Source organism: Shimia sp. (assembly GCF_022448905.1).
Classification (GTDB): Bacteria; Pseudomonadota; Alphaproteobacteria; order Rhodobacterales; family Rhodobacteraceae; genus Shimia.
The window spans coordinates 1-56068 of the sequence record NZ_JAKVCW010000022.1 but is presented as its reverse complement, the minus strand read 5'-3'; the positions used below and the strand labels follow the sequence as shown (position 1 = coordinate 56068).

Below are 56068 nucleotides of genomic sequence, written 5' to 3'. Positions count from 1 at the left end.
GAACGGCAACTCGCCAAAGACCAGATACTCGCGCTTTGGCTCGACTCAGTTGAGATGGGGCGCGGTCCTGAAGGGTGGATGACGGGGTTCTTTGCGGCAAGTGAAAGCATCTATAGCCGAGCACCCTCTGAGTTCACCGATCAAGAGTATCATCGTCTGTTAGCTGTGCTAATCGCTCCGGGACGGTTCCGGCTTCTTGAAAGTGATGAAGAGCTAGACGACCGCGCTTCGCGGATTGCAAGACTCACATCCGGTGATTGCAGCCCAGAAAGTCAAAGTGATGTTTGGCTCGACGCCTGCGTGTAGATTTTGGTTCGCCAACTTGCCCCTTCTTTCATGAACCTGGATTGCTAACAGCGGATATTCGTAGTGAAGCGTCGAAGGGTAGCTTCGTCTCGCCTTGCTGCCAAAGCCGTCTCTGAGCCGAAGGTCCGGTTCTCCCGCAAGCCGTCATCGCGCTATCAAAGCGGTCGTTGCCTTGGTTTTGACGATCGCTGATTGGCCGCTAACCCAGACCAAGCGGTCACCTGACCGTTTTGCTCGGATGTCTCAGTTGAGCCCTTTGTGCCAAATGCTGCAGACAAAACGAATGACCGGTTTTTTGCTTCATCACTTTTCGAAGCGACCGGAATTGAGGCCGATCCCGACTACAAGCTTAAAATCGACCTCAAATCCGCACCCGACACCTCGTTGGCCGGTTTGTTCAGAACAACCGTTCCCGCGTCCAATCCAAGATACCAGGAAGAAATGCTGGTCAGAAAGGTCAGGTTCTGTTCACACAAAAGAACACCGACCCCTGCCGCCGCCCGTTCCTTCAGGCAATCGGCCATGTGGTAGATGTTCTCCGGCTGGACGCCCTCTGACGGCTCGTCAAGGACGATCAGCTTGGTGTCTTCGATCATGCTTCGGACAAAGGCCAGAATTTTCCGCTCCCCGCCCGACATGGTGCCCGCAGGTTGGTCCAACCGTTCCGCCAGCCTCGGAAACCGTTCGAAATACCGATCCGGTGCTTCGCGGTTGGAGCCCAAGTTCAGGTTCTCCCTGACCGTCAGATCATCAAACACCATGGATGTTTGCGGCATGTAACCGAAACCCAGTTCACGGCGGGCATACGCGGGTAGCGTGCCGACAGAGCTTCCCTCTAATCGGATTTCACCTGCACCTGCGATCAGGCTACCTTGCACCAGCCGGGCGAGGGTAGTTTTGCCAACGCCGTTTCTACCGAAGACACCAAGAACACTGCCCGTTTCAATCCGGGCTGAGACGTCGAACAGCACGTTGGTGTCGCGATACCCGCCGGTCAGGTTGTCAATTTCCAGAAGCGCGGTCATTTCGTTCCTCCGGAATAAACAGCTTGAACTTCCGGGTTGCTTCGTACTGTTTCGAACGTATCAAACGCCAGAACCTGCCCTAGGTGCATAACAAGAACCTTGTCCGAGATTGCTTCAACGATGCTTATGTCGTGTTCGATGACAATGACCAGACCACCTGTTTCCGCCTGATATTCCCGAACCAGATTGGTCATCAGCGCCGTTTCATCCGGTGAAAGACCTGCACAGGGTTCGTCCAGCAGCAGCACCTGAGGTTCCGCCGCGATGGTCATCGCGTATTCCAGAAACTGGCGGTGGCCCTGTGGCAGGTGCTCGACCGGTTCGACAAGCTCTTCCTGAAGCGGTACCGAGGAATGTTCTAACAGGTCAGACAGCGATTTCGATCGCCATTGATAGGTTGAAGGGCGGAAAAGATCGATTAGCCGCGCGCGGTTTGCCATCATGGCAATGGACAGGTTCTCAGACACGTTCATGGAAAAGAACACCGAGGGCACCTGCAATTTGCGGCCAATCCCGCTGTGCAGAGCCTTATAGGGAGGTCTCGAGTCAATTCTGCGCTTCCCAAGTGCAATGCTGCCGTCGGTTATGCGGAGATTGCCGGTGATGGTGTTGAGCGCGCTGGTTTTACCCGCGCCGTTTGGCCCGATGACGCTGACGATGCCTGTAGGCGGGGTCTCAAAAGACACGCCGTTCAGGATGCGGACGACGCCGATTTGCAGATGAACATCGTCAAAGCGAAGGGGGGCATCAGAATCAACCACCTTGGTTGTCGGGGCGGCGATGGCCTCGAAGGACTTGCCGATTTTCGCAGGTCGAATGCGCCGGTATCCCGACTCGAGCAGTTCAGCGATTCCACCGGGTGCCTTTAGTACGACGAGGATGAAGGCGGCGGCCATCAGTAGTTCCCAATAAGGGAAACTGTCGCGCAATTCGGCTGAGGCCCAGCCGACGATGACTGCTCCGATCAGAGGTCCGAGAACGTGGAAGCGCCCCCCCACGGCTGTTAGGATCACCATCTCTGCCGACAGGCCAAATCCCATCGACGTCGGCGTCACGATGCCTTGATGCGAGGCAAACAAGCCCCCAGACAATGCGGCGATGACGGCTGAAAAGGCAAAGACCGCCCCCTTAACAACATGGGTCGGAAAGCCGAGCAATTGCAGGCGAGGTTCGTTGTCTGCAACCGCCTTGGCGATCAGGTTGACCGGTAACTTGTTCAACACATAAAGAAGCAGGCTTACTACAACAGTGGCAGCGACGATGACGTAATAAAAACTGCCGAACGGGTCGAGATTGCCGAGGCTGTCGAAACCGCTCATCCCATTGAAGCCACCGGTTAGGTTGGTCATCGTGCCTGCGACCTGCTCAGCGATCATCACCAAGGCCAGCGTGATCAGCGAGAAGTACGGCCCGCTTTCATTCCGACCCCGAAAGATCAGCGCGGCCAAGAGGAATGAAAAAACCGAAATGGCAGCCAGCACGGCGGTAGCAAGGGCCAGGTCAATGATTAGACCACTCTCGGCGCGAAGGGTGATGGCTGTGACGTAGGCCGCAAATCCGAAGAAGAGCGCCTGACCCAGCGGCAAGACCCCGGTCTTGCCCCAGAGATAGCCGATACCCTGTGCGGCGACGCCGTAGATCAGGTAGAGCCCGATCTGGTAGGCCACGAAGTCCCCGAACAACTCGGGGATCAGAAGCAAGACTGCCAGAAGCAGACTAACGGGAAGAAGAACGTATACCATCGGGTTTCAGCCAGAGAAAGAGAATAGAGAGAGTGAGAACAGCCAGATAGCCATAGGTTTGGTTGGCGACGGCCCCGAGGACAGATTGTGTTCCCGCGATGATGCCAGCACCTATGCCAAGCCCTTCGAGGTTGCCAAGACCGCCGACGACCAGGGCGAAGAACGAGCGGATCAGGTAATCGAGCCCCATCATTGGTTCGATGCGGATGGTGGGCGCCAGTATCAGCCCAGCCAGTCCGGCGGTGCAGCAACCAAAGATAAATGCTCCTGCGGACAAACGGGCGGTATTGATGCCGATGGCCTCAGCCAGGTCCGGGTTGCCCACCATGGCTTTAATGCGGGTTGCGACTTTAGAGCGGGTGTTCCACCAATAAAGCGCAGCAAATCCGACGATGATGCCGATGATGACGACTATGCGATAGGCGGGGTAGTCGGCTCCGAGAATGCTGAGCGTACCGCCGATCGGCGGGCTGACGGATTGATAGCCGCGTCCGAAGATCAACTCCACCGCTTCGCGTAGCAGAATGGCAATGCCCCAAGTGGCCAGAAGGCTGTCGAACATCCGGCCATAGAGATGGCGGATGATCGTGCGCTCAAGTGCAAAGGCAACCAGCGCCACAGTCAATAGGCACATAGGAACCTGCAACCAGCCAGGCAGGCCCATTGATGATGTGATGACCGGGGCATAGGCCCCGATCATCACAAATTCCCCATGCGCCATATTCATGATCTGAAGCTTGCCAAACACGATGGCAAGCCCAAGGGCGACAAGTGCTAGAGTGCTGATCTGCCAGGCAAGGTTTAGGAAAAGAACTGACGACATGGCTGGGAGGTCAGTTTGCGCAGGCTTCAGAGGAAGCCACGTTGCCAAACGACGCGACGATGTTGAACGCCCCGCCACTTCCATCGGCGAGATAAATCGTCTGTGCCATATGACGACCGGTCAGCGTGTTGTCGCCCCGCGGCGTGCTCCATGTGGTGCCCTCTGCGGCGGCGTCCATGGCGTCGACATCAAGGCTACCTGCCTTGTTGGCCAGTGCAGCCAGCAGCATCAGACCCTCATAAGCCGACTGACCGAGACCGTTCAGGGCTGGTGCGTCTGCACCGAATGCTGCCGAAAAGTCCGCGGCAAACGACGCCGCAGCTTCAGATTCGATGGAGGCGAAGTAGCCCGAAGATGAATACAGACGATCCGCGTTGTCCGCACCGATCCCGGCAAGGGTGTTCTCTTCAATCAGAGTGCCCAGGCGAATGGCCTGTTCATCCAGACCAAAGCCTGCGAAGCTGACGTTGAAGCCCACGGAACCGCCGCCGACAAGGGTAATTAGCACCGCGTCGGCACCGCTTTCCTTGATACGTTGAAGAGACGAGTCGAATTCGGAAACCGTGAAGGGCACGTATTCCTCGCCCACGACCTCACCGCCTGCATCGGCGATATAGGTTTTGGCCAGGGCGTTAGTATCACGGGGCCAGTTGTAATCATGGCCGATCAGATACCATTTGGACACGCCTTCGGACTCAGTTAGGTGCGGGATGACCGGGGCAAGCTGCTGGCTCGGGGTTTCGCCTGTGACGTACAGACCGGTTGCACAGGAATTGCCTTCGTAGACCGGCGTATAGACATACGGAATCTGCCCGTTGAAGCGACCGATCAAGGCCTCTCGAACCGCCGAGTCATGCATGCCGACAAAAGCCTGAGCGCCTTCGCCTTTCCACAGGCGCAGTGCAGCCTGCGCTGCCTCGGCCGGAGGAACGCCAACATCGGCGAAGACCAATTCGATCTGTTCGCCATTGATCCCGCCGCTCGCATTGATCGTCTCGGCGGCCAATGTAGCCGAGTTCCGTGTGGACGGCCCGAAGAGGCCTGCCGGACCAGAATCCGGCACAAGAACGCCGATCTTGATGTCGGCTGCGGCGGATACTGTTCCGAGAGCCAGGACCGTGGCCGCACCGGCCAAGAGTTTCGTCGTTGATTTCAACATGAGTTCCTCCCTTTGTTGAAAGAGGCGCCTATTGCGCCATTGCTTTTTCCGCGGCCCGTGCCAAGGCCAGGAGTGACCGGTCCTTGCCGGGCATGGCATCGAACTCGATGCCGACTGGAAGGCCCGAAGACACAGGGCATGGAAGCGAAATGCCGGGGGCACCTACATTCGATCCCAGGTCCGTATTGCGGATGTAGGTCGGGAAGGTTGGGACCTGTTCGCCGTTCAGGGTGACCGTCTCGTCCTCGCCGATGGGTCTTGCAGGCAGGGGCGTCGTCGGGAAGACAATCGCGTCCAGCCTATATTTTTCGAAAACCTGACCGTAAATCTGACGCATTGCCGAGCGATGCTCGTCCATCGCCGCCCTGTAGGCTGCCTCCGGCATCGCCTCTTCCCCAAGCTGGCTGCCAATGGCTCCGGCCACATCCGGTGAGCCTATGCCTGCAACGAGTGTTTCAAAGGAAATGTCCGGGGCGTGTTCCGTCAGATAGGCAGGCAGGTCGCGCATGACCTCGTAAAGCACGACCGGGAAACTGAAGGCTTCGTTATGCGGCCAGATCGGCTCGAATCTAACATCGACGAGCTTGGCCCCTGCGGCTGACAGGGTAGAGAGTTGCGCCTCGACCGCTTCGGCAACAACCGGATCGAGGTTGTCGAAGAACATCTGCCGGGGAACACCTAAAGTAACATTGCCCATCTCGACATCTGCGAGTTCCGTGTTGATGCCCGACAGAACGCTGTCGAACAGGGCGATATCCCGAACACTGCGGGCCAATGGTCCTACGGTATCGCGGGTGTGCGAGATCGGAACAACGCCATCGCCATCATACCGCCCGGTTGTCGGACGGAAGCCGATTACGCCACAGAGGGCTGCGGGAATACGGCAGGACCCGCCGGTATCAGTGCCCAGACCTGCGGGGAATATCCCGGCGGCGATGGCGGCTGCGGTGCCACCCGATGACCCGCCTGGGATCATGGACGGGTTAGCCGGATTGCGCACGGCCCCGGTGACCGCGTTGTTCGATGTGATGCCAAAGGCCAGTTCATGCATTCCGGCCTTGGCCCCGATGAACCCACCCGCCCGGATGATCCGCTGGACAACACCGGCATCCGTTGCCGGGGTATGATCAAGCAAAGCCTTCGTGCCGCCTGCAGTCGGGTAATTCGTGGTGTTGATGTTGTCCTTGGCCACGACCGGAAGGCCCGCAAGCGCCGCTCCCGGATTGGCCTCGAAGGCTTCGGTCGCTGCCCGAACGACATGTTCTGCATCGAAACTCTGAAGCGTATTCAGGTCCGCATGTTTCGCGGCCCGGTCCGCCAGGCCTTCGGCATATTCAGCCGCAGAAACCGACCCATCTCTGATCGCGGCAACCGTGGCGACCGCATCCAAACGCTCCAAATCCAGCGACATCCTTGCCTCCCTGATGTTTGGGAAACAGGATAGAAACTGGCCGGTTCAGTTTCCTATCATCACAAATGATGATTTTTCTCGGCCAGGAATTGCGCCAGTTGCGTGCGTCTTTTCAGGCCCGATTTCCGGAAGAGGGACGCAATATGGGAACGCAGCGTGGGCTTGGAGACGCCGAGCTTGCCGCAGATTTCGTCGTCTGTGAGCCCGGTAACCAAAAGGTCCGCCACCTCGGCTTCCCGAACCGTGAACCCCAGATCGTCGGCAATTTGGGCGAACCTCAGGGACGGCAACTGCTCGACTGCACTCCTCGCCCGGATCAGGGCATTGACCAGGCTCGGCCCCACGGCGTCCACGATTTGAGCCTCCCTGGATGTAAAGTCCTCACGGTTCGCCCCACGCCATATCCTCAGGTCGCCGATATTGTCGCCCCGGTCATAGGCGAAGTAGTTCATGCCGTAGCACAGGCCGTCCTGCTTCAGGAAATCATTGAAGAACTCGGTCTTGACCAGACGGTCATGCCGCATCACTTCGCTAACTGGCGTCGCCTTCTTTCGTTTTTGCAGGGTCGGCGTGATCGGGTCGTGAAACTGGAAGTAGCTTTCGTAGCGACGCAAGTTGTCGTCGGTCATGTTGATCTGAACACAGGACACGAATTTCTGAGCATCCTCATCCCAGACGTAGGACGCGAAATAATCGGCCTTGAGAAGATCAAGCATCTTCTGACCCACACGCCGACGAACCTCGGAATGGTCAAATTCTCCACTCAGGTCACGCATAATCGAAAAGATCAGATCGGCTTCTTCGTCGGTTAGGTTCATGGTCAGCTTTACGATTGAAAGTCGTCACCATTGTCTCCACATCTTAGTTCGTAGGCAAGTGGCGCTATTCTGTTGGTGAAATACAAAGGTTTTCCAGCGAGCATGCCGAAAGCAGACTTTTGAGCGTCAAATGCATAAGTCCGGAAAGTCCCGCGTAGTAGACCTTGGTGCGAACCGCAGCGAAAGTCGGCTATCCGCCCGGCCTGCATGTGTCGGCCCGCCTAACTGGTAACCATGCATGGGTCCGCTTTGGGCTGGCACCAGCAGTTGATAACCTTGGTTCGCGCGCAGCTTCGCTGCGGACACGCTGCCGCACTGCCGCAAGTCCGGTTCGAGCCCACTTTGGCCGATGCTGCGCGATGTCCCAATGTCGGCAATGCGCAGCTACCAGTCGCGGCACTCAGATAGGTGAACGGCAGCTTTATCTCGCATTGGCGCCGTTCAACCAAGTTGCGGCGATCGGCAGCTACGAGCCTTCACTGAATACCGTACTTCTCATTAATGTCGACCGCGAATTGCTGCTATCGGCCATCGCAAAGAAGCCCCAAACCGGAAGCACTACAACGTTCGTCAAATAAGTGCTGTTTTCACATTTTTTGACCACCATCCGAGATCGAAAAATTGGTTTTATCTCTTTGCTTTTGTTATCGGGAAACTTGCAGCGAAGTGTACAGAATTTATCTTTGCAACATCACACGGAGAGTCTTTCCAATAATCGCGCGACAGCCTCGGCGCCAGGGTCGATATTGCCACGCAGCTGCTCTGGATTGATATAAGACGCCCGACCTGCTCGGGCACGATCCATGTGCGCGGTTTGGTTGGCACCTGCACGTGCGGCTTCGGCGGCCTGCGGCAAGCCACCGTCCAGTTTTTCCAGCGCAGGTTTGAGCGCGTCAATCATGGTACGATCCCCCAGATTAGCGCCACCGATCTCCTGCATTCGGTTCAGACCTGAGTGCAAGGCCTCGCTCATCGACAAACCGCTTGAGGCTGCGTCTCCTGCTGCGGCAAAAAAGATAGCCAGTAACACGCCGGAAGAACCACCCATGGTCTGGCTCAACTCCTGACCAATCGCCCGGTAAAGCTGAGTGTGATCAGCCAGCGGTAATTCATCCATCGCCTTAAGCAATGCGCGGGCAGCGCCCGCCAATGTCGTTCCCGTATCCCCATCACCGGACTTTGCATCCAAAGCGTTCAGATCGCCCTCTGCCGCGATCAGGATTTCGCAACAACGTGTCAGGAAAGACCGGGTTTCGGCATGGTCTGACGCAAGCGGACGAATGGGTTTCAGGCCGTCGGGCAATTGCATGATTTCAACCGGACTAACTGAATTCACGCCAGGCCAGGCGCTCAGCTGCGTGGTGGCTTGCAGGGCCATCAATTCCTCTGGGCTGGCACAATAGAGTGATACTGAAAAGCCACGCATTTCCAGCGACGTCATCATCGCTGCCGGTCCAACGATGTGGGAAATCTGCGCGCCAATTCCCGAATTCACCAACTCATGAGCCAGAATGGACATCTCAAGAACCGAAGCCCCACCCAGATTGTTCAACAAGGCCACGTATTGTTTGTTCGGATCAATAGAGGTGGCCAGCTTTTCGACCAATTGGCCAATGGCCGATTTGGCGTCAGAATAATCAATCTGTTCGACCCCCGCTTCGCCATGAATACCGAGACCAAGCTCAGCTTTGCCCAGAGGGATGCGCTCTTCCTTCGGAGCCCCCGGAACAGTGCATGTGTCCAGCGACATGCCGATCGAGCTCACACCTTTGATAACTTTCTCGGCAGCGGCTGTCACGGTCGCCAAATCTGCACCGTTTTCGGACAGCGCCCCCGCAATCTTGTGTACGAACAGTGTACCGGCGACGCCTCTTGCTTGTGGCAAGTCTGGAAGGGCCACATCATCGTCGACGATCACCATATTGACCCTGATGCCAAAAGCGCGCGCTCTTTCTGCGGCCAGACCGAAATTCAGCCTGTCGCCAGTATAATTTTTGACAACTAACAAACACCCCGCCGGGCCCGTCACCGCCAGAATTCCGGCAAGAACCGCATCGACGGAAGGCGAGGCAAAAACCTCGCCACATACGGCCGCTGTCAACATACCTTCGCCGACAAAGCCGGCATGCGCCGGTTCGTGCCCGGACCCACCGCCCGAGACGATTGCGACTTTTGACTTGTCCCAATCTGATCTGACAACAACGCGGATGTGCGGATAGCCGTCCAGTCGCTTTAACCGCCCGCCAGAGGTGGCGATTGTCCCGTCAACGGCTTCGGCAACGATGTCTTCTTTTTTGTTGATGAACTGTGTCATGCGATTTGTCCTTAGTGAATCCGGTCGCCTGCGGCGTCGAAGAAAAATGGGTTCTGCGGCGAAATGCGAACGATATCGCCTGCTGCAAGCTGGGTGTGAGCGTCTGTAACTGTGGTAAGATCATGATCCTTGAGTGACAGGTGCAGCCTTGTTTGATCGCCCAGATGTTCCACTCGCGTGACCAGACTTTCCTGACCTTCGCCCTGATGGATTTGCTCGGGGCGCAGTCCAATGGAAGTCGCACCTGTTGGGGCATGTCCAAAAAGATCTGCGGGCAGGATATTGATGCGCGGTTGCCCTAGGCGGCTGGCCGCGTAAATATCGACCGGGTCTTCGTAAATCTCTCTGGGCGATCCGAACTGGATCAGCTTGCCTTCGTTCAGAACGCCGACATGTGTGGCCATTGTCATGGCTTCGATCTGGTCATGTGTGACATAGAGTACAGTCGCGCCGGAATCCGCCTGTATGCTTTTAAGTTCAATCCGCAAATCCGCGCGCAACTTGGCGTCAAGAGAACTTAGCGGCTCGTCCATAAGGTAAAGCTCGGGACTGCGCACGAGCGCCCGACCGATTGACACCCGCTGCATTTCGCCACCGGACAGGGCCGTGGCCTTGTTGTCTAGCTTGTGCGCAATCTGAAGTGTTTCCGCCACGCGACTCACCTTGACCTTGATGTCTTCCTCTGAGGTCTTGAGCAGTGGAGAACGCAGGGGAAAGGCAAGGTTTTCATAGACCGTCAGATGCGGGTACAGCGAGTATTGCTGAAAAACCATCGCAACGTTGCGCTGGGCCGGGGTCAAACCCGCCAAGCTGTGGCCGTTCACTAGCACGTCGCCTCTGTCAGGTTTGTCCAGACCAGACACCATGCGCAGCGTTGTGGTTTTGCCCGCTCCTGTTGGTCCCAGCAGAACCACGAAGGCCCCATCGGGTATCGTCATGGACACATTGTTCAAGGCAAAAACGCCATCAAAGCTCTTGCTGATGTTACGAAGTTCTACCTCAGCCATGCTGCAATACTCCTTCATTTCCTGCCGACAACAAGGCGCGCTGGCTTTGTTTGTCAAAAACTGAAATCGAACGCTCGTCAAAACCCAATCCGGCTGTTTCACCCACGGCCACTTTCTTGCTGGAGGCGACGCGCGCTTTGACCTCTCCATTCGGAGTGTTCAGGGTGACTATCTGGGTGGTTCCCAGATATTCCGTTGCGATGACCTCACCCCGATAGGTGCTCGTGTCATTCAGGTGAACGTGCTCTGGCCGAATGCCCATGGCCAGATCACCTGTGGCGCCCGATCTCATTTGCGGGATGCTGATCTCGCTATCGCCCAGTGTCAGCGATGTTGCGCCACTGCCGACCATGCCGTGGAATTCCAGAAAGTTCATGGCAGGCGAGCCGATGAAGCTGGCGACAAACATCGTGGCAGGCCAATCATAGATGTCCTGCGGCACGCCAAATTGCTCGACAACGCCGTGGTTCATCACCACAATTTTGTCGCCCATTTGCATGGCCTCCAGCTGATCATGGGTCACGTAAACCGTGGTCGCGCCCATCCGGTCATGCAAAGCGCGCAGCTCCTCTGCCATATGCTCGCGAAACTCGGCGTCAAGGGCCCCCAACGGTTCGTCCATAAAGAAGGCTTTGGGATTACGCACAATCGCGCGCCCAAGTGCTACGCGTTGACGATCCCCGCCAGAAAGCCCACCAACTGGCTTCTTGAGGATGTCCGAAATGCCAAGGATCTGAGCGACCTCGTCGACCTTTTTCTTAGCCTCTGCCTTTGACATGCCCTGGCTCAGGAGCGGGTAGCTGATGTTTTTACCGACATTCATATGCGGATAGAGCGCAAACATCTGAAAGACAAAAGCAATATCGCGCTGACTGGCGGGCTTCATACCCACCTCTTCCCCATCAATGTAGATCTCTCCACTTGTGGGCAATTCAAGCCCGGCCATCATGCGCAGCGTGGTGGTTTTTCCACACCCCGAAGGCCCCAGCAGCATGAAGAACTCGCCATCTTCGATTGTGAATGTCGACGACTGAACCGCGTTGAAAGTTCCAAAGTCCTTGCGCACATTTTCGATACGTATTTGTGCCATCTGTTTACTCCGGAAAGTGGCTGACGATGATGAACATCACCGTGCCGCTCAGGGTGACAATGAAGGAATAGGTGAACAACCCAAGCAGAAAGGGTTGCATCAGCATGACCACTCCGACGGCGATCATTGTTGACGCCAGTATTTCCCACGCGCCGCGCCGTAGCCCAATCAAGCCATTGAAAAATTGTCTCATTTGCGTACCGCCCCAAAAGTGATCCCACGCAGCAAGTGTTTGCGCAGCAGGATGGTGAAAACCATAACCGGCACCAGAAAGATGGTGGCCCCGGCAGCGACAGCCGGCCAGTCTTTGCCGCCAACGCCTATGATTGTCGGGATAAAGGGTGGCGCGGTTTGCGCCGTGCCGGATGTCAGCAACACTGCAAAGGCGTATTCATTCCAGGCAAAAATCAGACAGAAGATCGCGGTCGAGGCGATACCCGTGGCCGCCTGCGGCAACACGACTTTGTAAAATGCCTGAAACCTTGTGTATCCATCGATCAGCGCAGCCTCTTCGTACTCCACCGGGATCTCGTCGATGAAGCCCTTCAGAAGCCAGACCGACAAGGACAGGTTCACCGCTGTGTACAGCAGGATCATTCCCAGATGCGTGTCATTCAGACCCAGCTGCCGGAACATCAGGAAAATTGGAATTGCGACCGCAATAGGCGGCATCATCCGCGTCGACAGGATAAAGAACAACAGATCGTCCTTAAGTGGCACTCGAAAGCGGCTGAATGCGTAGGCAGCAGCCGTGCCAAGCACCATGCAGAGCACGGTCGAGCCGAATCCGATGATGACAGAGTTCAGGAATCGTTCGCCATAGCGCGACGGGCCGGAAATGATCTGCCCCTGATCCCGCACGATTTTCTCGTACCATGTCTCTGCTGGTGGCAGAGCCGCCATATCACCTTCGGCAAGTCGCGTACGCGTTGTGAAAAGGTTTACGTATCCTTCCAGAGTTGGCTCGAACACCACCTTGGGCGGATAAGCGATCGAGTCCGCGGGTGATTTGAACCCGGTCGCCACGATCCACATCAACGGCAAGATCGTGATCACGGCGTAAAGGATAACAGCTGTCCCCGCGAACCATTTGGTCCGAATGGTTGGTTCAGTAACAGAAAAGCTCATCTTTCTTTGACCTTGTTCAAAGCTTTGACATAGATCGACGCGAGGCCAAACACGGTCACAAACAGGATCACCGCGTAGGCGGACGAATACCCTGTGCGCCATTTTTCAAAGGCTTCCCGCTTCAGATCTATGGATGTGAGGGTCGTGGTGTTGCCCGGCCCTCCGCCGGTTAGTTGCACCACAAGATCGAACATCTTGAAGTTTTCGATGCCACGGAACAGCACGGCCAACATCAGGAACGGTAGCACCATGGGAACCGTGATGGTCCAGAATTGGCGCCACTTACTTGCACGGTCACATTCTGCGGCTTCGTAGATTGAATCCGGGATGGAACGCAGCCCAGCCAGGCAAATCAGCATGACGAAGGGTGTCCACATCCATGTGTCGGCAATCACGATGGCCCATGGCGCCAGATGCACGTCCCCGATCATCGAGAAACTTGACGGATCCCCGCCAGTGAAGAACGTCACCACGTAGTTGAACAGACCGATTTGCGGCTGGTACAGAAAGGTCCAGAAGTTGCCAACAACCGCTGGGCTGAGCATCATGGGCAGTACGATAATCGTGGTCCACAGATCATTGCCCTTGAATTTCATGTTAATCAGGTAGGCCAGTGCGAACCCGATCAGCACCTGCAGCACGATGGTCCAGATCAAGAAATGGGCGGTCGCCTGCATCGTCATCCAGATGTCGCTGTCTGTCAGAATGCGCTCGTAGTTGCGTAATCCAATAAATTCGATATCGCGGTTGGCCCGGTTGACCTTGAAGTTTGTAAAGCTCAGCCTGATCGTCCAGATCAGCGGAAAGATGTTTACCGCCAGCAACAGAAAGATCGACGGAGCCACGAAAATCCAGGCAATCGCCCGGTCGGACAAGCCCCTGACTTTTTGCGCCATCGGCTGGGGCGTCGCCTGGGCGAGCTTCTCGATAGGTGTGTAAACCATTTTGGGGTCCTTCATCGGAACAGCGTTCCCTTAGATGAGGCTATTTCGGATGGGTCGTTTGATGCTCCCGACCAGCCTGGCGCCGGTCGGGAAATGAGTACCGAACAGGTTCGGCCCCGTGTCACTGCTCATATTTTGCCGTCGTCTTCGAAGACTTCGACCCAATCCTTGACCAGACCGTCCAGAGCTGTCTGCGCGGTGCCATTTCCGGCAATCACATAGTCATGAACACGCTGCTGCATTGCCAGCAACAGTTCGGCATAGGTCGGTTCCGCCCAGAAATCTTTGACGATCGCCATCGAGTCAAGGAAGGTCTGCGCATAGGGCTGACTGGTGGCAAAACCCGGATCTTCCACCACTGCTTTCAGAGCAGAATAGCCTCCCAGTTCCCACCAACGGGCCTGGATATCGGGCTGCGCAAACCACTTGATATATTCCAGTGCCGCGTCTTGCTTGTCAGAATACGCGACCACCGAAATCCCCTGTCCGCCAAGCTGTGCAAATTGACCGCTCGGCCCGGCTGGGTTGGGGAAATAACCTGATTTGCCACCGCCCACATTGGGATCGGCCTCAACACCCGGCCAGATGAAGGCAAAATTCATCTGAAGTGCGACCTGGCCCGATTTATAGGCATCAATGTTTTCGCCCATATACCAGTTGGAAGATCCCGGAGGAGTCGCTGTGTCGTAGAGGGTTTTGTAGAACTCCAGCCCCGCGGCCGCTTCGGCGGAATTTACAAAACCTTCAAGCTCGTAGGGGCTCTCAGGATTGCCATATTCAAATCCATAGTTGTAGAGCGCGTTGGTGACGCCCATGGTGATGCCTTCCGATCCACGCTCAGTATAGATCGCCGCGCCATAAACCTTTGTGCCGTCGATTTCCCGCTCCTGGAAAAACTGGGCTATGTTCTTGAGCTCGTCTAGCGTTTCAGGAACGGCAAGATCGTGCCCGTGTTTGGCTTTGTAAGCCTCCTGAATTTCCGGGCGTTCAAACCAATCTTTGCGGTATGTCCAGCCCACCACATCCCCAAACGCAGGCAGCGCCCAGTAGTTCGGCGTATTCTTTGGCCATTCCGCATAGCCTGTCACAGTGGCCGGGATGAAATCTTCCATAGTGATGCCTTCTGCATCGAAGAAATCGTTCAGTTTAACGTAGTGTCCGTTTTCGGCACCACCGCCGATCCACTGGCTGTCGCCAATCATCAGATCGCACAACTTGCCGCCGGAGTTCAGTTCGTTCAGCATCCGGTCGGCAAAGTTGGGCCAGGGCACAAACTCAAAGCTCATTTTGTGACCAGACTTCTCTTCGAAATCTTTGCTTAGTTCAATCAACGCATTGGCGGGATCCCATGCCGCCCAGCACAGCGTCAGGTCCTCTGCGCTTGCGACACCCGCGCCCGCAGTCAGTGCAGCCAACGCAACCGTACATGTCAGGTTGTTTCTCATTCCTTAGTCCTCCCTATTCATTCGTCGCAGCGCCTTCGATCGCGACTCATCGAATGCCCTCAGTGGTACTTGAGGTACGTACCTCAGATCAAGCTTTTTTTGAGGCGCGTACCTCAGAACGGTTGCGCTTGATTAAAATTCAGGCCAATGTCGACCTCGCCCCAAGTGGCGTAGATCGAGTGAAATGCTTTGAAAATGCGACCAACTACCAAAGACTTAGCAGTTGCTGCCGGCGTCAGCCTGGCATCGGTCGATCGCGTATTAAACGGGCGATCCGGTGTTAGAAAAAAAACAGTGGATGCGGTCAACGAAGCAATCGAACGGATAGGATTTGTGCGTAACCTGTCCGCAGCCAACCTGGCAAAAAGCAAGCAATATCGCTTTCTTTTCCTGCTGCCGAGGCACGGAGACCTGTTCGTATCAGAGCTTAGCAGTCATATCGAGGAGGCGGATGCCGCGCTCAAGGCCGAAGGCATGGATCTGCGCTATCAGAGCATTTCTCAAAACGACCCGCATGAAATCACGAGGGCGCTCGACGCCATCATCCCCGAAGATGTCGATGGTATCGCCCTTATGGCCCCGGAATCGCCACAGGTTCGCGATGCTGCCATTCGGCTGAAAGAAAGGGGCATACAGGTTGTGCACTTGATTTCCGGTCAACAAGACATGTCCGGCCTAGACTTTGTCGGCATCGATAACCGGGCAGCGGGAGCCACCGCCGCGCGTCTGATTGGCCGGTTTTGTACTGGCCGTCAGGGCAAGGTAATGATTGTCACCGAAACCATGAACGCCCGTGACAGTCTTGAACGCCGCTTCGGGCTTGATGAGGTTCTGACAACCGATTTCCCGAACCTTACGGCCCTGCCATCCATGGAGACCTACGGCGATAAAGAGCGCGCAAAATCTGTCATTGCTACGGCTATTAAAAAAAACGCCGACATTGTCGCAATTTACATCATGAGTTCAGAGGCGCGCGCGCCGTTGGCAGGATTGTCCGACACCAAACTACAATCAAAGCCGATAATACTCGCACATGAATTGACCGACCGTACCCGAAAAGGCCTTATGTCTGGTGAACTTGATGCACTGATTGTTCAAAATCCAGGCCATCTGGTACGCAGTGCGGTAAGATTGTTGAGGGCTGGTGTTGATGGTCGTTCGGTGCTGAAATCGCAGGAACAGATCCGCATCGAGATATTAGTTAAGGAAAATCTGTTGTCGGAGGTGGGGCCGGATACTTAAGATCCGAGCGCCCTCACTGCAACGAATTGTTACATTTGTGACGTTATTAACTCGATCGTCAGGATGTAAATCTCGGGCTCACTTCTCAATTAAAACAAAAATGAGATCTGGCAGATTCGCAATCTTTTGAGACCGCGCTGTGGAACAGCGCGACCAGCCTTGCCGGACAAGCGCCGTGAACATCGGCTCGCCGCCCTTTTAAAAGTTTCTGCTTCCGGCCCAAAGCTGACATTGGCGAAAACTCGTCAAAAGGCCGATCTACAACCCAAAGCGGACATGGTACCATTGTGCCGTTTGTCATGCCTGAATAAAATGTGGCACAAACCGGGACAAATCCTGCGTTACTTCGGAACTGTCCTCGCGGATGCACAGTCCACAGGTATTGCCGCCTATCACCCAAGACCCAATCATCATGTGGTCCGCGCCAAAACGGGCTGGGGGGTGATAGGCTTGCACAATGCTACCTTCCGCGCCGTATTGCCCCTCAGTTTCCAAAATCGGTCGGCCCGGCCTGACCACTCTGATGTTGGCGCCTTCCCTGCTAAACAGAGGCTTCTGAACGTGGGCGGTCTCTTTGACCCATATGGGCACGTCATCGGCAAACCAGCTGGGGAGAAGGTTTGGATGATCCGGGAACATCTCCCAGAGCAGCGGCAGTATTCCCTTGTTCGACAAAATGGCCTTCCAAGGCGGCTCCAGCCATTTCTGTGGCGCTGTCAGAAGCGCCGGACCAAAGCGCTCGCGTAACATGTCTTCCCACGGGTAAAGTTTGAAAATTGTGTCGATCACATAGTCATCGTCATCTGCAAATCGCCCTTGATGATCGATGCCAATGTCCTCGATGGCGACAAACTTTGGCTCCAAGCCCGCCTGCTTGGCACAGTCTTCCAAATACCTCACTGTTGCGCGCTCTTCTTCAAGATTTTTTACGCTCGAAAAGTGGAGGCGGTACCCTGGCGCAAACATCTGCTGCAACCGCTCAATGAGCGCATCTTGCACCGAGTTGAACTGATCGGTGTCGTCTGACAGCACGCCGGCCTGAATCTGCTGCTCCAGCCAGACCCACTGGAAAAAGCCCGTTTCATAAAGGGCCGTTGGCGTGTCGGCGTTGAACTCCAACATCTTCGCCGGTCCAGTGCCGTCATAATGAAAATCAAACCGGCCATACAAAGATGGATCGCTTCGCAGCCAACTCTCTTTGATCCACGCGTGGTAAGCCTGAGGAATGGCCAGCCTTTCCATCAGAGCTGAATCCGCTACGACATGCGCGACAAGTTCAAGGCACATCTGCCAAAGCTCGGTTGTCGGGTCTTCGATGTCATTCTCGATCTCGGACAGCGAAAAGCAGTAGGCGCGGCTCTCATCCCAATACGGCGCGCCGTACATTGAGTGAAACCCAAAGCCCAGTTTTTCGGCCAGGGCCTTCCAGCCTGGACGTTCCGGTAATGCGACGCGCTCCATTTGTGGTTAGAGCTTTGCCAATAGAGCTTGCACGTCATTGCGTGCTGGATTTTCCAAAGCTTTGATTTTGTCTTCCAGCGCTTCCCCGGACACCAGCTTCACCTCTTCGTCGGCAGCCGCAAGCATGGCCTGCTGATGGGCCTGTCGCTCTTCCAGGCGTTCGAGGCTTGCCATGGCATTGGACATCCGATCAGAGGATGCCGAGGTGCCGACAGCGGCCGCTTTTTGGGCTGCAATCAAGGCCTCATTGGCTTTTGCGGCTTCGATTTTGCGCTGTAAAGTCTCGATCCGGGATTGAGATTGTTTCAGCGCGGCGTCCATGCCGTCCTCGGTCTGCCGATACTGATCCGCGAGGCCCTGTTCGGTTTCCGCTTTGTCGCGCAGTTTCAAAACGCTCTCGATGATTTCAACCGCCAGAGGCTCGTCGCCTTGTTGTTTGGCCGTTCTTGCGGCGTTGGTGCGGCGCTCAATTTCGGCCATCAACTCAGACACGGATTTTTCCTTGGTCATGCGATTGGCAACCATGCGGGATTTTTCATCTCTCGCCTTGGAAATTGCGTCTTTGGCTTCCCGCATTTCCTGGTCCAGAATGCGCATCAGGTTGGCATCGACCACAGCTTCGGCGGCTTCGTTGGCGCCCCCTTTTACTGCAGTGACCAGTTTTTTCCAAATGCTCATACCGTATCTCCTTCGGTTGAACGGGGGCCGATGTCTTTCGCCAATTCCAAAGCACTTTCGGCAATCGCTGAAAACTCTTCCAGAATTTCTGTCAACGACGCGGAGCGGGACACAGCACCAAACAATTCGTAGACGTCTTCCCCGTCAACGACGTCAATACTGAGTGCGCACAGAGGCAGCAGGGTCTTATGCGTTCTAAGCATCATAGATTCAAACGCCGCTGGATCCTCCTGCGCGCTGCGCGGCCATAAGATTGCTGACGTCAAAATTTGCGTGTCGCTGACGGCTACATGCAAGACAAGATCGCCAGCAGATCCGTGAGTGACTTCAATCACGTCGGAGCCCTCAACCGGGGTGCAGGACAGTCCTGAAGCCTCCCCCAGCTCAGTTATTGCCGCAACCAAAGACTGAGTTGTCCATAAGTCTACTGAGTTATTCATGGGGCCCCTCAAAACGCATTTATTCCAGTCATATGGGAACGCATTTATTCCAGTCATATGGGTAAGAACGGGCGAAGGGACTTTCAAGGCCAAACACCACCTATAAGTGTTTGACAGTCGATGATTTTGACACAAGTATCCGAACAGCAGAACATCAGACCGTACAAAGTGCCAATACTTACAAGAATAATTTCCCGCATTTACAGCGAGCTGCTTGATTTGAAATGGTGGCTTCTTAGCCTGTTCACAGCTGCTTTTTTTGCGATTTCGTGGATCTTGTTTCGGTTTGCTGGCGAAACGGAAATCACCGAAAGTCTCACGACATACATTTACTTCGCAGCCACCACGGCATCGACGGTGGGGTATGGGGATATGTCGCCGCAGACCCAAGCGGGGCGATTGATTGCTGCGTTCTGGTTCTTCCCCGGAGCACTGTTGGTTTTTTCGGCATTTCTTGGGCGGCTTGCCGGTGGCATGGTAGAAAGGATCAGGCGAATGGCCGATGGACTTGGGAGCTACGATAAACTCAAAGGTGCCACCGTTATTGTGGGGTATCACCGAGATCACACACCCGTCATGATCGAAAACCTGATTGCTGGGCAAGACGGCGACAAGGACATCGTGTTGCTGACAAAGAACTCCGACGTGGATCTGCCAGAAGGCATCAAATTGGTGAAGTCTGATCGCCTGGACGCATTGTCATCTCTGAAGCGCGCGGCGATTGCGGAGGCCGAAAAAGTCATGGTTTATGCCGGGTCAGATGCAGAAACATTCAACACGTGTTTGGCGATACGTGAACTAAACGAGAGGCTGCACATCGCTGCATTCTTTGACGATCGGGATACGGCGCGGCGCGCGGCGAAACTGGCTGGACTGGAGGCAATTGTTTCCAACGCCTCAGAAGCCTTGGTGCGAGCGGCTCAGGACCCTGGAGCGGGCAAGGTACTCAAAGCGCTTTCTGCAGCCAACGTCGGCGCAACGATTTATTCAGCCACGGTCAATGAACAAACCGACACATCCGCACTAAAATTGGCGCTTGACGCGTCTGAGGCAACTCTCATCTGTGTCTCACAAGACGGAGGTCACGACTTCGAATTTGCCCCATTTCCGCCTTTGGTAAAGGAAGGTAGCGCATTTTTCTATCTCTGTCAGAAACGTCTGTCCGCGCAACAAATTGCCGGCGGTTTCGGAGGCGCACATGTTTCGATCACTGTTTAATCGAACGCCCAACAAAACCCTTCCCGAGGTGGCCAACCTCACTTTGGGCCGGACCTTCACAGTTGATGTCGTGGAACGAAAGTTGATCCCCGAAGACGCATTGCTTGTTGCCCCTGAGAGCGATTTGCAAATCGTTGCTCAAGGTATTGTTGATTTGGGGGAGCAATCTTTTTTGCATCGGTTCTATCCAAATGATGATCGTTTTTTGCTGCAGGTTCAGGGCGGCGACGGACACAAAGACACGCGGATCGACGAAATCGTCCTATGGTATGCGTTTGACGTTCGGTACCTGTCCAAAAATGAAGATTGGAACAAATTAAAGACGGCGATACGCAAGGCCAGCTTTGCTCTGCCTTCTGGAACAGAAACGACTGAATATTCGCGCGTCTGGTTTGATCACACGCCAGAAGACGAAGCACCAATGGGCTACATCGAAGACATTCATGACACCGACGGTGCTGAGACAAGCAACAAAATCTATCAAACAGCGATGCTTTTCGGGCGGGGACTGAGTGACGGCACAGATGAGATGCTTTTGGTCAACCTTGAGGAGCCCGAGGACGGCGAACGCGCTGCGTCTTTCCTAATTGGCCGTGCCATCCCCCAGCACGCACTATTGACTTAATAAGGAAACCGAGATGACAATAATCATTGCAACACTTTCAGGTCTTGTGCCTTTCTTGATGTATTTTGGGACTGCTCTGTTCCTTCTGATGCTCTTTATGTCCATCTACATGCGGCTCACACCCAACGACGAGATTGCCCTTATCAAAGACAACAATGCCGCTGCATCTGTGGTGCTGAGCGCCGCCTTTGTGGGCTTCTCAATTCCATTGGCCAGCGCAGCGGCAAACTCTGTCAATTTGGTGGACTTCATTGTGTGGGGGCTCGTCGCTGGCATGGCTCAGCTTTTGGTGTTTCTGGTTTTCCGACGTTTCTATCCCTTGGTTTCGGAGCGGATAAGCAAAGGTGAAATCGCTGTCAGCATCAAGTTGGCTGGTCTTTCTGTCACTGTTGGATTGCTCAACGCAGCCTGCATGACCTACTGATTGAAAACAAAGAGAATTTAGCCATGAAACGCTCTCGCTCGGTGAAATTATTGACAATGGCTTCGGCAACGTTGGCTCTGGCGGCTTGTGAAGAAGAGGTAGATACCGAAGGTGAACTGTACAAATCTGAGGCGGAATGCGTGTCCTCGGAGTTTGTGCCGGATCTCGATTGTGCGCCACTATTGACCGAAGGTCTGCGCATCCATGATGCAACCGCACCCAGATATAATTCGATGAGCCTCTGTGAATCAGAGCACGGCCGGTCGGAATGCTCCGCAGTGTCGTCCGCATCCCCTGTCTACTACTCCCCGTCGCCACTGGGGTACCTCGTAACTGGAGCAATTGCGGGTCAGGTTGTCTCCAATCTTGTGCGTCCGGTGTATCGTGAAAAGGATCGTCGACGGTACTACACAACCGGCGGTGGGTTTGTGCGCTATATGGACAATGGACGCTACGGCACCACGCGGACAAACATCGCCCGCTACAATCCCAAAGTTGTAATAGCACCGCCAAGAATCCAAACTCGCACAACAGTAGCATCCCGCAGTGGATTTGGGTCTCGAAGTGGCTCGTTTGGCGGTTGAAGCGCCCATAGCAGACTGATCTTTTACGTCTCAGCGAGAGCTTAGTGAAAAGAACCTGAAGGCCCTTTGATATCTCGTATCAATTGAACCCCTTGTTTCAAGCAAAATGACTACACCAGGATGCGCCAACAGAACCTATCAACTAATGCGCGATGTCCATCGGAAATTTTTTTTTACGTGTAGGAGGCTCGTCTGATCAACAACGTTCAGTTATCTGAACTGCGCTTCGGCGAGCAGAGTGGTCCGCTTTGGGCCAAAGCAAAACTTTTTAAAGCCCGTTTTTTGTGTTGCTGCAATTGACGCCGAGCGCAGCGAAAGTCCGGTTTCCGCCGATTCTGTTGAAAAACAACGTATTGCTGCCGCAGAAATCGGTGCTTTGGTCTGCGCGCGAGTGCCTTTCTGGTCAGGCTTTTCGCGCTTTCTGCGGTGCAGGAAAGATTTTGGCCAGTTTTCTGAGGTTTTGGGCGGTGGCGGCGAGGAGGAATTCGTCGTTTGCGCCGCATGGACCTCGTAATCGCAGCCGCCCCAGCCCGAGTATGCGTTTGAGGTGCGCGAAGAGCATTTCCACTTTCTTTCTGAGCTTCATCGAGATGTCGTATTGTGGGGTCTTGGCGATATCGCGGGCAACCTGGCGGGCGTCCTCGTGTTCCTCGCGCGTAATCTTGCGCGCGTCTGCATTCGGACAGCATTTCGCTTTAGATGGGCATGCTTGGCAGGTCAGCTTCAATGCGCGATATCGTGCGGTGCCCTTTCCGGTCGGGCCACGGGTCGGGTCCGAATAATTTCGTCGGAACTGCTTCAGAGCGTGGCCCTCCGGGCAGATGTATTGATTGTTTTCAGCATCCCACTCGAAGTCGGCGCGGGTCCAGGTGCCATCGTTGCGCCCTGACTTGTCGAACACAGGAATATGCGGGGCTATCTTGCGGTCGACCAACCAGCCCAGCATCGGTGCGGTGCCGTAGGCTGTGTCCGCGATCAGACGTTCAGGATGCAGGTCAAACTTGGCTTTCACTCGCTTCAGCATCGTTTTTGTTGATCCGACCTCAGCCTGCCGGATTGAGCGGGTGGCCTCGACATCCACAATCACACCGTGATCCGTGTCGATCAGGTAGTTGTCGGAATAGCTAAAGAAAGCGGGTCCTTTACGGGCGGCTGTCCACTGACTTGCTGGATCAGAATGGGATGTGAACTTCGGTTGTACCTTGCTCGCGGCACCGAAGGCAGCTTGATCCAGTGTGTCGAGATATTCCCGCACAGCACGGGGCGCATCAGTCGGATCGACGTTTGATGCGTTCCAATCTTCCTTAGGCGTTGAGTTCTGCTTGTTGGCATCCGCCTCTATCAGACTGGCATCAATGACCAGGCGCTGACCACTTACGAGACCTTCCGTGATGCAGCGGGCGACAGTTGTCTCGAACAGATGGCGCAACAGCTCGCTCTCACGGAACCGACCATGCCGGTTCTTGGAGAACGTCGAATGGTTGGGGACCGGAGTGGACAGGTCAAGGCGGCAAAACCAGCGATACGCAAGGTTCAAATGTACTTCTTCACAGAGCCGCCGTTCAGACCGAATGCCAAAACAATAGCCCACCAAAAGCATGCGGATCAGTAGCTCCGGATCGACCGAAGGACGACCCGTGTGACTATAAAAGTCTGCAAGATAAAGGCGGATATCGCTAAGATCGACAAACCGATCTATCGAGCGCAGCAGGTGGTCTTGCGGGACATGGTCTTCCAGCGAGAACTCGTAGAACAATGCCGCCTGCGCTTCCTGCTTCGGTCCCATCATCGCAAAATCCCCCAATCCCTAAAGGAATTGAATCAGCGAATTGGGAGCCGATCAAGGAAGAGTTTTTCAACGGAATAAGCCCACTTTGGCCGATGCTGCGCGATGTCCCAATGTCGGCAATGCGCAGAAAGCAGAATTTGCAAAATCGTCGGATTTTAGGGCTTTGCACAGGTTTCGTGCCGCACGCGCACTTGGAAAAGCCGCCCTTCGCCGCAGGTGCAGCCGCCAATTGTCATCGAACGGGAAAGGACGGGACATTGCTGCCATTGCATTCAAGCTGCGGAAGGTCCGCTTACACCTCAGAAGGAGACATTCCGAACCCACTCCAATCGCGATAGATCGCCTTAGGCGGTGCTTTGGGTTATCTTCGACATGCGACGAATGAGTTCCTTCTCAATGATCTTCGCTTCGTAGGGCTTCAATTTCTTCCATTTTGCGCATTCCTCCCGCGTGCGACCGCAGCCAACACACCAGCCACTAGGGCCTGTAAACTCACAAACATCGATGCAGGGGCTTTTCCGCTTTTTCATGGAACTGAACTTATTGTTTGAAAGTGGTAGATCAACAAACGTGGCGAGTCCGGTTTAGTATGGCCTGTTCTCTTTGATCGCTGCCGTCGAATTTTCCGGCCGAATTAGTTTGAACCAAATGATTGAAACTAGGCTTTCGCACTAAATAAAGCGTCGATTATGTCAGGTTCGCAGACTTCCGACATGGGCTTGTGGACTTTCCAAGACCCTCGGTCACCGTCATCGCGATGCACAGTCACGACGGTTTCAACCGGTGGGCAGCACGGCTCGTGACATGTGAGTTCTGCTACAGACACAAGGTCGTTTTCACCCAGGCCGAGATGTTCACTTACCCAGACTTTGATTTCGGCAGCACGCCCTGACGAACGTCCGCGCGGCGCAAACATGTTCTTCATTTTTCGCCCCCGCCAAGGCGCACCCAGAGAATACGGCCAGACTCCTCGCCGACAAAAAGCCACGCGTCCGAAGTAATGGCGAGCGCCGCAATGGGAGAGCCGCTGGACCCCTTCACAACAAAGTCTTCGGCGTCTTCAGATGCCCGACCGGCCAACACCGCCCCGTCGGCAAAACCTGCGAGTAGCGCATCATGGCCTAGCATCCCGGCGACAGCGGTGCAGACTTGCTTACCTCCATAGCAACAAGTTGCTGGCGAACGGCCCATTGGACCATCTTTGCCGTCGAACGGCCAACAGACTGCTTCGTCTGCGCCAGAAGTCGCCAAGAACGGGGCGCTACCCATCCATATGAAGTCTTTCACCTTCGCCGGATACCCGGACATCCGCATGTCAGCCTTGTCGCGCAAACGCCATCCGTGCATCGCATTCTCTTGCATTGAAGTGACAACGCATTTTCCATCGGGGCTAAAAGTCACCGCCCCATGTGAACCCTTCCATTTGAGACTGGTCGATTTCCAGCGACGACTGCCCCTTTCCCAAACCGTGGCACCTCCATAGTGGCCAACGGCCAAACGACGCCCTTTAGGATCGAAAGCCAATCCGCCGACGGTACTTGGATGTTCGAAGGAACGAGGTTGTGTCTCGCCTTCGGTCCAAACCGTTGCAGTCTTGCCCGAAGAGCAAGCAATCAATTTCGGTCCTGCCGCCACGCAGTCCACCCAACGGCCCCCAAAGCTCGCTATTTCGTTGACTGTGCCGTCCAATGTAGTTCGAAGGAACCGCCCATCATCGCCGCCGGTGAAGATGGAGGCTGTCTTTGGATCAGCGGTGATGCACAGGACAGCACCGTGATGCGCTTCTACTACCTTGGGTGGGCTCTCCGGTTCGAAGATGAGTATTGTACCGTCACCCAATCCAGCCGCGATGCACGAACCCATGACAACCGCGCCGGTTACAGGCGCACCAATGTCGAGGCTCAGACCTTCCCGCTCTAATTGCGTAGAAGCGAAGCCATCGCGTCTTGGGTTGGTTCGAACGGCTTCAGCCATCATGCTGCTTGACACGCGTTGAAGCCTTCCTCAAGGCTCATGGTATCAAGGTCGCGGCCGATAAAGACGATGCGCGACTGACGTGCCCCTTCTGGCCAGGCACCCATGGGCGAGCCATCCATCAGCATGTGTACGCCCTGGAACACAAAGCGATCATCCTCTCCTTTGAATTCTAGGATACCCTTGGAACGCAGAATGTCTTGCCCGCGCGTCTGTAGAAGCTGCCCGAACCACGTCTGAAACTTTTCGAGATCAAGCGGCACGTCTGATGTCAGCGAGATGCTTTTTACATCGTCGTCGTGCTCATGGTCGTGATCTGATGTAAGGAAGTCCGGTTCGACCTCCAGAACGCGCTCAAGACTAAAGGCGTTGAGCCCGATCACCTCTTCCAGATCAGCGCCGCAATGCTCTGTACGGATAATCTTGGCGTAGGGGTTGATCTTGCGGATACGGTATTCGACGCGGCCCAAGCCCTCAGCTTCAACAAGGTCTGTCTTGTTTAAAAGCACGATGTCCGCGAACGCGATCTGTTCTTCAGCCTCGTGGTGCTCGCCCAGTTGATCGCTGAGGTGGACTGCATCTGCGACGGTCACTATTGCATCGAGCTTTGTACGGTCGGCAACGTCCTGATCAACGAAGAAGGTCTGTGCAACTGGAGCCGGATCAGCCAGACCGGTCGTTTCAACGATGATCGCATCGAACTTGTCTGCCCGCTTCATGAGGCCGCCCAAAATACGGATGAGGTCCCCACGCACCGTGCAGCAAATGCATCCATTGTTCATCTCGAAGACTTCTTCGTCGGCATCCACCACAAGATCGTTGTCGATGCCTTCCTCGCCAAATTCATTCACGATCACGGCGTACTTCTTGCCGTGCCGTTCCGTCAAAATACGGTTGAGGAGCGTGGTCTTTCCGGCTCCAAGGAAGCCTGTGAGAACGGTGACGGGAACCTGAGCAGCTTGGTCCATGGGGTGTCCTTTCAATGAGGTGATACGGTTGCGCCGCAGTCGCTGCAGCGGCCGTGGAGTTCCAAAACTGAATGATTGGGTGCGAAACCTGTTCGCTTAGATAGACCTGCGATGCTGTCTGCGAAGTCGTCATCGACATACTCGGCTACGGTTCCGCAGTCATCGCAGATGGCAAAAACCGGTGTCTTTCCATCGTGTCCGCCACAGCAAACAGTCCATGCATTGAGCGACTCGATGCGGTGGACTTTCCCTGCTTCCAGGAGCTTCTCCAAAGCACGATAAACCGTTGTTGAAGCTGTCACGCCGTCGTCTCGGAGCCCTTCCAGAATGTCGTAGGCAGATACCGGGCGATCCTGCGACCGCAGATACTTGAACACACGATCCGCATGAGTGATGCGCTTTGAGCAATTATCCATAGCATAGCCTCCCAAAATTCTTGCCCTTGACGAAACGTAACAAGCACAGTTACTAGACGCAATGTTGCAACGTTACATTCTGGGAGGCATTTGGGACGTGAGTACAGCGAATCCGGTTTTGTCGATCTGCATGACGTGTCGCGACGGCCGTGAGAGTGTAAATGGCACACGGGGCGGCGCGCGCTTGGCAAGACGCATTGCGGTAAAACGGAAGGAGCGTGGCTGGCCGGAGATGCAACTTCGCGGCGTGCACTGCATGAGCCAGTGCAAGCGACCTTGCATCGTATCGCTGACAGGTGAGCAGCGGTTCACTTACGTATTTGGTGATCTCGACCCCAACAACGAAAGACATGTTGAGGCGCTTTTCGATCTTGTGTCCCTGTATTCCGATGCGCCCGAGGGTTTTCTCGAACGCAAGGAACGCCCTGAAGAACTTCAATCGAGCATTCTCGGTCGGCTCCCGCCCGTTGGCAGCCAATTGTCCCTCATACACGATCTGGAATTGGTTGAGACATGAAGGATACAGTTGACGCCCTCGACCGGTTCAGCTCTCAGCAAGTAAGGGAAACGGCGGCAGCGCATCTCTCGGTAAAGAAAGCGAGTTGGCGGGCTGCCAAAAGCAATAAGATAATACTTCATCCGGTTAGTTTCGACCTCGCACCCGGACGCGTGCTTGGCGTCGTCGGCCCTAATGGCGCAGGGAAATCAACGCTTCTGAGATTGCTCTATCGCTACAACAGGCCAGTGACCGGCTGCGTTGAAATTGATCACACCGATATCTGGTCAGCATCGGCAAAAGAGGTGGCACAAAAGGTTGCGGCTGTTTTGCAAGAGCAGCCAACGGACTTTGCGCTGACTGTCGGAGAGATCGTCGCTCTCGGCCGCACACCACACCGCAAAGGGTTTGGTGGTACCTCTGGTCAAAATGATGCGGAGGTCGTGGTAAACGCCTTGGATCAGCTGGACCTTGGCGGGTTCGCAGAACGGCATCTCGGAACATTGTCGGGCGGCGAACGGCAGCGGGTTATGGTCGCGCGCGCCTTGGCGCAACAACCGAAGCTCCTCATCTTGGATGAACCGACCAATCACTTGGATATCCGCCATCAGCTGGAAATCCTGGCGCTAATCAAAGGCCTGCCTCTCACCATCGTCACATCTCTGCATGATCTGAATATGGCCGCCGAGGTGTGCGACGACGTACTGCTGTTGCAAGGGGGACATCCACTTGGCTTTGGACCACCAGATACCGTCTTCACAGAAGATACGCTCTCTGGCGCTTTCTGCGTCACAGCCCGGCAGGAACACCTCGCGCCCAGCAATACCAAACACATGACATTCCACCTTTAGGACTAAGGAATCACGAGATGAAAAACATCGCGCTCGGAGCCGTTGCACTCAGCCTGACAGCAGGTCTCGCCTTCGCTGAAACAACTGTTCAAAGCTGCAATCGCAGCGTGACATTCGAGACGCCGCCTGAGCGGGCGATATCAAATGACGTAAACCTAACCGAGATGATGTTGGTGCTTGGACTGGATGATCGGATGGTCGGCTATACGGGCATCTCTGGCTGGAAAACGCTCGACGAAGAGATGCGAGCGGGTGTGGAAGAGCTGCCCGAACTCTCGGCCAAATACCCGTCCAAAGAAGTCATCGTCGGAGCTGACGCAGACTTTTTCTTTGCGGGCTGGAACTACGGGATGAAGGTCGGCGGGGACGTCACACCAGAGACCTTGGAGCCCTTTGGCGTTCAGGTCTATGAGCTGACTGAGAGTTGCACCCATATCATGGAGAAAGGTCGCGCAAGCATGGACGACATGTACGCCGACCTAATAAACCTCGGGAAAATCTTCGGCGTGGAAGAAAAAGCTGAGGAATTGGTCGAAGGGTATAAGACCGAACTCGCAGCGTTTAAAGGCGACTTAGAAACTGGAGAGCCGCCACGTGTTTTTGTCTACGACAGCGGTGAAGACAAGCCCTTCACGGCAGGTCTCTACGCGATGCCAACCGCCCTTATTGAAGCTGCGGGCGGTACAAACGTGATGAACGGCTTTGAGAAAAGCTGGGGCACCGTCACCTGGGAAGAAGTGGTGGAGCAGAACCCGGAGATTATCGTCATCGTCAACTACGGCAACGTAACCGCCGAACAAAAGCGCGCGTTCATGATGTCAAACCCGGCCTTCGCAGATATGGAAGCGGTCAAGAACGAACGCTTCGTCACTCTTGAATACGTCGAGGCCACACCAGGTCCGCGCAACATCCAAGCGGTCAAGACCTTGGCCGAAGCATTCTGGGCTGAATGATCCATGAGCGTTGTCGCCCTCCGGCTGCGTCGCTTTATGGTGGGGCGGCACGTAGTCCTCGCAGTGGGTGGGCTGGTTGCCCTTCTTGCCTCTCTTTCCATCGCCGTGTCGGTTGGAGCGGTCTCTGTTCCGACTGGCACTGTGTGGGGCGTTCTGGCAAACAAGCTCTCTCCTAGTCTTTTTGAACCGACCTGGAGCAAGGGTCGTGAGGCTATTGTCTGGGATATTCGCTTTCCGAGGGCATTGCTCGCCATCCTTGTTGGTGCTGGTCTCGCTGTCGTTGGTGCGAGCCTGCAAGCAGTGACACGAAATCAACTCGCAGATCCGCACCTGCTCGGGATTTCTTCCGGAGGGGCGTTCGGAGCGATCTTCGCCCTTTTGCATTCGGGACTTTTCCTTGGACTGTTGACTGTACCGCTTTTGGCCTTCGCTGGCGCGCTGGTGGCGACTTTCATTGTACTGGGGGTATCTCGGCTCACTGACGCCGCAAGCGCTGACCGCTTGGTACTCGCAGGGGTCGCTGTCTCCTTCATCATCATGGCGGGGGCGAACGGTCTGATATTCCTGGGCGAGCCTCACGCATCGCACATTGTAGTGTTCTGGATGTTGGGCGGTCTGGGGTTGGCGCAATGGGACCACTTGGTCTATCCGCTGTCGATCTTGATCTTGTGCGGCGCATGGCTGATGAGCCGGACCGCCGAACTCAACGCGATGACGGTCGGTGACGAAACGGCTTCGACGCTCGGCATCCCAGTTGCTCGATTCCGTCTGCTCGTATTTGTGGTTGGTGCAATAATCACCGGTGTCATGGTCGCTTTCTCCGGCATCATCGGCTTTGTCGGATTGATGGTCCCGCATATCGCGCGGATGATCGTAGGGGGCGACTATACACGAGTACTGCCAGCATCCGCTTTGATCGGCGCAATCTTCCTTCTCTGGGCAGACATAGCTGCACGGACGATTATGGCACCCGAGGATATGCCAATTGGCATCGTCACTGGGCTAATAGGTGGAGTGTTCTTCGTGTGGCTTTTGGGTCGGCGTTAGGCCAGAAGTCCTTCGAGAGTCGTTGGCAAGCGGACATTCGTTTCGCGTGCAGCATTTGGAACTAAGGGCTCGGGGCCGTCATCGCGGTGTAGCGCCGTATCGGTCATTTTGGGCTCGTAGCTGCCGATCGCCGCAACTTGGTTAAACGGCGCCAATGCGAGACAAACCCGACCTTGCACTTTAGCCCTTCGCTCGCGCAGCGTCCGTATGCGCTTGTACCACCTTTCTTACTGCTATGCTAAACACGCCTTCAAAGAATTCACCGATTGTGCTTTGCAAAGCGATCTACGTATTGAAATAATCAGACCAAGCTCGAGGCTGTATCAGTCATTCGCTTTGCCCAATTCAAGTAAAAAGGAAGCACCAAATCTATGCCACTTCTCACCACGCACGTCGGGTCACTTCCACGAACTCAAGAAGTCGTGGATTTCTTGTTCGCTAGAGAGCGCGGAGAAACATACGACCAAGCGCAGTTTGATGCGACGATGACCAAGGCGGTCGATGAAAACGTGCGCCGCCAAGTCGAGGCTGGCGTCGACATTGTCAGTGACGGCGAAGCTTCGAAGATCTCGTACTCAACCTACGTCAAAGATCGTTACACAGGGTTTTCCGGGGACAGCCCGCGCAATGCGCCCGCAGATCTCAAGCTCTTCCCCAGCTATATGGAACGGCTTTCAAAGAGCGGTGGTACGGCCACCTATTCTCGCCCGCAATGCACAGGTGAGATCATGTCTATGGGGCATGACGACCTAAATAAGGACATCGCAAACCTCAAGGCTGCCATGGAGAAACATGGCGTTAAGCGTGGGTTCATGAATGCGGCTTCTCCTGGCGTGGTCGCATTGTTTTTGCCCAACCAACATTACCCGTCTCGCGAGGCGTATCTTGAAGCGTTGGCCGACGCCTTGAAGGCCGAATACGAAACGATTGTGGCCGCAGGATTGGATGTCCAACTAGATTGCCCAGACCTAGCTCTCTCCAGGCAGATGCTCTTCTCGGAGCTCTCCGATGATGAATTCATCAAGATTGCCAAGGTGAACGTCGAGGTGATGAACCATGCGTTGCGCGATGTCCCACGCGAAAAGGTCCGCGTACACGCCTGTTGGGGGAACTATGAAGGCCCGCATGTGTTGGACCTTGCGATGGACAAAGTGTTCAGCACGTTGATGTCCATCGACGCCAAGTATCTCTCATTTGAGAATGCCAATCCGCGCCATGGTCACGAGTGGAAGGTTTTCCGCGCCCGCAAGGACGAGATACCGGAAGACAAAGTTCTACTGCCAGGTGTTATCGACACGACGACTAACTTCGTCGAGCACCCCGAGCTTGTCGCGGATCGGTTGGCCCGTTTCACTGATATCGTTGGCGAAGATCGTGTAATTGCTTGTAGCGACTGCGGGTTTGGAACCTTTGCAGGGTACGGCGCGGTAGACCCCGAGATTGCTTATGCAAAGCTTGGAGCCATGGCCGAGGGCGCTTCGCTGAAGGTCGCTGAGCCCGTCTAACAACAGATCCGCCCGGCTTGGTATTTTGCGGACTTGCGTGGTTTGGACAAATTACGTCGGTTCCAGCACTGATCCCGCCTAGGCCGTCTGATGTGTTGAGCACAAGTATGAGGCGTGAGTTCGCCCCGCCAGAGTTTTCACAAGAGGGAAGTATGCAGAAATTCAATATGGGGCATGTTCCTCCGGTCGCGTTTGGCAACGGGCGCATGTCCAATGTGCCAGAAATAGCGGCGCGTTTGGGGCAAGGGCCGGTACTTGTCATTGCGGATGCGGTTCTTGCTGACCTTGGCGTCACCGATCAACTGGCTCAAGTACTTGGCTCAAAGGGAAAGTCGTTTGAGGTTGCTGCGACTGTCTCGGGCGAGCCAAAAGAAGCGCTTGTGAACGATCTGTGCGAGCAGGCGCGTGCGCTAGACGCAGCCGTGATCGTGGGAATGGGCGGGGGCGCCGCGATGGACGCCGCCAAGCTTACAGCAGCCATTGCGCGATCGGGCCAACGCGCAGAAACCTTTGCGCTGGCGGCGCAACCTTTGCCGGGAAACGCCATTCCTTCGATCGCTATTCCGACCACGGCAGGGACCGGGTCTGAGGTTACGCGAACGTCGGTTATTTCAAGGGCAGATGGTTCCAAGATCTGGTTCTGGGGGGAGGAGTTGATGTTCTCTCAGGCAGTACTAGACCCACAGTTGACCCTCAGTTTACCGCCCCACATTACGGCATGGACTGGAATTGACGCCGTCGCGCACGCACTTGAAGGCGCGACGTCTCGCACCACCAGCCCAGCTGGCCAGCTTTACGGGCTCGAAGCGCTGCGTATTTTGACCGATGATCTTCCAAAGGTCGTGGACGACGGCTCTAATCTCGAAGCACGGGGTCGTGTTCTTTGGGCAAGCTTGGTCGCCGGACTGGCTTTGCACAATTGCAACACGCATATAGGTCACAATATCAGCCACGCCCTTGGCTCGATTGTTCGTATCCATCACGGGTTGGCGACAGGCCTTGCGCTGGAAGCAAGCCTGCCATGGCTCACTGCCCGGCCCGAGGGGGCGTCGAACTATGCAATGGCCTCTAGGGCAATGGCGGGTGAGGAAACGGCTGACGCGCTGCCTGGTCGGATGTCGGCGTTGATGCGTGCGTGCGGGATTGCGCCTGAGTTGCCCGCGGAATGCGCCGGTGTTTCCAAAACGGAATTGGCCGTCGAAATGAAGAACGACGCGAATATCGGCATGGCGCAAAACTCTGCATGTCCGATGACGCATGAGGATATCGACGAACTGGCTGGCTTGATGATGCAGAAAGGCGTCGCCGCCGCTGCTTAGCCGCCTTTGAACCGGTTTACGAAACCGCCGTCGGGACAACACACGAGACGCTATCCAAATTTATGAGCTATGTTCTGTTTTCCTTTCCTGATTGCGCGAGCCATGTCATCCGCATGGCTCTCGAGGAAATAGGCGCAGCTTACCGAGATGAAGTCGTTGATATGCATCGAGGTGCACATCAAAGCCCTGAATTCCTAAAGCTAAATCCACGTGGGATGGTTCCTGTTCTTGCCGACGAAAGCACTGGTGTCACCCTGTCTGAAACCGGTGCGATCCTTCAGTATTTGACAGAGCAAGAGGGAGCACTTTCTCCAGCTATTTCAGACCGCGCTCAGCGAGCCTTGTTCCTAAAAACGCTCTACTTCCTGTCGAACACACTGCATGCAGATGCCCAAATCCAATACTAAACAGAGCGATACGTTGGTGAAAGCCGAGCCGAAAGCGTGCGGCCATTCATCAAAAAGCGTATGAGGTCACACTACGAGATCTTGGATGCCCAAATAAGAGACACTGGTGGGCCATGGTTACTGGGCGCGAACTTGAGCGTTTGTGATTTCTATTTGGCTGGCTGCGTGCGTTGGTCGTTGGTCGCTCCAAGGCACGACCCGCTAGAACGGGGCGCAGTGACGTCGCTGCCAAATCTGCGAGCACTGCTGGAACGTTTAGAGACGCGAGATAGTGTCATCCGCGCTTTCGCGGCGGAAGACACGCCCAGATCCGCGTTCTTCTTGGGCCCCGTCCGATCAGAAAGAACCCGGAACGCAGGCAACATGCCTTGGGATTTAGGCTAAAGCGCAAGCAGGTAAGACCAGACCAATCTTGGAACACGCTTTTGCATCCTCGGTAGAGGCGCGCCTGAGGTCAAAGTCGCTGTAGCTTTGAGGCATCACCGGAAGCGTTCTCAAAAAATCGTCAGAATGTCGTTTTGTCTGATGTCCGAGGCCTGCTTATGAATCAACGCGCTGATCTCACGAAAGCCCAGAGAAACGATCCGAATTTCAGTTGCCGGACCCTCACATCCCGGATCGGTACATACCGTCTCTCGCACCGACACCAAACACTGAACGCCTCCGCCCAACTGCTCGCGCACCAATCGCTTGACCCGATGTGTGTGCCAAAAGCCTTGGGCCTTGTGCATGAGTGCCTTCTGCATGGCTAGGTGCCTACTTCGCCGAGAGGCATTGCCATCTGCGCCGCATCACTACGCGCAGGGACCTCCGCATGGGCTTGGAATTCGCGCCAAAACCTATCGAGTTTAGGGATTGCCACCGTGGTGAGGCCAAGGTTCCCCATCCACCTGAGCAGATGATGCGGGTTTTTGAGGTCGCTCTCCATGGTTCCGGAACGGGTTGTGAGAACCACCTTAGTCTCGCCTGATACCAAAACAGCGTCTGTCCCGTCGGGGATCGCGTCTCCGCTTTCCAACGAAACAACCAACTCTGGCACGCCAAAATGAACGCGATGGAAAAAGCCGGACATCATTGCCTCAGCGTCTGCACTGCAAACTCCAACCACAACATCAATTCCAGCCTCCTGGAGCGTCGCAAATCCGCCGCCATTTACGCGTGGATCGGGATCTTGAACGGCGCAAACCACACGCGCAATGCCTGCACCGATGATCGCGTCCGTACACGGCGGCGTTCTTCCCCAATGGCAGCACGGCTCCAGCGTCACAAAGAGCGTGGCTCCGTCTGCCATTTGACCGGCTTGCTCAATCGCCTTGCGCTCTGCATGGGGACGGCCGCCGGGATGTGTGGCCGCCTCAGAAACAACTGCGCCGTGTTTTACAATCACGCAGCCCACAGGTGGGTTAGGCCAAACGTGACCTCGCACCTCACGCGCCAAGACCAATGCGCGTTCCATCCATGCTTGATCAGAGTTGGGTTGGGTTCGGGACATCACCATAAACCTTCATGGGATCAAAGGTCTTGTCGCTTTCCACAAATTGAAGCGGTTGCCCTGCGTTTTCAGCTGTTGGCACAGCGCGGTAGAAACAGGACCGATATCCAACATGACAGGACGCGCCGGACCCGGCGACCTCTACCTTGAGCCAGACCGCATCTTGGTCGTCATCAATTCGCGCCTCAACAACCTTTTGCACCAAATCTGACGTCGCGCCCTTGTGCCAAAGCACCTGGCGCGCGCGGCTGAAGTAATGCGCTTCCCCAGTTTCAATCGTGAGCTTCAGGGCTTCGTCATTCATCCAGCCCAGCATCAGCACCTCACCACTCTGCGCATCCGTAGTGATGCACGGCATCAACCCATGGCTATCGAATTTGGGGGCGAAGTCTGTGCTTTCCTCGACTTGTTCAACGGACGTTCGAGACTGGAATTCGATTTCGCTCATAGGATCGCCTTGTGAAGTGTTACTTTATAACATAATGCTATTCGCGCAGAATCGCAGGATTGTAAAGAGGACGAGCACGCCCATGGACACCACAGGCACGCGTATCCCGGTCACTTTGCTGACAGGCTTTCTTGGCGCCGGGAAGACCACCGTTTTGAACCACTTGATCAATGACCCAGAAGCAGGCCGGATTGCTGTGATCGTGAACGAATTCGGCGCGGCTGGCCTTGACCATGATTTGATCGAAGCGTCGACCGAGGAAACGATCCTCATGCAGTCGGGATGTCTCTGCTGCACGTTCCGCGGCGATATCTCAAAGACCCTCGGCGCGCTCATGGCGCGCAAGAAGCGCAATGAACTCAGCTTTGACCGGATCGTTATTGAGACGACGGGCATCGCAGATCCCGCCCCGATCTTACAAACGTTGGTTATGGACGATCTGATTGCGCCTTATTTCCGGATGGACGGCGTGGTCACGCTTGCCGATGCTGCGGCTGGCCCCGCAACGCTGGACGCCCATTCCGAAGCCGTCAGCCAGATTGCCATGGCAGATCGTATTGTCGTCACGAAAACAGATTTGGTATCGGAGGATGATGTCGCTGCTTTTGAAACCCGTCTGGCCGATCTGAACGGCAGGGCCAAGCCCATTACTGCAGATCGCGGCGCTGTGCCGGTCGGCGGTTTGTTTGGGATTTCGGCGATGCGCGAAGATGTCTCGGCAGAGGACATCGCAGCCTGGATTGGCAACAGCAGCGCGCCACAGGACGCCGCGAATGGCACAGCCTTTCAAGCGCGTCATGACCATTGCATAACCTCAGCCTCCATCGAGATCGAAGCGCCAATTTCTGCCAATGCGTTCGACTTTTGGCTCGACATGCTGCTCGCGTTTAAGGGTCCCGACATCTTACGCATGAAAGGCATTGTGCACGTTGATGACATGCCTTGGCCTTTTGTCTTCCACGGCGTGCAACACATCTTTGATGCGCCTGTTCCGCTGAAAAACTGGAGCGGGCAAGATGCGACCAGCCGGGTCGTCGTGATTGCTCGAAACATGAGCCAGGACGACCTTGACGCCAGCCTGAACATGCTCCGTATGAAGCCAAAGGAAGTCGAAACAACCGCCGACGGAATGGTCCACGAAACCGCCCCGATGCCGTTCTGACAGATGCTGCAGTTATTCAATTCCATGGGTCGCAAGGTTGAGCCGTTTGTTCCAAGTGATCCCGAACACGCGCGGATGTATGTCTGCGGCCCAACGGTGTATTCATACGCGCATATCGGCAATGCACGACCGGCAGTTGTTTTCGACGTTCTGGCGCGGGTGCTACGCAGGCAAGTGCCAAAGCTCACCTATGCCCGCAACATCACCGATGTGGACGACAAGATCATCGCCGCGGCGGCTTCGAGAGCGGTGAGTTGCGACGCGATTTCAACGGAGTTCACGAAGGCCTATCACGAAGACCTTGCAGCGCTGGGTGTCGCCCCACCGGACATTGAGCCGCACGCGACGGCGCATATCGCGCCAATGATCGAGATGATTGAAGGCCTCATCGCAGAGGGCAAAGCCTACGCGGCGGAGGGTCATGTGCTCTATCACATTCCCGCCTTCCCGGACTACGGCAGGCTCTCAGGTGCGAACCCAGACGAGATGCTTGCGGGGGCGCGGGTAGAGGTCGCACCGTGGAAGCGGGACCCGCGCGATTTTGTACTTTGGAAGCCATCCGACGCCGACCAACCCGGCTGGGAGAGCCCGTGGGGCTTTGGACGCCCCGGCTGGCACATTGAGTGTTCTGCCATGATCCGCGCGCATTTGGGCGAGCAGATTGACATCCACGGCGGCGGCATTGATCTGCGCTTCCCGCATCATGAAAACGAGATTGCACAAGGCACCAAGGCACGGTTCTGGGTCCACAATGGCCATGTGACCGTGTCAGGGGCGAAGATGTCCAAGTCGCTCGGCAATGTTCTCTTGGTGCGCGATCTCTTGAAGGAAGCTCCCGGCGAGGCGATCCGCTATGCGCTCCTATCCGCACACTATCGCCAACCGCTCGACTGGACGCCAGAGACACCAAAGGCCGCGCGCTCGGCGCTGAACCGGCTCTACGGCACGCTGCGCGATCAGCCGGCGGCAGAGCCATCGCCGGATGATATGGCCCCTGTGCTGACCGCGCTTGATGATGACTTGAACACGCCGGCTGCCTTCGCCGCGCTGCATGCACTTGCCGCACAAGTGCATTCTGAAGCCGACCCAAGCCGCCGCGCCCAGATCGCGGCAGGCCTGCGCGAGGCGGGCAGTTTCCTTGGTCTCCTTCAGCAGGATCCAATTGCTTGGGCGCATGCGGGCGCTGGCGAGGTCGATCACATCGAAGCGCTGGTTGCTCAGCGGGCGCAAGCGCGCTTTGATCGCGATTGGTCGCGTGCCGACGAATTGCGCGATCAACTACTAGAGATGGGCGTAGAAGTTGAAGACTCTGGCCGCGAGAGCCGTTGGAGGATGCGCGCATGAGGGCTTTCTTTGTGCGGCTCCTTATCCTTCCAATCCGTGGCTATCGGTTGATCCTGTCGCCTTGGATTGGGCATTCTTGCCGCTTTCAACCAAGCTGTTCTGTCTATGCGATCGAAGCCCTGGAAACCCATGGGCCCGTCCGTGGGCTTTGGTTGACGCTTCACCGTCTGGCACGCTGTAATCCATGGGGCGGGTCAGGGTTCGATCCTGTGCCGCCTGTCGACAACCCGCGCATGAAATGAAGCGAGGTGTTCCATGACAAAACGCGGTGAACAAATGCGGGCAGAGATACTCGCCGTGCTGCGAGAGGCTGATGGTGCCATGTCCGCCTACGACGTGCTGCATCGGTTGCAGGCGTCACATCCAAAAATCGCGCCACCGACGGTTTACAATGCGCTGGCTGCACTTACCAAGACCGGTCGCGTTCATCGGGTCGAATCCCTCAAGGCCTACATCGCTTGCCAATGCGATGGCACTCACAAATTGGCTGTGCTGTCCATCTGTGACGGATGCGGAACTGTCGAAGAACGCACCGCCCCGCGCCTTGTCGAAAACCTCTCTGGCTTCGTTGAAGAAACGGGGTTCATGCCACAGCGACATGTCATTGAGGTGCATGGTCTGTGCTCTTCCTGTAGCTCAAATGCCTAAACTCTGGGTCCAAAACACATGAATAGCTTTGATACGATTTTTCGACGCGGAACTGTCGTCAACCATCACGGCGTCCATGAGACAGATATTGGGGTAGATAACGGACATATTACAGCTTTGGGTAACTTGTCGCGCGCAGCATCGAAAACCGTGGTGGATTGCAAGGGCCTGCACATTCTTCCGGGCGTTATCGATACACAGGTTCATTTCCGCGAGCCGGGTTTGACGCACAAAGAAGACCTTGAAACCGGCTCACGCGGGGCGGTCATGGGCGGTGTGACAGGTGTGTTTGAGATGCCCAACACGAACCCGCTCACAACGACGCGCGAGGCCTTTGACGCCAAGATTGCGGCGGGAACAAACCGCATGCACTGCGATTTTGCTTTCTATGTGGGTGGAACCCACGCGAACGTCTCGGAGCTTCCTTTCCTGGAAAAACTGCCGGGGTGTGCCGGAGTAAAGGTCTTTATGGGATCCTCGACAGGGGCACTTTTGGTCCAAGACGATGACGGTGTTGAGGCGATTCTGAGGGCGATCACCCGTCGTGCAGCGTTCCACAGCGAAGATGAATACATGCTGGAAGAGCGCAAGGACCTTCGTGTCCCAAGCGATCCATCAAGCCATCCTGTCTGGCGCTCGCCCGAGGTCGCGCTGAACTGCACCAAACGTCTTGTCGCATTGGCACACAAGACCGGTAAGCGGATTCACGTTTTGCACATTTCAACCGGGGAAGAGATCGCCTTTCTTGCGGACCATAAAGACGTCGCCAGCGTCGAAGTCACGCCCCATCACCTCACCCTCGATGATACTGCCTACGCGCGTCTTGGGACTTATGCCCAAATGAACCCGCCCGTACGCGACGAGTCACACCAGGATCAGATTTGGGCAGGTGTGGCGAATGGCGTCGCGGATATCCTGGGATCGGATCACGCACCGCACACCCGCGAGGAAAAAGAACATGCCTATCCAGACAGCCATTCTGGCATGACGGGTGTTCAGACCCTCGTGCCGACCATGTTAAACCACGTAAACGAAGGCAGGCTGAGCTTGGAAAGATTTGTCGATATGACAAGTCATGGGCCCAACCGCCTGTTTGGAATTGTTGGAAAGGGCCGCATCGCGGTTGGCTACGATGCTGATCTCACAATTGTGGACATGAAGCGGCGCGAGACCATTACCAATGATTGGATTGCATCCCGCGCGGGGTGGACGCCCTACGATGGTGTCACGGTCACCGGCTGGCCAGTGGGTACGATTGTTCGTGGCCATAAGGTCATGTGGGACGGCGAACTTGTGACGCCCAGTACCGGCCAGCCAATGCGCTTTTCTGAGGCGCTCACGGCTCAAACCTGAACCCTGAAAAAGCCACATGCACCTCATGTTCCTCATGAGGAAATTGAAATTGATTCATCTCGCTTGGCGTGCGAACGCAAAATGGTAATGGTTTGAGCAAGGGCGCCATTGTGATGGACTTTATCGAATTCTTGAATGAGCGCGATTGGCTCATGGCCGACGGGGCCACCGGTACCAATCTGTTCAACATGGGTCTGGAATCTGGCGATTGTCCAGAGCTGTGGAACGACACCAAGCCTGACAACATCCGTGCGCTCTATCCTGGCGCGGTCGAGGCTGGGTCGGACCTCTTCCTCACCAATTCGTTTGGCGCGAACCGCTCTCGTCTCAAGCTGCATGATGCAGGTGATCGCGCCTATGAACTGTCCAAACGGTCCGCGGAGCTCGGGCGCGAGATTGCTGACGCCGCAGGGCGTCCTGTGGTCGTCGCAGGCTCGGTTGGGCCAACCGGCGAGATCATGGAACCCGTAGGCGCGCTCAGCCACGCAGAAGCGGTCGACATCTTTGAAGAGACCGCACGTGGCCTCAAGGACGGCGGGGCGGACATCCTGTGGCTCGAGACGATATCAGCACCGGAGGAGTACAGCGCAGCCGCGGAAGCCTTCGCCAGTGTTGAGATGCCCTGGGTCGGGACCATGACGTTCGACACTGCGGGTCGCACAATGATGGGTGTCACGTCACCCGAATTGGTCGATTTGGTCAAAAACCTCGACAATCCGCCCGTCGCCTTCGGGGCCAATTGCGGGGTGGGTGCGTATGACTTGCTGCGCACTGTCTTGGGCTTTCACCAAGCATACCCCGAGATACCGATCGTCGCGAAGGGCAATGCAGGTATCCCGAAATACATTGATGGCGAAATCCACTATGATGGAACACCAGAGCTGATGGCAGAATATGCGGTCTTGGCCCGCGCGGCGGGTGCCAAAGTTATCGGCGGCTGTTGCGGCACGACCCCAGCACACTTGGAGAAAATGCGAGAGGCGCTCGACACGCAGGAGATCGGTGCCCGTCCAAGCCTAAAGGCGATCAGCACAGCCCTTGGCGCGTTTTCCTCCGAAAGCGACGGCACCGATGTCGAGGTGGCACGTCCCAAGCGCGAACGGCGGGGTCGGAGGAAATCTGCAACGCCAACGGCAGCATAGAAACGTATCATGATCACCATTCTGGATGGCGGCATGGGCCAAGAGCTCATTGCGCGAAGTGCGGCTCGACCAACGCCTCTTTGGGCGACCAAAGTGCTTTTGGACGAGCCAGAACTTGTGCGGGCGGTGCATGACGATTTCTTTGCTGCAGGCGCCATGGTGGCGACCACCAACAGCTATGCCATCCATCATGACCGGCTGATCGCCGCCGGGCTTGATGAACAGTTCGAACCGCTTCACCGTGCCGCGTGTGAGATTGCGTGTGCGTCTCGTGACGCCGCAGAAGTTGGGAGTGTGGCGGGGGCGATTGGCCCTTTGTTCGGATCCTATCAGACCGGCCCACTGCCGCACGACGCGGTAGACCGCTTTGCTGAGATTTGCCGCATCCAAGCCCCGTATGTGGATCATTTCCTGATCGAGACGGTCTCTGCCTTGGCCCACGTTGATGCAACGCTTGAGGGCGCAACCGGGCATGAAAAGCCCATTTGGCTCAGCGTGTCCGTCGATGACTATGACGGCACGAAGTTACGCTCGGGAGAGCCTCTCGAACACGTGATGGACCGCATCGACCGAGCGGACGCCTTGCTTGTCAATTGCGCTACCCCCGAAGCGGTAACAATGGCCGTAGACGTCATCAAAGGCTGCGGGAAACCCTTTGGTGCTTACGCAAACAGTTTCACTGAAATCACCCAGAGTTTCGTCCAGGTGGGTGCGACCGTTCAAGAATTGTCAGCGCGTACAGATCTAACGCCAGCAGCCTATGCCGATTTTGCGGAGGACTGGGCTCAGATGGAAGCGACCATCATAGGCGGCTGCTGTGAAGTTGGACCTGCGCACATCGCGGAAATCGTGCGGCGGCTGACCTGACCTCTTAACTGCGGGCCATGTATCCGGCATCAAAAGCCCCGGGTAGCAGGTCACCGATCGTTGTGGCTTCTTCTTTGCCGTCGGTGGTGCCCATCCAAACGGTCACATCGTTTTTGCCAAACTCTTTTAAGCGCTGTCGGCAGGCACCGCAGGGCGGCACAGGTTCTGGCGAGTCTGCAATGACATAGGCCTCAATGACTTCGGTCTCCCCTGCGACAATCATGGCAGCAAGCGCCGCTTCCTCAGCGCAAGTGCCCACTGGATAGGCGACATTCTCAACATTTGCTCCGATGTAGATCTTCCCAGATGCTCCGCGCATGGCGGCGCCAACCTTGAAGTTCGAATAAGGCGCATAAGCGTTCTCGCGAGCGGCGGCGGCTGCTTCACGAAGGTCAGGTACCGAATTTGGCATCAGCATTGAAGACTACTCCTTTTGGGTTGAACTTGGTCAAACCTCACGGAAATGAGGGCGGCATAAATCATATGCCAAAGCTTACTTGCGCAGCTCTTTCGTTGGAATACCCATCTGTAGCGTTAATGGTCGGCTGGTTTTCCTGCTGCACAGTAGTGCCGCTTGGCTCGCATCTGCAGAAATTTCCATGCTGCAAGCGCTCGCAGCATCATTTAAGGACTTCCGCTATGGGCTCTAAGCCGCCATGCGGCAGTGCGGCAGCGTGTCCGCAGCATAACTGCTCGCAAACCAAGGTTATCAACTGCTGGTACCAGCCCTTTCATGACATTCACATGAGGCTCAGAACGTTCTCCGCTGCAGGCGCAAAGCTGTAAGGCCGATTTCCCGAAAGCTGCCTTTCAATACTAAACCGCAGCGGTGCCGGATGCTGCGTGAGCCACCAATGGCAGCGATGCGCAGGTAGCTGACTTTGCAAAGTCGTCAAACTAGCCACCTATTGCCCCAGAATTCTATGAGCAATGCTGCGGCGCAGATCACCGAAGCAGTCGTTAGCTGCAGTTGCGAAGGTTCATGCCAAGCGAAATTGCATAATGCGGGACTTTTCTGCCTTTGGCGGAACCAACCCCGATCAGCAGGTGCAAAGAGTAGCTTAATTTACGCCAAATCCTGTCCAAGGATTGAGGAGTAGCTCAAATCGAACTAATTTGATCTGAATGACTGGTTCGATAATGGCCGAAAATGACCGGTATCTGTCATTGCGCGCCGGAGATATTCTTGAAATTTTCTTGTATATGACGACGAACGAAAATGTCCTCTCTGGACCTTCACCCACTACTAAGCGTGTAGTAGCGCTGGTATACGATGGCGCAAATGCAACAGACATAGTCGGTCCGTTGGATGTTCTGGCTGGTGTCCAACTTGCGCTTCGAACGTCAGACCAACCTTACAAAATAGAAGTTGTATCACTGAATGGCGGACCAATAACCACGGGACCTTCATGCGTTCAAATTTAGACGACCTCCCTGTCAAGTATCCGCGGTGGGGAGATCGATACTGTAATCACAACGCGAGGACAGACATGAAAAGGATGAAAGACTTCATGAAAAGACAACCTTGGTGGGGCGATCTGAAGGTCGCCCTTGTGTTATTAACAATTGCAGCAGGCGGCGCTTTGTTGGTTCTCAAGTCAATTCCAAGCACTTTAGCCACCGCGCCATAACGCCTCAGAAACCCGGCACGTTGCCTCAAACCGGTACCTGTAGCCCGGCTTTCACCCGATCAATTACGACATTGCTGTGGAACCGCCGAATGTTGGGATTGTCGTTGAACACCCGGCGGCTGAACTCCTCAGTGCCTTGGTTCTGCTGGGAGACGCGAAGTCAAACAGCTACGATGATATCAAGCGAATATTCCATTCCTGTAACGGCACTGCCATCCACGCGCATAACGTTGAAGAAAAGGAAGTCACTTGTAGAGCCGGTGACTGTGACGGCGAAATTGTCCGTTTTTTCGAGCTCGCCAAACTCGTATCGCCGCACTTGGCCCATGACAAATAAGGTGAGCCACGCAATAACCGACGCATGACAAATCGGGGATGGCTCACCATCCGCAGTGCCGTTCCCCATAACGGTTCTGGGCATCGATCGTTTCGGCGGTGCCGCGATTTCCTGTCACAACCACCGAAGCGACGTCGCGCTCAAACCGGATAGGCTCGGCAATGTCGCAGAAATCTCCAGCGGGAGATTGAGAGCATGCGCTAGTTACGAGTGAGGCGGTCAATAAGAGCGGTATCGTCTTGCGTCTCCACATCTCGATCTATCTCCTGTTTGCTTTGGATGGCATCAAGGCGGGCTTTGTTCCGCAGGGCTTCTGTTTTGCGCCTCTGATCGTTCTTCGCATCGATGCGAAGCCATGCAAGCAAGACGACCACAAACGCGCTGAGTGCGGCCCATACTGCCGCCTTGGAAGGTAGGAAGCGCAGCATCACCGCGCCCCTCCTGCCCACTTGCGAAGCCGCTCGCGCGCAATCCAGCCCAGCCCGATCAGCGCAACAGCAGAAAAGCCCAAGAGGATATACTGAGCCAAAGGGTCCAGCTTGCCCAATGCGGTTAGAACACCCCCTGCCCCCGCCGCCGCAGTACCAGCAACGGCGCGGATCGTTGAGGACTGAGCCGGTGAACTGCGCTCCGCGTCTGCCTTGGGTGTTGCTTCAAGGATTGCAGCATCCGTAAGAAACAGTTCGCGCTCGGCCGCACGGCGGCGTGTAAGCCCGCGCAAGACCTTGCCACCAGCCTTGTTGAACCATGTCAGCGCTTCGGCAGCGCCCTCAATATCCCCCGCGTTGAAGCGGCGCAGGCAGGTAGATCGGCTGAACGCCCCAACGCCAATGTTATACGCGAGAGACAGCATCGCACCGAACTCATTGTCATTGGGCGCGCGACGGAACATGGGTCTGATTTGATCCGCAAAACGTTCAAGCCCCTCCCACAGCATTTGCTCCGCAAAGGGCTTGGTCCACGTTTCACCCACAGACACGCCAGGACCAAAGCCCGCGCTGTTGGTGTAGCCGTATCCAATGGTGAGTACGCCCACCGGATCGAGATACGCAGTCAGCTCAAGACCTTCAAAGCGCTTCACAAGGTCTAAGGTGGCTTGGTTTATGTTCATGTGTTTCTCCATAAAAAAACCCGCCAGAGGCGGGTGGGTTGAGGTTGATAACGAGATGCGCCAGCATGGAACGGCCTTCGAGGAAAGCTCCTAGAAGGCTCTGATGTTATCCAACAAGGAAGCCTGTTTGCTTTGTCTCCAGATCAAATGCCCCTGCGGTTACTACGGGACGACAACCAACGAGAAAGCGATTTCTCAGTTTTCAGAAGGCATTCGGCCACGCCTGCGTTGCTCACGCTGTAAAGGCACCCAAGACCTTGAAATTCGGATGGCTTGGAACCCAAGCGCTTCCGCGCTGGATGGTTGCCGCACAGAGCAAGAACACATCCCAGATGGTTAGCTTAGAGACCCTTTGAGCTGGTGAGATAGCAGGCTCGGCTAGATACCCCTTTTGCGTGAGCTTCCTATCAGACCCTATGGCAGCTATGCGCAGGAAGCTGACTTTGCAAAGTCCTGCGAACGGCCCATTACCGCCATCAGCAATTACCGTCGATGTTGCAGCGCGGCCCGCCATATGAGACCTTCGCTGCGATGGCGAGATCTCGACATGCTCCAAAGACTGGATTGCGAGACAAAGCTATCCCGACCATCCGACAATCGAACGTCCGCATTTTCGTAGATACCAGATTTGCTAGCCAAATCGTTACGGCACGTCGTGTTCAGGCAGTCTCAACCGGTTGATGCCTTGTTCGGACACGCGTTGAACAAGACGGGCCGTCGAGATTGCCTGAACGGCGATGTTTGATCGTATAGACATCGCTGCTGCCGTTCCGACGGCCTGACCCATCGCCATGCATTGTGGCATGCCGCGTACGGAGGCGAATGCGACCGAGTCTGCCGACAAAATGCGCCCCGCAAACATGAGGTTTGTTATCTCCTCAGGTACCAGAGACCGGAACGGAATTGTATAGTAATGCCCGGATTGGATGGCAGCGTGATGGGTCATGTCGCCCTTGGCGCGCATCACATCGTCGATAGGGTTGTCACACGCCACAATCCCATCCTCGAACTTGGTCGCACATGCCAGGTCCTCTCCCTTCAGGCGATACATGCCACGCAATTTGCGCGTCTCGCGCACGCCAACTGTTGGTGAAAGCATGGCCATATGCGCCTGTTCAAAACCCGGAACTTCAGTACGCAGGAACGCGGCCAACTGGTGGCACCTACGGCGACCTTCTTGTGTGGCAGCACTCACGGCCAACGGATCTGTGCCGTCCACACCGCGGACATGGACAGAGTTGCAAAAGACCGTGCCTTCATGAAAGCCTCGCATGAGGTACAGCTTCCGGAGATCGCTGTGCAACCTGCCATCTTCGACACCAATCTCTGCGTATTTTTGGAAATACGGGTCCGGATCGGCGAAAGCGCGGTCCCAGTCCGCGCCCATCATGAAGAAGGAAATCGTAACTGCCATCATGTTGCCTGACGCATCACCAAGAACGTAAGGCACACCTGCTTTGGCCGAGATGTCGCCGTCGCCCGAGCAATCAAGTACGATCTTCGGCTGAACAGTGAAGGGGCCATGCCGATCACAGCACGAGACGGATACAATCGTCGCACCGTCCATCTCTGGTTCAAGCGCGATGGTTCCCAGCCTGACACGCACACCCGCTTCTTCGAGCATCTCAAACATAGTGAGCGTCGCCACATCATGGTCGTAGATGATTTCGGGCCCGAAATTGTCTAGCGTGCAAGCGCGCTTCTCGGCGGCTGGCGGGTCCATCGATGCGAGGCGTTCTGTGAGTTCTTCAATTATGCCGCCGATAATCTGATCCATCGGATATGCGCCGCCCCAAGGCATACCAGGGCAGAAAGCCATAACGCCGCCGATTTTGCTGGTCGCTTCCAACAATGTGACCTGAAGACCTTCGCGCGCAGCAGAGATGGCAGCGCCGAAGCCGGCTGTTCCGCCGCCAATAACAAGGACTTCGGTGTGTTCTATCTTCATCGTTTTCTGACATCCCGCTTGTTGATAAAGCCGACCGTTCTGACATGACGCTGATCCGGCACAACCAATTCGTCAAGACAAGAAAGCTGCCGTTGTTGCAATGCGCGGCATTAGTCAATGTGGGCTCTAAGCCACCATGCGGCAGTACGACAGCGTGTCCGCAGCGAAACTGCGTGCGAACCAAGGTGGTCAACTGCTGGTGCCAGCAAAATACAGCCAATGAGAATAGCAGCCTAAATGAAACTCTGATCCATCTTAAGTTGGCCGCAAACTGGTCGAAAACGTAAGACCACCTCTGTCTTGCTAGCCATCAAGGGCAACTATGCGCAAGGAGCGGCATCAAACCGCGACACGTACAGTCCAATCACTGGCGCGTAGCTCATAACATCGGGTTTGATCAGTTTTTTCAGTGTTTCTTATAAATTTTTTCGAGAAGCATTATGCTGCTCGCATGAACGCGATCAATCTCGGACGACCAGGCCAAACTTGCGAGAACTGCACTGTAAATTTGCTTTGACAAAATGGACGTTGCGCAAGTGAAGTGATGCACACAGTCTCTGTAAATTTTTTTTTCATAGATCCCTGATCCTGTGTTTAGTCCACAATCAAGGATCAATACTGGTAAGTGATAATCCATCATTTTCAGAAGCCTAAAGTGACTTTCTAGTCTGTGTATATTATTCTGATCCATGCAAATAACTACAATTGCAGTCCGTTCCGGGTCCTCAGAGATGCTCGAGAAAAGATCGTCCAGACACTTTGATCGATTGATCTGAAATCCAAGTGTATCCAAGATGATTGAAATTTGAGAAAAGTGCTCTTCGGAGCTTACAACCATATCTACTTGGTTACTCCTAAAGTTAGATGCATCATAGTATTCAACGCCTACTAGATTTTCCAGATTTGCCTGAAAAGAGTTTTTAATTCCAAATTGTGTCAAGGCAATTCTCTATTTCTGTTGCGGTATTGTGTAGGTGAGACTTGAAAAGAGCGTATGAAGCTTCGTCGAAACTGATGTGAACTTGTAAAGCCAGCGTCTCTAGAGATTTCGTCTAGAGATTTTTGAGACAGCTCTAGTTCGCTTTTTGCTCTAAATAACCGGAGTGTTTGTATGTATTTTGATGGCGTTTGACCAACTTCTTTAGTAAATCTTCGATGGAAGTTCCTTGCGCTCATCGAACTATATCTTGCCATTGACTCGACAGTAATACTTGATTCAAGGTTCTCTTGGGCCCACAGCATAACCCTCTCTATTGGTCCAGTGATTGATTGAACTGACGGCAAGAGACAACTGAACTGCGATTGACCGCCTGGCCGTTTTAGAAACATAACCCAATATTGAGCGACGGTTAGAGCTATACGCGGGCCGAAATGGAGCTGAACAAGCGCCAGAGCAAGGTCCATTCCTGCTGTAATACCTGCAGATGTGAATATTTTTCCGTCTTGAATGTAGATTTTGTCATCTTCAACGGTGACGTCTGGGAACTTTTGTCTTAACTTTTCTGCCCATGCCCAGTGTGTCGTGGCTCTTCGTTCTTTTAGAAGCCCTGCTTCCGCTAATAGAAAGGCGCCCGTGCATATGCTAGCTGTGTGCGTTGATTGAGCGGCAAGTTCTTCAATTGCTAATCGCATTTTAGATTGTTTCGCCACCTCCATGGCAGTTTCGCCACCAGGAACTAGCAGAATATCGATATCCCCACCGCGGATACTTGACAGGGGGATCGTCTGAATTTGAACGCATGAAGGTCCCGTGGTTATTGGCCCGCCATTCAGTGATACAACTTCTATTTTGTAAGGTTGGTCTGACGTTCGAAGCGCAAGTTGGACACCAGCCAGAACATCCAACGGACCGACTATGTCTGTTGCATTTGCGCCATCGTATACCAGCGCTACTACACGCTTAGTAGTGGGTGAAGGTCCAGAGAGGACATTTTCGTTCGTCGTCATATACAAGAAAATTTCAAGAATATCTCCGGCGCGCAATGACAGATACCGGTCATTTTCGGCCATTATCGAACCAGTCATTCAGATCAAATTAGTTCGATTTGAGCTACTCCTCAATCCTTGGACAGGATTTGGCGTAAATTAAGCTACTCTTTGCACCTGCTGATCGGGGTTGGTTCCGCCAAAGGCAGAAAAGTCCCGCATTATGCAATTTCGCTTGGCATGAACCTTCGCAACTGCAGCTAACGACTGCTTCGGTGATCTGCGCCGCAGCATTGCTCATAGAATTCTGGGGCAATAGGTGGCTAGTTTGACGACTTTGCAAAGTCAGCTACCTGCGCATCGCTGCCATTGGTGGCTCACGCAGCATCCGGCACCGCTGCGGTTTAGTATTGAAAGGCAGCTTTCGGGAAATCGGCCTTACAGCTTTGCGCCTGCAGCGGAGAACGTTCTGAGCCTCATGTGAATGTCATGAAAGGGCTGCCTACCGTCATTTATGGTGGCGTCATCTCAGCTATAGCAGCAAAATTAGGCGCTGCACTGCCGCAGTGCAGCTCCGAGCCCATTTTGCAGAATGCTGCACTTCGACCGAATGTCAGCTTTTGGCGGAGGGCAATAACATCAGGATCAGGGCTATGGCTCCGCAGATAGCGTACCCCAGAAAGATGGGATAGAGACTCATATTGTAGCTGAATCCGATTGCGCCCGCCGCGACAGCACCCACGAGCGTCAATACTGACGCCGTTACAGCAGCTGCGAGCCCTGCAATATGCCCCAGTTTTTCCAGTGCGATTGCATTGAAGTTACCGAACGTCAGACCAAGAAGGAAGAGTGCTGGACAGTTTGCGCTCATGAACAGCCAGAGCGGCGGAAGATCACCCATGATCATCATCATGCCCATAAAGGCGAGTGACCAAATGATCAGCCCTGAGACTGCAAGAACACAAATCCGATCCATGGCGAAGCGTTTCACAAGGCGCGCGTTGGTCAGTGTTGCGACCGATATAAAAAGCGCTGCGCAGCCAAATAGGACGGCGTAAAGAGTTCCGACTTCATAAGTTTCCTGAAAGAGTTGCTGCGAGGAGTTGATATATCCCATAAGCGCACCATAGCAGAGACCACCTGCCACAGTGAATGCCATGGCCCGTCGTTCCGTCAGGACTTCGAGAACAGCAGCAGCGAATTTGCCGACCCGAAAGGTGCGTTTCTCCAGAATCGTTTCGGGCTGCCGGCGAAGAAGCCACAAGGCTCCACCGACACAAACGACCGACAGAAGCGTGAACAATCCACGCCAGGGCATTACTAGCAACAAAGCCTGGCCGAGCGATGGAGCAAGAACTGGTACCATGATGAAGATGCCCATGATAATGGACATCACGCGCGCCATCGCGGCACCTTCGAAGCGGTCGCGGATCAGCGCCACGGTGACAATCCGGGGCCCTGCGGCTCCCGCGCCCTGCAACAGGCGGCCCGCTATGAGCGTCTCGAAAGTCGTTGCCATTGCGCAGATCAAACCGCCGACAGCGAAGAAGGCTGCGCCAATGACGATAGCCGGTCGGCGGCCTATGCTGTCCGACATTGGCCCGAACACCAACTGACCCGCCGCCAACCCCAAAAACAAGGCAACGATCACCATCTGGCGTCGGTTGCTTTCCACGCCAAGCTCCGATGCCATGTCCCCGAGCGCGGGCAACATCACGTCTATCGACAACGCAATTGTTGCCATCAAGACGGTTGCCATCGCGATAAACTCGGGGCGGTCTGGTTGCCTGGCCGGTTGCATTGCGCTGAGATCAATAATGCATAAGGCAGACATTGACCATCGGTGTTTGAACAACGGCACTGTCCCGCTCCTTTCCCGTTCGATGACAATTGGCGGCTGCACCTGCGGCGAAGGGCGGCTTTTCCAAGTGCGCGTGCGGCACGAAACCTCTGTAAAGCCCTAAAATCCGACGATTTTGCAAATTCTGCTTTCTGCGCAATGCTGCCGTCGGCGCCTGGCCGAGGTGGACCTCTTGGTCAGTGATTAGAGATGAAACTGCCGGATGCCCGCTCCCAGCCCGAAGCAGACGTGATCCGCATCGTTGCTGGTTCCAGTCCAAACCCAAAGGTGGGCAGATTCCGGAAGTTGGCTGCGCGTTGCTCAAAGGTCTGCAACGCGGACACTGCCGACATTTGAGCAATGTCCGCTTCGGGGGCTAGCATTTTGTCTTTAGGCACTCATAGACGCCACCAAAGGGAGGGTCTTGGACAGTCCTTCGGCTGTCTCCAGCGCGCCTTCAAGGAAGCCCCCATAGCCGTGGGCGGTCTCCGTGGAGCCGAAGTAGAGGCCTTTCTGCGCCAACGGACGTAATTCGTGCGGCAAGCCATAGCTTGGGTGGCGGCTGACGGGCCGTCGGTCTTGCGCGCGGGCGATCTCGGGAACGGTCGCCCAGTCTTGCAGGATCAAGTCGCGCGGGTTGCCCATCTCGGGGCCAAACAGCGCAACGAGTTGCTCCTGGGCAAGCTTCATCACCTCGTCCCGATGAACCTCTCTGGCATCCGCGGGCACGCCCACAAAACCAAACAGTGCGTAAGGCCCACCGTTCATTGGCGAGGCGTCGTGGATTTCGAACATCGGCCCGCAGTGGCTCATCGCGTCGCCAGAGAGGCCAGCGTTGCGCCAGTGCGGCTCGTCATAGACGGCAACAATTTTCGCCTGACCCGCCATCCATGTGGGGACATTCTTGAGCGATTGAAGTTGCGCGGCATCCAGTGCGGGCTCGAACGTCACGTTGTCCGCAACCACGCGTGGCGGAACAGCCAGAATGATCTGACGTGCCTTAATGGTTGTCGCTGACCCATCTTGGATGACGGTCGCTGTTATACCGTCCGAGCCATGGGCAACCGTGTCGAGCCTGGCGTTCGTGAGGATCTTGTTTTCATCCAACGAATTGGCCAGCCCATCAATCAAAGCGCCCATCCCGCCGTCCAAGCGGTACGACCCTTGCATCGAGGCATAGCCCCGCCCGCGTTGAACGGCACCTGTTTGGTCCTGATACATCAGATCGCCGGTTGAGAACTGCTCGAAGACGGGGATGTTGAACCGCCGGGAAAGTGCGGCCATGCGCGGTTGGCCAGGCCAAAACCAGGCTGGGCCAAGATCGAACCGGCCACCCGCGATGTCTTTGGTCATGATCCGACCTCCCAAGCGTTCCTGCGCCTCTACAAGCAAGAAGTCAGTGCCCTGCTGGGCCAAGTGATCCGCCAGAGCGAGGCCTGACAGGCCGCCGCCCACTATGAGAATGTCTGTTTGCATCAGAATGCCTCCCCCATAGGTCTGAGATCCAGCTCATGGGTCCAAGTAGATTTCGGTTGGTTGGCGAGGTCCAGATAGACCTGCGCGATGTCTTCAGGTTTCATCATCCGGGCGGGGTCCATGCCATGCAGGTCTCGGCTGGCTTCGGTGTCGACAATCCCGTCCAGGATCACATGTGCCACGTGGATGCCCTTCGGCCCGTATTCCCGCGCCAATGATTGTGTCAGCGCCCGAAGCGCGGCCTTTGCAGCAGCGAACGCCGCAAAGTTCTTGCCCCCGCGCAAGCTGGCCGTCGCGCCCGAGACGATGAATGTTCCGCCGCCGGTTTCGACCATGCCGGGCAACACGCCCTTGGCAAGGTTCACCGCCGAAAGAACCATCGACCGCCAGGTTGCTTCGAAGTCGTCAACCGAGGTGTTCTCAAAGTCAGAAATCACCAACTTGGCTGTGTTATGAACCACCAGCTTGGGCGCGCCATGGGTGCCGTTCAGATCGAGCAATTTGCGCGCGGTGAGATGAGCGTTCGCGAGATCCACAGCTAGGATCGTCTCCTTGGCGCCGTTGGGCACCGTACGGTTCAGCCCAAAAGCGATGTAGCCATTGTCATTGAAGCTTGAGACCAAGGTTCGGCCAAGCCCTGCCCCGGCCCCCGCGACAATCGCGAGGGATGCGCTTTGAGCAGCCATGTCGTTTTCCTCCGGTTAAGTGGGCGCGGTTGGTGCCTCGGCCAGATGGTCAGATTTGATCCAGAGGCGTGCACCTTCCGGACCTGCGATTGCGTTCAATGGCATACCCGCGGGAAGCCTCAGCCAAGAGTTCTTCGCAAACTCTTCGCCACTTTCGACAAATGTGCCCTCTATCACCAGCGCCTCGAACCCCTTGTGGTCGTTGTCCGCAATGGAGGCATTGGCGTCCCACACCTCAATGCGCACGCGCTCGCGAGCATCTTGAAACAGCGGGATTTCGGCCACGCCGTCGCGGACGGGCTGCGGCGTCTCGGCCATCGAGTCGATGGTCACTTGATTGCGGTCGTCCATGTTGAATTGCCAGAGTTTGACAAAAATCGTGGCGCCTGGGGCCGAACTGGGGGTATGCGACGATGTCGGCGGGTTGCGCACATAGGTGCCAACGGGGAAATCGCCATGTTCGTCCTGAAAGACGCCATCGAGCACCAGATACTCCTCACCGCCTGTGTGGGTGTGAGCAGAAAAGGCGCTGCCGGGCGCGTAACGCACGATCGTGGTGGCCCGTGCGACCTCGTCGCCGATCCGGTCCAGCATCCGACGGTCCACCCCTTTCATCGGCGAGGCGACCCAGGGCTCCTGATCTGAATGCACGACGGCGCGTTCGTCAAAGTTTGCGTTGAGTTCCATTTCTGTCACCTTTCTCAAAGGTTGATTTTCATACCTACAGCGATGGGCACCACCCGCTCGCCATAGGACCGTTCAAGGGCGTTCGTTGCCCGCCAGCCGGTGCAATGCCCCGGCAGAATAAGGTCGATGTCAAACTGCTCAAAGTCCGCGACAGTTTCTTCGATGATCAGCTCATTGAGGCACCGGGGCGGCATTTGTTACCGCCCCGATGGGGTGTCGTTCATGCCGCCAAACGCGCTTTGAGCGCTTCGGCGAGCGGCGGTGCAGAGGCAGGGCTCTGACCGGTCATCAACGCGCCGTCCTCGACAACGTTGGCCTCCCAGTTGGCCTTGCTGATATAGTTGGCACCGCGGCCCTTCAGCTCGTCCTCAAGCGAGAACAGCAGGTGATGCAGAAGCTCGATCTCGCTGTCCTCGGCGTTCTTAAAGCCAGTCAGATCGACGCCATTGACCAAGTACTCGCCGTTCGAGAGCTTGATGTCGCGCAGGATGGCGGGCGCGTGACAGACCATCGCCACGGGCCGGTCGCTTTCGTAGAAGTCCCGGATCATCTTGATCGCGTAGCTGTCGCTCGCCAGATCCCAGATCAGTCCATAGCCGCCCGGCACAAAGAGCGCGTCGAAGGTCGAGTAGTCGATCTCGCGCAGCTTACGAGTGTTCTGAGCCGCGAACATCGCCACAGGATCATTGAAGAAGCGTTCGGTGTATTCCGTCGTGAAGGGGGCTTTCATCGAGAGCAGATCAATCGGCGCCGCGCCGCCCTCGGGCGAGGCAAAGACGACCTCATATCCAGCTTCGGTCAGGATGTAGTAGGGCGCCGCCAGTTCGGTGAACCAGGTGCCGGTCTGCTTACCCGAAATGCCCATCTCGTCGACCGACGACATCACAAGCAGCACGCGCTTTTGTTGGTTTCCAGTAGCCATTGTCAGAGTTCCTTTCTGCATCTACCTATCAGTTGGTAGGTATTGAATTAGAGGTTGACCCTGCTTCTGTCAACGGCTATCTATCAATCGATAGGTAAATGAGTGTAGGCCCATGACAATGAAAGAGAAAATTCTTGAGGCCGCCGAGAAGCGTGTGCGAGGCGTGGGCTTTGCCGAGATGAGTTTCCGCGATCTGGCTAGAGACGTGGGAATCAAAAGCGCAAGCGTGCACTACCACTTTCCGACCAAGCCAGACCTCGGTGAGGCCCTCGTCACGCGTTACGCGGAGCAGTTTAAAGAAGAACTCGACAGGATCGACCAAATCGAGCTGCGCGCGGCGCTGGACGCTTTCGTGGGGCTCTATTCAAAGGCGCTTGTGTTGGGGGAGTCCATTTGCCTTTGCGCCGTAATGGGCGCCGAGGCCATTGGACTGCCGGAAAATGTGAACGCACGTACAAAAGCGTTCTTTGAAATGAACAAGGCGTGGCTGGAAACGCTGCTGACCGAACACGGCGTCGAACATGCTGCTGAAACCGCTAACCTGATCGTTGCCGCCCTTGAAGGCGGCATGATCGTGGCTTCGACGTCAAAAAACCGAGCGATCTTCGAGCAAGTTGCAGAAGCAGCCATTCGCTGCGTTGCAAATTAGGGCCCAGTTGGGCTCATAGGCGCCGTTTGCTGCAAGACACTCTAATGGCTGCTTTGGGCCGGTCACGTCTTCGGGCCTGGCTGGCCGCTGCGACTTTGCAAAGGGCGCTATCTGCGCAAAACGGATACTCGGTGCGATCGAGCTGCAATCGCAGCGAAGTGGCGCTTCTTCCGCGACGCGGACTTTAACGGTCGTGCCAGTGCTGCATCGCGTGTGAAGGACGGCTTTGAGGAAGTCGCACCGCAGCGACAGTTGTACCAATGAACAGCAGGTCTGGGGCGAAAAGGCAGAAAGCGCTGCGATATATGGCAGTCTACGCACTTCCTGCCTTTTCCATCGAAGCTCTAGAAAGATCATGGACGCTCATTCTTATTAAGAATGGGCGGAATCCCTATTAGGATTCATGCGGCAATGGACTGAGAATATGCAGCTTGTAGTTTGGATGAAGTGCTACCTTGTGCTTGGCTCTATTTGCGAGGGAAGCGATTGTCCGCTTCAAGCCAGCCACAACATAACTCCCGACACAATTAAACTCAACGTGGTATGAAATGTGGTATTTCGCCACAACTATTTCTTTTAGTGACACAATAACAAACACTTAACGGAATTGTAAATCAGCCTTCGTCTCCGCCACCTTCATTTTTATTCCTTTGATTTCAGAGGTTTAGGTTTGAAATTGGCGAACCGATCAGATGGGTTCGCCAGCTTTCCGTCATTTCTTTTTGCCGAACTTCTTCTGTCCGTCGTCAAAGTTTTTGGAACCAAAAGCGGCGTGAACTAAGAGAGTGTT

General features: G+C 55.4%; 59 protein-coding genes (1 of these 59 cut by a window edge). 22 read left to right on the top strand and 37 right to left on the bottom strand.

Annotated elements, in window-relative coordinates; translation table 11 throughout:
* Window positions 1-306 carry the 3' portion of a transglycosylase domain-containing protein gene (locus MK208_RS19770; protein WP_294119388.1) on the top strand. Its footprint begins 417 nt before the window's first position, so only the last 306 of its 723 coding nucleotides appear in the window; the start codon falls outside the window, past its left edge; its stop codon occupies window positions 304-306.
* A 341-nt stretch (window positions 307-647) separates the two neighbouring features.
* Here the strand turns inward: MK208_RS19770 and MK208_RS19765 are convergent, their stop codons facing one another.
* The 13 genes from MK208_RS19765 to MK208_RS19705 all read right to left on the bottom strand — a co-directional run bounded on the left by MK208_RS19765 (window position 648) and on the right by MK208_RS19705 (window position 15212).
* Complete coding sequence (locus tag MK208_RS19765) at window positions 648-1331, bottom strand: ATP-binding cassette domain-containing protein (RefSeq protein WP_294119387.1); 684 nt, start codon at window positions 1329-1331, stop codon at window positions 648-650.
* The gene (locus MK208_RS19760) at window positions 1328-3073 is read right to left on the bottom strand and encodes an ATP-binding cassette domain-containing protein (RefSeq protein WP_294119385.1); all 1746 of its coding nucleotides are present in this window, start codon (window positions 3071-3073) and stop codon (window positions 1328-1330) included. Before MK208_RS19760 ends, MK208_RS19765 begins: the two co-directional genes overlap by 4 nt.
* Window positions 3048-3896: a branched-chain amino acid ABC transporter permease gene (locus tag MK208_RS19755; protein ID WP_294119383.1), complete on the bottom strand. Its 849-nt coding sequence runs from the start codon at window positions 3894-3896 to the stop codon at window positions 3048-3050. Before MK208_RS19755 ends, MK208_RS19760 begins: the two co-directional genes overlap by 26 nt.
* A 10-nt stretch (window positions 3897-3906) precedes the next feature.
* Window positions 3907-5055 (bottom strand): substrate-binding domain-containing protein, encoded by a 1149-nt coding sequence (locus MK208_RS19750; RefSeq protein WP_294119381.1) that lies wholly within the window; start codon window positions 5053-5055, stop codon window positions 3907-3909.
* A 28-nt stretch (window positions 5056-5083) separates the two neighbouring features.
* Window positions 5084-6466, bottom strand: a complete 1383-nt coding sequence (gene iaaH / locus MK208_RS19745; RefSeq protein WP_294119380.1) for an indoleacetamide hydrolase — start codon at window positions 6464-6466, stop codon at window positions 5084-5086.
* 59 nt (window positions 6467-6525) lie between these two features.
* Window positions 6526-7284: a helix-turn-helix transcriptional regulator gene (locus tag MK208_RS19740; RefSeq protein ID WP_294119378.1), complete on the bottom strand. Its 759-nt coding sequence runs from the start codon at window positions 7282-7284 to the stop codon at window positions 6526-6528.
* Window positions 7285-7975: 691 nt separating this feature from the next.
* On the bottom strand, window positions 7976-9598 hold the full coding sequence (locus MK208_RS19735; protein ID WP_294119376.1) for a dihydroxyacetone kinase subunit DhaK: 1623 nt from the start codon (window positions 9596-9598) through the stop codon (window positions 7976-7978).
* Between the two features lie 11 nt (window positions 9599-9609).
* Window positions 9610-10605, bottom strand: coding sequence for an ABC transporter ATP-binding protein (locus MK208_RS19730; RefSeq protein WP_294119373.1), 996 nt, complete (start codon window positions 10603-10605; stop codon window positions 9610-9612).
* Window positions 10598-11695 carry an ABC transporter ATP-binding protein gene (locus MK208_RS19725; RefSeq protein WP_294119371.1) on the bottom strand — a complete coding sequence of 366 codons (1098 nt, stop codon included), beginning with the start codon at window positions 11693-11695 and terminating at the stop codon, window positions 10598-10600. The genes MK208_RS19730 and MK208_RS19725 overlap by 8 nt, the downstream gene beginning before the upstream one ends.
* A 4-nt stretch (window positions 11696-11699) precedes the next feature.
* On the bottom strand, window positions 11700-11888 hold the full coding sequence (locus MK208_RS19720) for a hypothetical protein (RefSeq protein WP_294119369.1): 189 nt from the start codon (window positions 11886-11888) through the stop codon (window positions 11700-11702).
* Complete coding sequence (locus MK208_RS19715; protein ID WP_294119367.1) at window positions 11885-12823, bottom strand: carbohydrate ABC transporter permease; 939 nt, start codon at window positions 12821-12823, stop codon at window positions 11885-11887. Before MK208_RS19715 ends, MK208_RS19720 begins: the two co-directional genes overlap by 4 nt.
* Window positions 12820-13767, bottom strand: coding sequence for a sugar ABC transporter permease (locus MK208_RS19710; protein WP_294119365.1), 948 nt, complete (start codon window positions 13765-13767; stop codon window positions 12820-12822). The genes MK208_RS19715 and MK208_RS19710 overlap by 4 nt, the downstream gene beginning before the upstream one ends.
* A gap of 128 nt (window positions 13768-13895) precedes the next feature.
* The gene (locus MK208_RS19705; RefSeq protein WP_294119364.1) at window positions 13896-15212 is read right to left on the bottom strand and encodes an extracellular solute-binding protein; all 1317 of its coding nucleotides are present in this window, start codon (window positions 15210-15212) and stop codon (window positions 13896-13898) included.
* A 195-nt stretch (window positions 15213-15407) separates the two neighbouring features.
* On the opposite strand from MK208_RS19705, the gene MK208_RS19700 reads away from it, so the two are divergent.
* Entirely contained in the window at window positions 15408-16454 is a 1047-nt protein-coding gene (locus MK208_RS19700) for a LacI family DNA-binding transcriptional regulator (protein WP_294119363.1), read from the top strand.
* A 297-nt stretch (window positions 16455-16751) separates the two neighbouring features.
* Here MK208_RS19700 and MK208_RS19695 read toward each other — a convergent pair whose 3' ends face one another.
* The 3 genes from MK208_RS19695 to MK208_RS19685 are packed head-to-tail and all read right to left on the bottom strand — an operon-like array spanning window position 16752 to window position 19033.
* Window positions 16752-17915 (bottom strand): glutathionylspermidine synthase family protein, encoded by a 1164-nt coding sequence (locus MK208_RS19695; RefSeq protein WP_294119362.1) that lies wholly within the window; start codon window positions 17913-17915, stop codon window positions 16752-16754.
* Window positions 17916-17921: 6 nt separating this feature from the next.
* Window positions 17922-18593, bottom strand: coding sequence for a PspA/IM30 family protein (locus MK208_RS19690; protein ID WP_294119361.1), 672 nt, complete (start codon window positions 18591-18593; stop codon window positions 17922-17924).
* On the bottom strand, window positions 18590-19033 hold the full coding sequence (locus tag MK208_RS19685; protein ID WP_294119360.1) for a DUF2170 family protein: 444 nt from the start codon (window positions 19031-19033) through the stop codon (window positions 18590-18592). The genes MK208_RS19690 and MK208_RS19685 overlap by 4 nt, the downstream gene beginning before the upstream one ends.
* 126 nt (window positions 19034-19159) lie before the next feature.
* On the opposite strand from MK208_RS19685, the gene MK208_RS19680 reads away from it, so the two are divergent.
* The 4 genes from MK208_RS19680 to MK208_RS19665 are packed head-to-tail and all read left to right on the top strand — an operon-like array spanning window position 19160 to window position 21884.
* Entirely contained in the window at window positions 19160-20251 is a 1092-nt protein-coding gene (locus MK208_RS19680) for an ion channel (RefSeq protein WP_294119359.1), read from the top strand.
* Entirely contained in the window at window positions 20232-20876 is a 645-nt protein-coding gene (locus MK208_RS19675; protein WP_294119358.1) for a DUF2491 family protein, read from the top strand. Before MK208_RS19680 ends, MK208_RS19675 begins: the two co-directional genes overlap by 20 nt.
* Window positions 20877-20889: 13 nt before the next feature.
* Entirely contained in the window at window positions 20890-21300 is a 411-nt protein-coding gene (locus tag MK208_RS19670; RefSeq protein WP_294119357.1) for a DUF350 domain-containing protein, read from the top strand.
* A gap of 23 nt (window positions 21301-21323) precedes the next feature.
* On the top strand, window positions 21324-21884 hold the full coding sequence (locus tag MK208_RS19665) for a DUF1190 domain-containing protein (RefSeq protein WP_294119356.1): 561 nt from the start codon (window positions 21324-21326) through the stop codon (window positions 21882-21884).
* Window positions 21885-22287: 403 nt separating this feature from the next.
* Here the strand turns inward: MK208_RS19665 and MK208_RS19660 are convergent, their stop codons facing one another.
* The 5 genes from MK208_RS19660 to MK208_RS19640 all read right to left on the bottom strand — a co-directional run bounded on the left by MK208_RS19660 (window position 22288) and on the right by MK208_RS19640 (window position 27031).
* A complete protein-coding gene (locus tag MK208_RS19660; protein WP_294119355.1) occupies window positions 22288-23673 on the bottom strand; it encodes an IS1182 family transposase in 1386 nt (461 codons plus the stop codon).
* 344 nt (window positions 23674-24017) lie between these two features.
* Window positions 24018-24203, bottom strand: coding sequence for a DUF1289 domain-containing protein (locus tag MK208_RS19655; protein ID WP_294119353.1), 186 nt, complete (start codon window positions 24201-24203; stop codon window positions 24018-24020).
* Between the two features lie 391 nt (window positions 24204-24594).
* Window positions 24595-25647 (bottom strand): WD40 repeat domain-containing protein, encoded by a 1053-nt coding sequence (locus MK208_RS19650; RefSeq protein WP_294119351.1) that lies wholly within the window; start codon window positions 25645-25647, stop codon window positions 24595-24597.
* Window positions 25647-26615 carry a GTP-binding protein gene (locus MK208_RS19645; RefSeq protein WP_294119350.1) on the bottom strand — a complete coding sequence of 323 codons (969 nt, stop codon included), beginning with the start codon at window positions 26613-26615 and terminating at the stop codon, window positions 25647-25649. The genes MK208_RS19650 and MK208_RS19645 overlap by 1 nt, the downstream gene beginning before the upstream one ends.
* A gap of 11 nt (window positions 26616-26626) precedes the next feature.
* Window positions 26627-27031 carry a Fur family transcriptional regulator gene (locus MK208_RS19640; protein ID WP_294119348.1) on the bottom strand — a complete coding sequence of 135 codons (405 nt, stop codon included), beginning with the start codon at window positions 27029-27031 and terminating at the stop codon, window positions 26627-26629.
* A 61-nt stretch (window positions 27032-27092) separates the two neighbouring features.
* Here MK208_RS19640 and MK208_RS19635 point away from each other — a divergent pair, with 61 nt between their 5' ends.
* The 8 genes from MK208_RS19635 to MK208_RS21115 all read left to right on the top strand — a co-directional run bounded on the left by MK208_RS19635 (window position 27093) and on the right by MK208_RS21115 (window position 33993).
* Complete coding sequence (locus MK208_RS19635; RefSeq protein WP_294119346.1) at window positions 27093-27548, top strand: DUF1636 domain-containing protein; 456 nt, start codon at window positions 27093-27095, stop codon at window positions 27546-27548.
* Complete coding sequence (locus tag MK208_RS19630) at window positions 27545-28378, top strand: ABC transporter ATP-binding protein (protein WP_294119345.1); 834 nt, start codon at window positions 27545-27547, stop codon at window positions 28376-28378. Before MK208_RS19635 ends, MK208_RS19630 begins: the two co-directional genes overlap by 4 nt.
* A gap of 17 nt (window positions 28379-28395) precedes the next feature.
* Window positions 28396-29331, top strand: coding sequence for an ABC transporter substrate-binding protein (locus tag MK208_RS19625; RefSeq protein WP_294119343.1), 936 nt, complete (start codon window positions 28396-28398; stop codon window positions 29329-29331).
* A gap of 3 nt (window positions 29332-29334) precedes the next feature.
* Window positions 29335-30378, top strand: a complete 1044-nt coding sequence (locus tag MK208_RS19620) for an iron ABC transporter permease (protein ID WP_294119341.1) — start codon at window positions 29335-29337, stop codon at window positions 30376-30378.
* 371 nt (window positions 30379-30749) lie between these two features.
* A complete protein-coding gene (locus MK208_RS19615; protein ID WP_294119340.1) occupies window positions 30750-31883 on the top strand; it encodes a cobalamin-independent methionine synthase II family protein in 1134 nt (377 codons plus the stop codon).
* Between the two features lie 152 nt (window positions 31884-32035).
* Window positions 32036-33202, top strand: a complete 1167-nt coding sequence (locus MK208_RS19610; RefSeq protein ID WP_294119339.1) for an iron-containing alcohol dehydrogenase — start codon at window positions 32036-32038, stop codon at window positions 33200-33202.
* Window positions 33203-33264: 62 nt separating this feature from the next.
* On the top strand, window positions 33265-33609 hold the full coding sequence (locus MK208_RS19605) for a glutathione S-transferase N-terminal domain-containing protein (RefSeq protein ID WP_294119337.1): 345 nt from the start codon (window positions 33265-33267) through the stop codon (window positions 33607-33609).
* A gap of 36 nt (window positions 33610-33645) precedes the next feature.
* Entirely contained in the window at window positions 33646-33993 is a 348-nt protein-coding gene (locus MK208_RS21115) for a glutathione S-transferase family protein (protein WP_366011450.1), read from the top strand.
* A gap of 110 nt (window positions 33994-34103) precedes the next feature.
* Here MK208_RS21115 and MK208_RS19600 read toward each other — a convergent pair whose 3' ends face one another.
* From MK208_RS19600 to hisI, 3 genes are read right to left on the bottom strand one after another with little or no spacing between them, the layout of a single operon-like run.
* Window positions 34104-34355: a hypothetical protein gene (locus MK208_RS19600; protein ID WP_294119335.1), complete on the bottom strand. Its 252-nt coding sequence runs from the start codon at window positions 34353-34355 to the stop codon at window positions 34104-34106.
* Window positions 34356-34357: 2 nt separating this feature from the next.
* Window positions 34358-35065, bottom strand: a complete 708-nt coding sequence (gene ribD / locus MK208_RS19595) for a bifunctional diaminohydroxyphosphoribosylaminopyrimidine deaminase/5-amino-6-(5-phosphoribosylamino)uracil reductase RibD (RefSeq protein WP_294119332.1) — start codon at window positions 35063-35065, stop codon at window positions 34358-34360.
* Window positions 35066-35075: 10 nt separating this feature from the next.
* A complete protein-coding gene (hisI, locus tag MK208_RS19590; protein ID WP_294119331.1) occupies window positions 35076-35549 on the bottom strand; it encodes a phosphoribosyl-AMP cyclohydrolase in 474 nt (157 codons plus the stop codon).
* 82 nt (window positions 35550-35631) lie between these two features.
* Between hisI and MK208_RS19585 the strand changes: the two genes are divergently transcribed.
* From MK208_RS19585 to MK208_RS19555, 7 genes are all read left to right on the top strand, one after another.
* On the top strand, window positions 35632-36711 hold the full coding sequence (locus tag MK208_RS19585; RefSeq protein WP_294119330.1) for a GTP-binding protein: 1080 nt from the start codon (window positions 35632-35634) through the stop codon (window positions 36709-36711).
* Between the two features lie 3 nt (window positions 36712-36714).
* The gene (gene cysS, locus MK208_RS19580) at window positions 36715-38055 is read left to right on the top strand and encodes a cysteine--tRNA ligase (protein WP_294119328.1); all 1341 of its coding nucleotides are present in this window, start codon (window positions 36715-36717) and stop codon (window positions 38053-38055) included.
* Window positions 38052-38297, top strand: coding sequence for a membrane protein insertion efficiency factor YidD (gene yidD / locus MK208_RS19575; protein ID WP_294119326.1), 246 nt, complete (start codon window positions 38052-38054; stop codon window positions 38295-38297). Before cysS ends, yidD begins: the two co-directional genes overlap by 4 nt.
* Window positions 38298-38310: 13 nt before the next feature.
* Window positions 38311-38703: a transcriptional repressor gene (locus MK208_RS19570; protein WP_294119324.1), complete on the top strand. Its 393-nt coding sequence runs from the start codon at window positions 38311-38313 to the stop codon at window positions 38701-38703.
* Between the two features lie 18 nt (window positions 38704-38721).
* Window positions 38722-40056 carry a dihydroorotase gene (locus MK208_RS19565; RefSeq protein WP_294119322.1) on the top strand — a complete coding sequence of 445 codons (1335 nt, stop codon included), beginning with the start codon at window positions 38722-38724 and terminating at the stop codon, window positions 40054-40056.
* Window positions 40057-40169: 113 nt separating this feature from the next.
* Window positions 40170-41198 (top strand): betaine--homocysteine S-methyltransferase, encoded by a 1029-nt coding sequence (gene bmt, locus MK208_RS19560; RefSeq protein WP_294119321.1) that lies wholly within the window; start codon window positions 40170-40172, stop codon window positions 41196-41198.
* Window positions 41199-41207: 9 nt separating this feature from the next.
* Window positions 41208-42065 (top strand): homocysteine S-methyltransferase family protein, encoded by an 858-nt coding sequence (locus tag MK208_RS19555; protein WP_294119320.1) that lies wholly within the window; start codon window positions 41208-41210, stop codon window positions 42063-42065.
* Window positions 42066-42069: 4 nt separating this feature from the next.
* Here the strand turns inward: MK208_RS19555 and cdd are convergent, their stop codons facing one another.
* The 13 genes from cdd to MK208_RS19490 all read right to left on the bottom strand — a co-directional run bounded on the left by cdd (window position 42070) and on the right by MK208_RS19490 (window position 54629).
* The gene (gene cdd / locus MK208_RS19550; RefSeq protein ID WP_294119319.1) at window positions 42070-42483 is read right to left on the bottom strand and encodes a cytidine deaminase; all 414 of its coding nucleotides are present in this window, start codon (window positions 42481-42483) and stop codon (window positions 42070-42072) included.
* Window positions 42484-43856: 1373 nt separating this feature from the next.
* Window positions 43857-44117, bottom strand: a complete 261-nt coding sequence (locus tag MK208_RS19545) for a hypothetical protein (protein ID WP_294119318.1) — start codon at window positions 44115-44117, stop codon at window positions 43857-43859.
* A gap of 116 nt (window positions 44118-44233) precedes the next feature.
* Window positions 44234-44461: a hypothetical protein gene (locus MK208_RS19540; RefSeq protein WP_294119317.1), complete on the bottom strand. Its 228-nt coding sequence runs from the start codon at window positions 44459-44461 to the stop codon at window positions 44234-44236.
* Entirely contained in the window at window positions 44461-45144 is a 684-nt protein-coding gene (locus MK208_RS19535; protein ID WP_294119316.1) for a lysozyme, read from the bottom strand. The genes MK208_RS19540 and MK208_RS19535 overlap by 1 nt, the downstream gene beginning before the upstream one ends.
* Before the next feature lie 643 nt (window positions 45145-45787).
* Window positions 45788-47092 (bottom strand): FAD-dependent oxidoreductase, encoded by a 1305-nt coding sequence (locus MK208_RS19530; protein ID WP_294119315.1) that lies wholly within the window; start codon window positions 47090-47092, stop codon window positions 45788-45790.
* A gap of 936 nt (window positions 47093-48028) precedes the next feature.
* Window positions 48029-49117 carry a GlxA family transcriptional regulator gene (locus MK208_RS19525; protein ID WP_294119314.1) on the bottom strand — a complete coding sequence of 363 codons (1089 nt, stop codon included), beginning with the start codon at window positions 49115-49117 and terminating at the stop codon, window positions 48029-48031.
* Window positions 49118-49631: 514 nt separating this feature from the next.
* Window positions 49632-50879: a multidrug effflux MFS transporter gene (locus MK208_RS19520; protein WP_294119313.1), complete on the bottom strand. Its 1248-nt coding sequence runs from the start codon at window positions 50877-50879 to the stop codon at window positions 49632-49634.
* Window positions 50880-51055: 176 nt separating this feature from the next.
* Window positions 51056-51211 (bottom strand): hypothetical protein, encoded by a 156-nt coding sequence (locus MK208_RS19515; RefSeq protein WP_294119312.1) that lies wholly within the window; start codon window positions 51209-51211, stop codon window positions 51056-51058.
* Between the two features lie 37 nt (window positions 51212-51248).
* Entirely contained in the window at window positions 51249-52334 is a 1086-nt protein-coding gene (locus MK208_RS19510) for an NAD(P)/FAD-dependent oxidoreductase (RefSeq protein WP_294119311.1), read from the bottom strand.
* Window positions 52334-53020, bottom strand: coding sequence for an SDR family oxidoreductase (locus MK208_RS19505; RefSeq protein WP_294119310.1), 687 nt, complete (start codon window positions 53018-53020; stop codon window positions 52334-52336). Before MK208_RS19505 ends, MK208_RS19510 begins: the two co-directional genes overlap by 1 nt.
* Before the next feature lie 15 nt (window positions 53021-53035).
* Window positions 53036-53707 (bottom strand): cupin domain-containing protein, encoded by a 672-nt coding sequence (locus MK208_RS19500; RefSeq protein WP_294119309.1) that lies wholly within the window; start codon window positions 53705-53707, stop codon window positions 53036-53038.
* A 14-nt stretch (window positions 53708-53721) separates the two neighbouring features.
* Window positions 53722-53901 (bottom strand): hypothetical protein, encoded by a 180-nt coding sequence (locus MK208_RS19495; protein WP_294119307.1) that lies wholly within the window; start codon window positions 53899-53901, stop codon window positions 53722-53724.
* A 26-nt stretch (window positions 53902-53927) separates the two neighbouring features.
* Window positions 53928-54629, bottom strand: a complete 702-nt coding sequence (locus MK208_RS19490; protein WP_294119306.1) for a type 1 glutamine amidotransferase domain-containing protein — start codon at window positions 54627-54629, stop codon at window positions 53928-53930.
* Between the two features lie 118 nt (window positions 54630-54747).
* On the opposite strand from MK208_RS19490, the gene MK208_RS19485 reads away from it, so the two are divergent.
* Entirely contained in the window at window positions 54748-55278 is a 531-nt protein-coding gene (locus MK208_RS19485; RefSeq protein ID WP_294119305.1) for a TetR/AcrR family transcriptional regulator, read from the top strand.
* Window positions 55279-56068 lie beyond the last annotated feature (790 nt).

What these genes read in the sequence shown, in the direction of transcription:
- MK208_RS19765 (WP_294119387.1), bottom strand. Translation starts at nt 1,331, where the DNA reads ATGACCGCGCTTCTGGAAATTGACAACCTGACCGGCGGGTATCGCGAC.
- MK208_RS19760 (WP_294119385.1), bottom strand. Translation starts at nt 3,073, where the DNA reads ATGGTATACGTTCTTCTTCCCGTTAGTCTGCTTCTGGCAGTCTTGCTT.
- MK208_RS19755 (WP_294119383.1), bottom strand. Translation starts at nt 3,896, where the DNA reads ATGTCGTCAGTTCTTTTCCTAAACCTTGCCTGGCAGATCAGCACTCTA.
- MK208_RS19750 (WP_294119381.1), bottom strand. Translation starts at nt 5,055, where the DNA reads ATGTTGAAATCAACGACGAAACTCTTGGCCGGTGCGGCCACGGTCCTG.
- iaaH (WP_294119380.1), bottom strand. Translation starts at nt 6,466, where the DNA reads ATGTCGCTGGATTTGGAGCGTTTGGATGCGGTCGCCACGGTTGCCGCG.
- MK208_RS19740 (WP_294119378.1), bottom strand. Translation starts at nt 7,284, where the DNA reads ATGAACCTAACCGACGAAGAAGCCGATCTGATCTTTTCGATTATGCGT.
- MK208_RS19735 (WP_294119376.1), bottom strand. Translation starts at nt 9,598, where the DNA reads ATGACACAGTTCATCAACAAAAAAGAAGACATCGTTGCCGAAGCCGTT.
- MK208_RS19730 (WP_294119373.1), bottom strand. Translation starts at nt 10,605, where the DNA reads ATGGCTGAGGTAGAACTTCGTAACATCAGCAAGAGCTTTGATGGCGTT.
- MK208_RS19725 (WP_294119371.1), bottom strand. Translation starts at nt 11,695, where the DNA reads ATGGCACAAATACGTATCGAAAATGTGCGCAAGGACTTTGGAACTTTC.
- MK208_RS19720 (WP_294119369.1), bottom strand. Translation starts at nt 11,888, where the DNA reads ATGAGACAATTTTTCAATGGCTTGATTGGGCTACGGCGCGGCGCGTGG.
- MK208_RS19715 (WP_294119367.1), bottom strand. Translation starts at nt 12,823, where the DNA reads ATGAGCTTTTCTGTTACTGAACCAACCATTCGGACCAAATGGTTCGCG.
- MK208_RS19710 (WP_294119365.1), bottom strand. Translation starts at nt 13,767, where the DNA reads ATGGTTTACACACCTATCGAGAAGCTCGCCCAGGCGACGCCCCAGCCG.
- MK208_RS19705 (WP_294119364.1), bottom strand. Translation starts at nt 15,212, where the DNA reads ATGAGAAACAACCTGACATGTACGGTTGCGTTGGCTGCACTGACTGCG.
- MK208_RS19700 (WP_294119363.1), top strand. Translation starts at nt 15,408, where the DNA reads ATGCGACCAACTACCAAAGACTTAGCAGTTGCTGCCGGCGTCAGCCTG.
- MK208_RS19695 (WP_294119362.1), bottom strand. Translation starts at nt 17,915, where the DNA reads ATGGAGCGCGTCGCATTACCGGAACGTCCAGGCTGGAAGGCCCTGGCC.
- MK208_RS19690 (WP_294119361.1), bottom strand. Translation starts at nt 18,593, where the DNA reads ATGAGCATTTGGAAAAAACTGGTCACTGCAGTAAAAGGGGGCGCCAAC.
- MK208_RS19685 (WP_294119360.1), bottom strand. Translation starts at nt 19,033, where the DNA reads ATGAATAACTCAGTAGACTTATGGACAACTCAGTCTTTGGTTGCGGCA.
- MK208_RS19675 (WP_294119358.1), top strand. Translation starts at nt 20,232, where the DNA reads ATGTTTCGATCACTGTTTAATCGAACGCCCAACAAAACCCTTCCCGAG.
- MK208_RS19670 (WP_294119357.1), top strand. Translation starts at nt 20,890, where the DNA reads ATGACAATAATCATTGCAACACTTTCAGGTCTTGTGCCTTTCTTGATG.
- MK208_RS19665 (WP_294119356.1), top strand. Translation starts at nt 21,324, where the DNA reads ATGAAACGCTCTCGCTCGGTGAAATTATTGACAATGGCTTCGGCAACG.
- MK208_RS19660 (WP_294119355.1), bottom strand. Translation starts at nt 23,673, where the DNA reads ATGATGGGACCGAAGCAGGAAGCGCAGGCGGCATTGTTCTACGAGTTC.
- MK208_RS19655 (WP_294119353.1), bottom strand. Translation starts at nt 24,203, where the DNA reads ATGAAAAAGCGGAAAAGCCCCTGCATCGATGTTTGTGAGTTTACAGGC.
- MK208_RS19650 (WP_294119351.1), bottom strand. Translation starts at nt 25,647, where the DNA reads ATGGCTGAAGCCGTTCGAACCAACCCAAGACGCGATGGCTTCGCTTCT.
- MK208_RS19645 (WP_294119350.1), bottom strand. Translation starts at nt 26,615, where the DNA reads ATGGACCAAGCTGCTCAGGTTCCCGTCACCGTTCTCACAGGCTTCCTT.
- MK208_RS19640 (WP_294119348.1), bottom strand. Translation starts at nt 27,031, where the DNA reads ATGGATAATTGCTCAAAGCGCATCACTCATGCGGATCGTGTGTTCAAG.
- MK208_RS19635 (WP_294119346.1), top strand. Translation starts at nt 27,093, where the DNA reads ATGTTGCAACGTTACATTCTGGGAGGCATTTGGGACGTGAGTACAGCG.
- MK208_RS19630 (WP_294119345.1), top strand. Translation starts at nt 27,545, where the DNA reads ATGAAGGATACAGTTGACGCCCTCGACCGGTTCAGCTCTCAGCAAGTA.
- MK208_RS19625 (WP_294119343.1), top strand. Translation starts at nt 28,396, where the DNA reads ATGAAAAACATCGCGCTCGGAGCCGTTGCACTCAGCCTGACAGCAGGT.
- MK208_RS19620 (WP_294119341.1), top strand. Translation starts at nt 29,335, where the DNA reads ATGAGCGTTGTCGCCCTCCGGCTGCGTCGCTTTATGGTGGGGCGGCAC.
- MK208_RS19615 (WP_294119340.1), top strand. Translation starts at nt 30,750, where the DNA reads ATGCCACTTCTCACCACGCACGTCGGGTCACTTCCACGAACTCAAGAA.
- MK208_RS19610 (WP_294119339.1), top strand. Translation starts at nt 32,036, where the DNA reads ATGCAGAAATTCAATATGGGGCATGTTCCTCCGGTCGCGTTTGGCAAC.
- MK208_RS19605 (WP_294119337.1), top strand. Translation starts at nt 33,265, where the DNA reads ATGAGCTATGTTCTGTTTTCCTTTCCTGATTGCGCGAGCCATGTCATC.
- MK208_RS19600 (WP_294119335.1), bottom strand. Translation starts at nt 34,355, where the DNA reads ATGCAGAAGGCACTCATGCACAAGGCCCAAGGCTTTTGGCACACACAT.
- ribD (WP_294119332.1), bottom strand. Translation starts at nt 35,065, where the DNA reads ATGGAACGCGCATTGGTCTTGGCGCGTGAGGTGCGAGGTCACGTTTGG.
- hisI (WP_294119331.1), bottom strand. Translation starts at nt 35,549, where the DNA reads ATGAGCGAAATCGAATTCCAGTCTCGAACGTCCGTTGAACAAGTCGAG.
- MK208_RS19585 (WP_294119330.1), top strand. Translation starts at nt 35,632, where the DNA reads ATGGACACCACAGGCACGCGTATCCCGGTCACTTTGCTGACAGGCTTT.
- cysS (WP_294119328.1), top strand. Translation starts at nt 36,715, where the DNA reads ATGCTGCAGTTATTCAATTCCATGGGTCGCAAGGTTGAGCCGTTTGTT.
- yidD (WP_294119326.1), top strand. Translation starts at nt 38,052, where the DNA reads ATGAGGGCTTTCTTTGTGCGGCTCCTTATCCTTCCAATCCGTGGCTAT.
- MK208_RS19570 (WP_294119324.1), top strand. Translation starts at nt 38,311, where the DNA reads ATGACAAAACGCGGTGAACAAATGCGGGCAGAGATACTCGCCGTGCTG.
- MK208_RS19565 (WP_294119322.1), top strand. Translation starts at nt 38,722, where the DNA reads ATGAATAGCTTTGATACGATTTTTCGACGCGGAACTGTCGTCAACCAT.
- bmt (WP_294119321.1), top strand. Translation starts at nt 40,170, where the DNA reads ATGGACTTTATCGAATTCTTGAATGAGCGCGATTGGCTCATGGCCGAC.
- MK208_RS19555 (WP_294119320.1), top strand. Translation starts at nt 41,208, where the DNA reads ATGATCACCATTCTGGATGGCGGCATGGGCCAAGAGCTCATTGCGCGA.
- cdd (WP_294119319.1), bottom strand. Translation starts at nt 42,483, where the DNA reads ATGCTGATGCCAAATTCGGTACCTGACCTTCGTGAAGCAGCCGCCGCC.
- MK208_RS19545 (WP_294119318.1), bottom strand. Translation starts at nt 44,117, where the DNA reads ATGCCCAGAACCGTTATGGGGAACGGCACTGCGGATGGTGAGCCATCC.
- MK208_RS19540 (WP_294119317.1), bottom strand. Translation starts at nt 44,461, where the DNA reads ATGCTGCGCTTCCTACCTTCCAAGGCGGCAGTATGGGCCGCACTCAGC.
- MK208_RS19535 (WP_294119316.1), bottom strand. Translation starts at nt 45,144, where the DNA reads ATGAACATAAACCAAGCCACCTTAGACCTTGTGAAGCGCTTTGAAGGT.
- MK208_RS19530 (WP_294119315.1), bottom strand. Translation starts at nt 47,092, where the DNA reads ATGAAGATAGAACACACCGAAGTCCTTGTTATTGGCGGCGGAACAGCC.
- MK208_RS19525 (WP_294119314.1), bottom strand. Translation starts at nt 49,117, where the DNA reads ATGACTGGTTCGATAATGGCCGAAAATGACCGGTATCTGTCATTGCGC.
- MK208_RS19515 (WP_294119312.1), bottom strand. Translation starts at nt 51,211, where the DNA reads ATGTCGGCAGTGTCCGCGTTGCAGACCTTTGAGCAACGCGCAGCCAAC.
- MK208_RS19510 (WP_294119311.1), bottom strand. Translation starts at nt 52,334, where the DNA reads ATGCAAACAGACATTCTCATAGTGGGCGGCGGCCTGTCAGGCCTCGCT.
- MK208_RS19505 (WP_294119310.1), bottom strand. Translation starts at nt 53,020, where the DNA reads ATGGCTGCTCAAAGCGCATCCCTCGCGATTGTCGCGGGGGCCGGGGCA.
- MK208_RS19500 (WP_294119309.1), bottom strand. Translation starts at nt 53,707, where the DNA reads ATGGAACTCAACGCAAACTTTGACGAACGCGCCGTCGTGCATTCAGAT.
- MK208_RS19495 (WP_294119307.1), bottom strand. Translation starts at nt 53,901, where the DNA reads ATGCCGCCCCGGTGCCTCAATGAGCTGATCATCGAAGAAACTGTCGCG.
- MK208_RS19490 (WP_294119306.1), bottom strand. Translation starts at nt 54,629, where the DNA reads ATGGCTACTGGAAACCAACAAAAGCGCGTGCTGCTTGTGATGTCGTCG.
- MK208_RS19485 (WP_294119305.1), top strand. Translation starts at nt 54,748, where the DNA reads ATGAAAGAGAAAATTCTTGAGGCCGCCGAGAAGCGTGTGCGAGGCGTG.